We start from the raw sequence: 57671 nt of genomic DNA on the forward strand, positions 1-57671 counted from the left end.
GGAAGGCGTGCAGGCTCGGGCTCTGCAGCGGACCCGCATCCACGGCTATGCCGGTTCCGAGCGCCACCGGCTCGCCGGTCACCTCGACTGTCAGCGGTTGCGGAATTATCCGCGCGCGCCAGCTGTCACCCTGCAGCGGTGAAGCAGCGTTGAAATCCGCATAGCGGCTGGTGGCGGAGGCGAGCTGGTTGGCATCGGCCGAGGTGCGCTTCCAGTTGTCCGGATTATTGCGGTTTATCGGCAGCACCAGCCCGTCGATGCTGTCGCTGTCGGTGGAGGCAATCACATGGGCCTCTCCCTCCCCGTCGACGACAAACAACCGCGGCATGAAGTCCGACTCAAACTGCATCCAGTTCTCGGCGAGGAAATCCAACTCGAGGGCCTCACCGGCGCCGATACCGGCAAAACTGATGGTCGGGACCAGGCGGTGCAGATCGCCCTTGACGTGCTCCAGCGTGAAATCATCGCGGTTCCGCAGGTTGAAAGTGCGGCGGATACTGTGGAAGTAGAGGGTCCAGTCGCGCTGTTCGGCGGAGATGGCCGGGCCCTGATTGAGCAGCGAAATACGGTAGGTCGAGCAGATGGCGCCACTGCCACCGGCGCGCTTGCAGTCGGCGCGCAGCGCGGCGTCCACGCCCTGGAAGTTGGTCAGCACCTCCTGGGTGACGGAGAAGTTCTGCGCAATCAGCCCGGCGGCGGAGACTTCTCCGCGCTCCGGCTGGCTGCAGGCCGATAAGAGGCCGCCGAGGGCCAGGGTCAGGAAAAGCGAGGCGCGGGTCATGTCTCTTCTCTTATTCTTTGTCGGTAGACGCCACCATAGCGAAAAAGACAACGCTGTCAACATGTTTACCCTCCCCCATCTGATGGAGTCCAACCCCCCACCTGCGAAGGTATAAGCAGTGTCGAGCAAAGGCCCGGCAGCGCCATGGACCGCCGGGTCCCCACCCTTCTTAGCGTCGGTCAATTCGGAGACCTAGATCAAGTTTTTATAAAAAGGGAGGCGGTATTGTGTAAGCAACAATAAGAAACTTTGGCGCACTCCTTCGCACCGCCCCGACCGAATGGGCAACAATGAGAAAAACCAGCAAAGATGCGGCCTGCAGCACAATGACCGGTTTTCAGGGAGTATCCACAAATTCAGGTTGCAATAGGCGCCGAGGTTATGAGATACAACAGTTCATTAAGGGTGAACCATAATAAATTCAACGACTGCTGAGCGGTCGTTTGCCTAAGAAGTAAACACCCCGGGGTAGACACAATGGAACGCTCAAAGGAATTCGGCAGTTTTCGATTCCGTCCCAGCAAACACCTGCCAGTCGTGTTTGGCCTGCTATTGTTTCCCGCTGCCAGCACCTGCCTCGCCGACGACCTGTTTATTCCCGACTCCTCCAGCGCCCTGAACCTGCAGGCCGACAACGCCTTTTTTATCGACAGCGCCTTTGGCATGGACAATGCGGCCCTGTACGAGGCCGCCGAGAACCTGCGCAACAACTCCATGGGCACTGTGCAGCGACGCCTGAACTACCAGTGGCTGCAGATGCACACCAACCCGGACAAGTTCAAACCCACCACCGGCGGCAAGGCCCTCAACGAGATCCTGAAGATGGGCTGGCAGACCTACCGCGAGCAAAACAGGCGCAACCTCAACAGCGGCCTGCTGCGCTATACCGACGGTCACGGCAGGATCGGCAAGGCGGTGGATTACGATGTGCGCCTGTCCGACGACAAGTTCAAGTTCTCGTTCGAGTACGAGTTCTGATATCGGCCGAGAGCCCACTCCTTCCTCTATTCGCTGTTTGTTAGAATCTCCGCCATTCTAATCTGGCGGAGATTGCCGTGAGCACCTCGAACACCCCGACTTCCTTTTCCCAACTGCCTGTCGCCGGCGTCGGCAGGCGCTTGGCCGCGCTGGTCTATGACGCGCTGATCATCATGGGTCTGCTGATGGTGTACGGTTTTGTGGCGATGCTGGCAGCATCCGCGGTGGTTGGCCTGAACTGCCAGCCGGACCAGATGGACTACAACCCCTGCGTCAGCGGCCCGCTGTTTCAGCTGGGCGCAGTGGCGGTGATCGCGGGTTACTTCGTGTGGTCCTGGCGCGCGGCGGGCCAGACCATCGGCATGCGCGCCTGGCGCCTGCTGCTGGCGAACCCCGAAGGCGTACAGCTCAGCTGGCGCCAGTGCGCGCTGCGGGCGCTGACCGCCCCCGTTTCCCTGGCCTGCCTGGGCCTGGGTTACTTCTGGGCCTGGACCCGCGCGGACAGGGCCAGCTGGCACGACCTTGCTTCCGATTCGGAAGTGCGGTTACTCCCCAAGAAGAAGTAGGGTGCGCCGTGCGCACCGTCCGGAAGCGCACCCGCCGCGCTAGCGGGCGCGTTTCAGCAGCAGCCAACCCACCGCAAAGCACAGCAGTATCGGCAGCAGCACGGCGATAAAGGGCGGGAAACCGAATACGACAGATGACGGCCCCAGCATATCCTGCAATGTCTGGAACACAATGCCGACGATAACGCCGGTAAATACACGCAGGCCAGTGGTCACCTCGCGCAGGGGGCCGAAGATAAAGGAGATGGCAACCATCACCAGGCTGGCGATGGTCAGTGGCTGCAACAACTTCTTCCAGAACTGTAACCAGTAACGGCCGGAATCCTCGCCCTTGCGGTCGAGGAATTTGCCGTAAGCCCACAGGTTGCGCGGCGACAGGTCCGATGGCAGCGGCACCACCAGGGAAAACAGATCCGGCGAAATATCTGTCTGCCATTCACTGCGCTGCGTCTCTTCACTCATCGACTTATCGGCGGTAAAAGAGGTGGTGCGGCTGTTCTCCAGAATCCACTGCTCGCCATCGAATAGGCCGCGCTCAGAGAACTCGACCCGCTGCAGCTCCCGGTCGCCGCCAAATCGGTAGCGGGTAATTCCGTACAGTTCGCCACCGGGGAGCGCCGCATTGAAATGCACGAACTCGCCGCTATCCGTTATCCATAGCCCCTGTTCCAGACCGCCTGCCTCCAGCTCTCCCATCGCCATGGCCTTGCGGCTCTCCGCCACCTGGTTGGTCTGCGGAATCACAAATTCCGCCAGCCCCAGTCCCATCACGATCAACAGAATCACCGGCTTCATCACCGCCCAGGCGATACGCCCGATAGACATGCCGGCAGCGCGCATCACCGTCAACTCACTGGTGCCGGCCAGGGTACCCAGCCCCACCATACAGCCCACCAGCGCGGAAAAACCGAGCTGCTCGTACAGCCGTTCCGGCAGTGTCCAGCCCACATACTGGATCACCTGAGCAAACTGGTAGCCGCCCTCACGCTCTTCCAGCTGGTCGATCATCGCGAAAATCACGTCCAGCCCGAGCAGGATCAACAGCACGGCGCCGATGGCCAGCGCCACCGTTCGACCGATATAGATATCCAGCTTAAGCACGCTTCGCCTCCCCGCCCTTTGCGGCAACGCGCTTTGGACGCCGCCCCCAGTTGCGCCCGCCGAGCAGGAAAAGACCGAGGATCAGGAATGGCGGGTGTACCAGCCAGATGGCCGCCGGGTTGGCAATCTTGCCGTCCTCGATGGCGCCGCGCACGCGCAGGAGAATAATCAGGTAGGCGAGATAGAGCAGTACCGCCGGGATCATCTTGGCATAGCGTCCCTGCCGTGGGTTGGTGCGGGACAGCGGCACCGCCAGCACCGCCACCACCATCACCAGGACCGGCAGGCTGAAGCGCCAGTGCAGGAAGGCGCGCTCCTGTGGCGAGCCGCTGCGCCACAGGTCGAAGGTCGAGGTCGACTCCATCCGGTCGCCCCAGCGGCTGCGTGTCTCGGGAATCTCCAGCTGCACCTCGTAACTGGAAAACTGCATCAGGCGGTAGTCGCGCTGCCCGGGAACGCCCTCATAGCGGTAGCCATCGCGCAGCACCAGGTAGCGCATACCGGTATCCGGATCTATCTGCTGCACACCTTCCTTGGCCAGGATCACGATCTGCTGCTCCGTCTCGGTTTCCGCGCGGGAGGAGCCCAGCTCGGCGAGAAACACATCGCGCATGGTGGACTTGTCTTCGCTGAGGGAATCCGCGTAATAGACAGCCCGATCACCTTCGGTGGCGACAAACTTCTTCGGCACCAGGTGATCGAATTCATTGCGCGACTTGTCCGCGGTCAGGAGCCCGGAAGAGCGTTCCATACCGGTCGGTGAGAAATAGAGACTCATTGCCGCTACCACCAGGGCCACCATAAAAGCCGGGGCCAGTGTGTAAGTCAGCAGCCGCCGCTCGCTGAAACCGCAGGCGTGCAGCACCGTCATCTCACTCTCGATATACAGGCGCCCGTAGGCGAGCAGTATCCCGACGAACAGCCCCAGTGGTAGCACCAGCTCGAGGAAGCCGGGCAGGCGATACCCCATCAGGGAAAAAAGGATATTGGCGGAGAGATCACCGGCAGCCGCCTCGGCCAGGTATTTCACAAAGCGGCCGCTCATCACCATCAGCAGCAGGACAGCGCTGACTGCCAGCGTGGCATAAAGCAGCTCGCGGCAGAGGTAGCGGAAGATAATCACAGGGCGAATGAATTCCTTGGCGACGGCGGTGTGGAGAATTCTGGTTCAAAAATGAGCAAGTTTCCCGCAGGCTACAGCAATCCAGCATAAGCCGGGTTAAACTTGTGCGGCGCATTATCTCCAAATTTATTTGCAATGTCTCGGCTCAGAGGCATTGATTCAGTTTTAAATGAAAGGAAAAGGAATTATGCAGTTCTCTGCCAAGGTCTCCGATATCAGCAAACAGCGCAGCGCCTGTGCCATCATCCCGGTCGACACCAGGAACCGCCTCAGCGCCAGCGGCGACGCCCTCGACAAGGCCAGCAGCGGCGTTATCGGCAAGGTGCTGAAGCGCGGCGACCTGGGCAGCAAGCTGGCGAGCACCCTGTCACTAAACCTGGTGGATGGCCCGGCGGAGCGCGCACTGCTGGTGCGCGGCGGCAAGGGCAAACTCAGCCAGGCGGAATTCCGCAAGCTGGCCGGCGCCAGCGCCAACGCCGCCAAGGGCTTCAAGGATGCCACCAGCTACCTGACGGAACTGCAGGTGACCGACGCCGACAGCGGCTGGCAGGCCCAGCAGCTGGCCCTGGCCGCCGGACTCGCCGCCTACAAATTCACCCGCTGCCTGAGTGGAGCCGAGGGCTATCCGCTGGCCAAATTCACCGTACACGCGCCGGAACGCAAAGCGCTCAAGACCATCCAGCGCGGCGTGGAGACAGGCGCAGCACAGGCTGTCGGCAGCAATGTGGCGCGGGAACTGGGCAACCTGCCCGGCAACATCTGCACTCCCAACTACCTGGCGTCCGAAGCTCGTGCGCTGGCGAAAAAACACACAAAACTGACTACCAGCGTGGTGGACGCCAAAAAGATGCAGTCCCTCGGCATGGGTGCCTTCATGAGCGTGGCCAAGGGCAGCGATGAGCCGCCGGCGCTGATCGCCATGAACTACAAGGGCGGCAAGTCGGGCGACAAGCCCATTGTGCTGGTGGGCAAGGGCATCACCTTTGATACCGGCGGCATCAGCCTCAAACCCGGCATGCAGATGGACGAAATGAAGTTTGATATGTGCGGTGCCGCCAGCGTCTTCGGAGTGATGAATGCCCTGTTGGAATTGCAGCCGGCCATCAACGTGGTCGGCCTGGTGGCGGCGGCGGAGAATATGCCCAGCGGCCGCGCCAGCAAGCCCGGCGACATAGTCACCTCCATGTCCGGCAAGACCATCGAGATACTCAACACCGACGCCGAGGGCCGCCTGGTGCTCTGCGACGCACTGACCTATGCCGCCAAATTCAAGCCCAAAGCGGTGATCGACATCGCCACCCTCACCGGCGCCTGTGTGATCGCGCTGGGCAACCACGCCACAGGCCTCTACGCCAACAAGGATAAGCTGGCCCAGGAACTGCTCGCTGCCGGCGAACGCACCGGCGACCGCGCCTGGCAGATGCCCCTGTGGGACGAGTACCAGTCGTCGCTGGATTCCAACTTTGCCGACATGCAGAATATCGGCGGTCGCGAGGCCGGCTCGGTGACCGCGGCCTGCTTCCTGGCCCGCTTTGCCGAGGACTACAACTGGGCCCACCTGGATATCGCCGGCAGCGCCTGGAACTCCGGCGCCGCCAAGGGTGCGACCGGGCGGCCGGTGCCGCTGCTGGTGGAGTATCTGCTGGGCAAATAATAGGGCTCTCTTGACCTGCCACTCACCTAGGGTCCGCCGCGCGCACCGCGACGCCAGTGGTGCGCACGACGCACCCTACGGAGTAGATGTATTCAGGTCCAAGCTCTTTTCCAGATCCAGTTGCCAACTACATTGATACAAAAATGACCCGTATAGATTTCTACGTACTCTCCTCCGACCAGTCCCGGGAAGCCGATACCTTTGCCTGTCGCCTGGCGGAAAAGGCCTACCGCGCCGGCCTGCGGGTACTGCTGGCGGTGGACGACCGGGAAAGGGCCGGGCAGCTGGACCGGATGCTGTGGACCTTCCGCGAGGACAGTTTTGTCCCCCACGCCCCCCAGGACGCCGAACAGGGCGCCGCAGTGGAGATCAACTGTGGCGAGGACCCGGGTCTGCACCACGGCCTGCTGATCAACCTTTGCAGTGAAGTGCCCGGCTGGTTCAGTCGCTTCGAGCGCCTGGCGGAAGTCGTCGTACAGCAACCCGAAGCACTGGCGCGCTCGCGATCGCGCTTCGGCCACTTTCGCGATCGCGGATATCCGTTACAATCCCACAATATCCGTTGATCCTCAGTAAGCAGGCGCTCACACAGCCATGTCCGGTCGAAAGAACAAAAACAAGCAGCGCGGACACCAGCGCGGGCAGTCCAAAGAACTGCTCGACGAGCTGAACTCCCTGCGCGACCTGTTAGGCAGCGACGACCTCGGCGATATACCCCTGCTCGACCAGGTTGCGTCACCCTCGTCCGATAAGGCAACTGCGCCGGCACCCACAGCGGACAATAAGAAGTTGCGCCCGGCAACGCAGCCCCCCCTGGACGAAATCGACCTGCCCATCCTCTTTTCTCCCGTGGACGAGGAGCTGGCGGAGGATTACCGGGCTGAACTCAACGAATCCGACCGCAAGCTGCTGCGCCCGCTGGAAAACCTGCACCCCGCCGCCCAGAAGGAAGAGCCCTCAGCCACGGGGAAGGAGCCCTCAGCCACAGGGAAAGAGCCCTCAGCCACAGGGAAAGAGCCCTCAGCCACAAGGAAAGAGCCCTCAGCCACAAGGAAAGAACCCTCAGCCCCTAGCAGCGCCCCCTCTTTGCCCCAGTCGGTCGATCGCGATGCGTCCGGCGGGGAAAAGAGCCAGGAACAACAGCAGGAACTCTTCGACCAGCCAGCCGCAGCGCCCGCGGTGGAAAACCCCTTCCTGCCCGCGCATATCCGCGCGCGCCTGACCGGCGGCCGGGTGCCGAAAACCGAGGACCGCCCACCGGAAGTCCCCGCCCGGGAATCCATTATCCCGGAGGAGGCGCTCGATACAGGCGCAGGACCAGAAACGGAAGAAACACCCGTTCCGGAGCCAGAGCCGACAGAAGGCCTGGAGGTCGCCGAAGCAGATCCCCGGGAAGAGACCGATACCGGCACCGCCGAGCGCGAGCTCCAGCGCCAGCAACTGATCGATCGCCTGGTGGCCAAGCAGCTGCCGGAACTGGAGCGCCAGCTGCGTGCGCGCATCGAAGCGATGGTCGACGAGTTGGAAACCTTCTGAACCCTTCCCTTTTGCCGCCCTGACCCGGGCGGTATAATTCCCGCCTTTTTGGCGCAGCCAGATGGATTGCCGCACTATTCTGTGCTGGCGAGGCCGGCGCCCGCAGTCAGTCAACACAAGGTTTTCCACCCGCATGGACAAGACATACCAGCCCAACGCCATAGAACAGCAGTGGTACAAGACCTGGGAAGAAAACGGCTATTTCAAGCCCAACGGCGACACCCAGGCCGATCCCTATTGCATCATGATCCCGCCGCCGAATGTCACCGGCAGCCTGCATATGGGCCACGGTTTCCAGGAATCCATCATGGACGCCCTGATCCGCTACCACCGCATGCAAGGAGACAACACCCTGTGGCAGGTGGGCACCGACCACGCCGGCATCGCCACCCAGATGGTAGTGGAGCGGCTGCTGGCTGCGGAAGGCAAGTCCCGTCACGAGCTGGGCCGCGACAAGTTCATCAAGAAAGTATGGGAGTGGAAGGAAGAGTCCGGCGGCACCATCACCCGCCAGCTGCGCCGCCTGGGCGCCAGCCCCGACTGGTCCCGCGAGCGCTTCACCATGGACGACGGCTTCTACAAGGCGGTGCAGGAAGTCTTCGTGCGCCTGTACGAGGACAGCCTTATCTACCGCGGCAAGCGCCTGGTGAACTGGGACCCAAAACTGCACACCGCCATCTCCGACCTGGAAGTGCTCAACGAAGAGGAACAGGGCCACCTTTGGCACTTCCGTTACCCGCTGGCGGACGGCTCCGGCCACCTGGTGGTCGCCACCACCCGCCCGGAGACCATGCTCGGCGACACCGCCGTGGCGGTGCACCCGGAAGACGAACGCTACAAACACCTGATCGGCAGGACCATCAAGCTGCCGCTGGCCGATCGCGAGATACCGATCATCGGCGACGACTATGTCGACCGCGAATTCGGCACCGGCTGCGTCAAGATCACCCCGGCCCATGACTTCAACGACTACGAGATGGGCCAGCGCCACAACCTCGAGATGATCAATATCCTCGACGCGGACGCCAACCTGAACGACGCCGTACCGCAGAAATACCGCGGCATGGAGCGCTTCGCCGCCCGCTCCCAGGTGGTCGACGACCTGGACTCGCTGGGCCTGCTGGAAAAAGTCGAGCCGCACACCTTGAAGGTGCCGCGTGGCGACAGGTCCGGTGTAGTCATCGAGCCCTGGCTCACCGACCAGTGGTACGTGAAGACCCAGCCGCTGGCGGAAGACGCTATCAAGGCAGTGGAAGACGGCCGCGTCAATTTCGTGCCCAACAACTACCAGAATATGTACTTCTCCTGGATGCGCGACATCCAGGACTGGTGCATCTCCCGCCAGCTGTGGTGGGGGCACCGCATCCCCGCCTGGTACGACAACGACGGCAATGTCTACGTCGGCCGTAGCGAGGACGATGTACGCCAGAAGCACAACCTCGGCGCCGACGTCGCCCTACGCCAGGACGACGACGTGCTCGACACCTGGTTCTCCTCCGGCCTGTGGACCTTCGGCACGCTCGGCTGGCCCGAGGAAACGCCGGAACTGGCCGCATTCCACCCGACCTCGGTGCTGGTGACCGGCTTCGATATCATCTTCTTCTGGGTCGCGCGCATGATGATGCTGACCCTGTATTTCAAGAAGGAAGTACCCTTCCACACCGTCTATGTACACGGCCTGGTGCGGGACAGCCACGGGCAGAAGATGTCCAAGTCCAAGGGCAATGTGCTCGACCCCATCGACCTGATCGACGGCATCGACCTGGAGAGCCTGGTGCAGAAGCGCACCGCCGGCATGATGGTGCCGCACCTGAAAGATAAGATCGAAAAGCAGACCCGCAAGGAATTCCCCGAGGGCCTCGCCGCCTACGGCACCGACGCACTGCGCTACACCTACTATTCGCTGGCCTCCACCGGCCGCGATATCAAGTTCGACGTGGGCCGCATCGAGGGCTTCCGCAACTTCTGCAACAAGATCTGGAATGCATCCCGTTATGTGCTGCAGAACTGCGACGGCCACGACTGCGGGCAGGACGGCAGCGACGACTTCGAATTGAGCCTGGCCGACCGCTGGATCATCTCCCAGCTGCAGAAAACCGAGAAAACCGTGCGCGAGGCAATGGATAGCTACCGCTTCGACCTGGCCTCCCAGGCCCTGTACGACTTTATCTGGGCCGAGTACTGCAGCTGGTACCTGGAACTGTCCAAGCCGGTACTCTGGGACGAGAGCGCATCGGATGCGATCAAGAAAGGCACACGCCGCACACTGATCCGCGTGCTGGAGACGGTGCTGCGCCTGGCGCACCCGCTGATGCCGTTTATCACCGAGGAGATCTGGCAGCGGGTCAAGGGACTGGCCGGCGCGGCCGGCGATACCATCATGCTGCAGCCCTACCCGGAGCCCGACGAGCGCAGAATCGATGCTGAGTCAGAAGCGGCCATCACCTGGCTGAAGCAGGTGATCGAAGGTGTGCGCAATATTCGCGGCGAGATGAATATCTCCCCGGCGAAGAAGATTCCGCTGATACTGCGCAACGGTTCCGACCGCGACAGGGAACTGCTGGAGCAGGCCCGCGGCCTGCTGAGCAAGCTCGCCAGCCTCGAGTCCATCACCTGGCTGCAAGCCGGCGAGTCCGCACCCGCTTCCGCCACCGCCCTGGTCGGTGAAATGGAACTGCTGGTACCCATGGCCGGATTGATCGACGTGCAGGCGGAAAGCGCGCGCCTGCAGAAGGAAATCGACAAACTGACGAAAGAGCTGGGCCGGGTGGAAGGCAAGCTGAAGAACCCCAAGTTTGTCGACAAGGCGCCGGCTGAGGTAGTCAACAAGGAAAAAGACAAGCTCGCCGATATGCAGGGTGCGCAGGCGCGACTACAGCTACAACTGGAGGAAATCAGCAAGCTTTGATGGCGCGGATACGCTCCCACAACTCAGTTAGAAAGGGGCCCAGCGCCCCTTTTTTCGTATTCAACTGCCACTGAACCCACCCCTGTGACGCCCATTGTCACAGAAGCTACACGCATAAAAACAATTTAGCTAAGAAGCAATCGTTCCTTACCCTGACTGGCGCTATCCCCGTCAAAGATTTATAAATCAGGCAATGTTTCGCTTTTTATCGCGCACCAAATAATTCTCGCGCCAACGTTAAAGCATAAAAAGAAAATTCGCGTCAATTTGTTTCCGCCTCGACGGTACTGACTCTAAACCCAACACCGAATCAGAGGTTCCTTTTTTACGCCGTTGTATCAGTGATGAACCCGGGCTGAAGCCCACCAGCAGATCGGGGAGAGAGAAGTTGAACTACCCAACCCAGTTCGACCCGGCCGTCCAATTTGCACAACTGTGGCCACTGATTGTTTACTGCCTTGCTGTTTTTGCACTGATTGCATTGATGCTGGGCCTGTCGCACTTCCTGGGCCAGCGCCGCCGCGATGCCGCCACCGACGAACCCTATGAGTCCGGCATCGTCTCCCAGGGCAACGCGAGATTGCGCCTGTCTGTCACCTACTACCTGGTCGCCATTCTTTTCATTGTCTTCGACTTGGAAGCCATTTACCTCTTCAGCTGGGCCATCGCCTTCCGTGAAACCGGATTGTTGGGCTTTGTTGAGGCAGCCATATTCATCGTGATACTGCTGGCCGGACTGGTCTATTTATGGCGCCTGGGCGCGCTGGACTGGGGCGGGAAGCAGAAGAGCCTGATGGAAGGCGGGGAAAGCAGAAACAAAAACAAATAAGGAAGCACCATGCGCTGGCAGTTAACCAAAGCGGACGACCTGATTGCAGCGAGCGGTAGGCGCACAGAGGAAGAGATTTTCTCCGAGGAAGTCAAAAAAAATATCCTGCTCACCAAGCTGGAAGACCTGGTGGCCTGGGGCAGGGCCAACTCCCTGTGGCCCTTCAATTTCGGTCTCTCCTGCTGCTACGTGGAAATGGCCACCGCCTTTACCAGCCGCCACGATATCTCCCGTTTCGGCTCCGAGGTCATCCGCGCCACACCGCGACAGGCCGACCTGATCGTCATCTCCGGCACCGTATTCATAAAAATGGCCCCGGTTCTGCAGCGTCTCTACGAACAGATGATGGAGCCGCGCTGGGTCATTTCCATGGGCTCCTGCGCCAATTCCGGCGGCATGTACGACATCTATAGCGTGGTCCAGGGCGTGGACCGCTTCCTGCCGGTGGACGTCTATGTGCCCGGATGTCCGCCGCGGCCGGAAGCGTTGATGCAGGGGCTGACGCTGTTGCAGAAAACCGTCGCCAGCGAGCGACGCGGCCTCAGCTGGGTAGTGGACGATCACGGCCCCCGGCAGGTAGAGCGCCCCAGCCTCCGCGACCAGGCCCGCGAAGAGCGTATGAAAGCGGAAAAACTGCGCGCGCCGGATACCGTCTAGCCAATGATCAGTCCCTCTCCCGCATATGGTAGAGGGGAGAATAAAATAACATCGGAAAACCCTATGACAGGCGTAATCGCGCAAAGCGTTTACAAAGCAACTCCCTACAGAGCGGAGGCGGAAGCCTTTATCGGCGACCTGCGCAGGGAATACGACCACGCCAACTACTGGCTGCAGCCGGACTGTCTGGATATGCCCACCCTGTGGATAGACCAACAGTCTCTGCTGCCACTGCTGCGCTTCCTGAAATCGTCGATCTCCCGTCCCTTCGCGATGCTCTACGATCTGACCGCCATCGACGAGCGTCTGCGGATCAATCGCGGCGAGGGCGAGCTCAAACAGCCCGAGAGCGAATTCACCCTGGTGTACCAGTTGCTATCAGTGGAGCGGGACCTGTTTGTGCGCATCAAGGTGGCACTGTCGGAATCACGCCTGAGCGCGCCATCCGCGACTGAGTTGTGGGCCAATGCCAACTGGTACGAGCGGGAAGTATGGGACCTGTTCGGAATCGAATTTGCCGGACACCCCAACCTGCGCCGCATCATGATGCCACCCACCTGGCAGGGACACCCTCTGCGCAAGGATCACCACGCCCGCGCCACCGAAGTGGACCCCTTTACCCTCACGCCGGAAAAACAACAGGCGGAGCAGGAGGCGCTGCTGTTCAAGCCCGAAGATTGGGGCATGGCCCGCGCCAGCGATAGCGCCGAGTTCATGTTCCTGAACCTCGGCCCCAACCACCCCAGCGTGCACGGGGTCTTCCGCATTGCGCTGCAACTGGACGGCGAGGAGATAGTCGACGCAGTTCCGGATATCGGCTACCACCATCGCGGCGCGGAGAAGATGGCGGAACGCCAGGCCTGGCACACCTATGTGCCCTATACGGATCGTATCGATTACCTGGGCGGGGTTATGAACAACCTGCCCTATGTGCTGGCACTGGAGCAGCTGGCGGGTATACAGGTACCAGCGAGGGCGCAGACGATTCGGGTAATGATGTGCGAGCTGTTCCGCATCGCCAGCCATCTGGTTTTCTACGGCACCTTCGCCCAGGACGTGGGGCAGATGTCACCGGTCTTCTACATGTTTGTAGACAGGGAAAAACTATTCGGCATCGTCGAGGCGATTACCGGCGGGCGCATGCACCCGGCCTGGTTCCGAATCGGCGGTGTAGCCCAGGATCTGCCCCAGGGCTGGGACAGGATGATCCGCGAGTTCCTGGATTACATGCCCGCGCGCCTGCGCGAGTACGAGGGCATGGTGATCAAAAACAGGCTGCTGCAAAAGCGCACCCGCGGTATCGGTGTCTACAACACCGAAGAGGCGCTGGAATGGGGTATTACAGGCCCGGGATTGCGGGCCACCGGGCTCGAGTGGGACCTGCGCAAGCGCCGGCCCTACAGCGGCTACGACCAGTTCGAGTTCGATATTCCCACCCACGACGGCGGCGACTGCTTCGACCGCTGCCGGGTGCGGGAAGAGGAGATCTGGCAGAGCCTGCGCATCATTCGCCAGTGTCTCGACAATATGCCGTCGGGACCCTACAAGTCGGATCATCCCCTGACCACACCGCCGCGCAAGGGGCGCACCATGCAGGATATCGAGACGCTGATCCAGCACTTCGTCAACAACAGCTGGGGCCCGGTCATGCCCGTCGGCGAGGTCTGCGTCCCGATTGAGGCCACCAAGGGACTGAACAGCTACCAGATTGTCAGTGACGGCGGCACCAATGCCTACCGCAACCGGATTCGCACACCGTCCTTCCCGCACCTGCAGATGATCCCACTGATGTCGCGGGGCCTGCTGGTCGGCGACCTGATTGCAATTATCGCCAGCATCGATTTTGTAATGGCGGACGTGGACCGCTGATGTGATTGGCTGAGGAAGCACACATGTCCAGTATTTTCGAACCGGAAGTCGTTGAAGTAATGGAGCACAGCAAATCGGGCCCGAACAGGATTGAAACCCGTTTGAGTTCGAAGGAGAAAGAGGAAATAGACCGCGAGTTCTCCCACTACGAGGACAAGGCTTCCGTGGGCCTGGAGGCTCTGCGCATTGTGCAGAAACACCGCGGTTGGGTCTCCGACGAGAGCCTGCAGGCGGTGTCCGCCTACCTGAATATCCCGATTGCGCAGTTGGAAAGCGTGGCCACCTACTTTCAGCTGATTTTCCGCCAGCCGGTGGGCAAGGAGGTGATATTCCTGTGCAAGAGCGCCAGCTGCTGGATTATGGGTTGTAACCGCCTGCAGAAGAAGATCGAGGAAAAACTGCAGATAAAGCCGGGCGAAACCACGGAAGACGGAATATTCACCCTACTGGAAACTCCCTGCCTTGGCGATTGCGACAGGGCGCCTGTGATGATGATCGGCGAGGAAATGCACCGCAACCTCACCGATTCATCCATCGACGAAATCATCGAGAACAAGACCCTCTACCACGCTGAAGGCTCTGGCCATGCTGACCAATCCGCTGACTAATCCCCTGACCAAAAACATCAGGGGCCCCGAGAATGTCGCCACGGATATAGCCCGCTACGAGGACAACGGCGGCTACCGCGGCTGGCGCAAGGCGCTTCAACTGGCGCCGGAAGAGATTGTAAAACGGGTGCAGGACGGCGGTCTTCGCGGCCGCGGTGGAGCCGGCTTCAACACCGGCCTCAAGTGGAGCTTTGTTCCCCGCGGCGAGGACAGCCCGTCGGTCAAATACGTGGTCTGCAACGCGGATGAAATGGAACCTGGTACCTTCAAGGACCGCCTGCTGATGGAGCGGGACCCGCATCTGTTGATCGAGGGCATGGCCATCGCCGCCTACGCCATAGAAGCCCGCACCGCTTACATTTTTATCCGCGGAGAATACGCGCTCGCCGCGGCGCGCCTGGAACTGGCCATCGCCGAAGCCAAAGAGGCGGGTCTACTGGGTTCAAACATCCTGGGCGGCGACTTCAGCCTGGAAGTCCACCTGCACCGCAGCGCGGGCAATTATATCTGCGGCGAGGAGACCGCGCTGCTGAACGCGCTCGAAGGTCGACGGGCCATTCCCCGGGCCAAACCGCCCTTCCCCCAGGTCAGCGGTCTCTGGGGCAAACCCACGGTCGTCAACAATGTCGAGACCTTCTGCAATGTCCCGCACCTGATCGAGATGGGGGCCGACTGGTACAGAGGGCTCGGCCGCGGCGAGGACGCCGGCAGCAAGCTGTTCGGCGTCAGTGGCAAGGTAAAAAATCCCGGCACCTGGGAACTGCCCATGGGCACGCCGATACGCGAGATTATCGAGGAGCACGCGGGCGGCATGCAGGACGGACTCAAACTCAAAGGCTTCCTGCCCGGCGGCGGCTCCACGGATTTTCTCGGCCCCCAACATCTCGACCTGCCGATGGACTATGACGCCATCAGCAAGGCCGGAAGCCGCATGGGTACCGGCACCATCATAGTGCTGGACGACCACACCTGCCCGGTAGGATTGGTGCTGAATCTCACCCAGTTTTTTGCGCGCGAATCCTGCGGCTGGTGCACCCCCTGCCGGGACGGCCTGCCCTGGGTGGTGAAGATACTGCAGCGCATCGAAAACGGCGAGGGCCTGCCGGAAGACCTGGACCTGTTGCGCGAGCAGGCCGCGCGCATGGGCCCCGGCAATACCTTCTGTGCCCTGGCGCCCGGCGCTGCCGAGCCGATACAGAGCGCACTGAAATTATTCGAGCAGGATTTTATCGACCACATTACAAAGGGCTGCTGCCCCTACTTGTAGGGTGCGCCCTGCGCACCGAAGAAACCGAAAGGTGCGCACGGCGCACCCTACGAAGTGAGCAAAAATAACGGACTGCAAATGCCAACTATCACCATCGACGGCGAACAGTACCAGGTAGACGACGACCAGAATCTGCTCAGCGCCTGCCTGGCCCAGGGAATCAACCTACCCTATTTCTGCTGGCACCCGGCCATGGGCTCAGTGGGCGCCTGCCGCCAGTGCGCGGTCGTCGAATACAGGGATGCGGAGGATCAGCGCGGTCGCCTGGTGATGGGCTGCATGACCCCGGTCAGGGACGGTGGTATCTACAGCGTCAACGCCGAAAATGCACGGGAATTCCGCGGCGGCATTATCGAAGACCTGATGACCAACCACCCCCACGATTGTCCGGTCTGCGAAGAGGGTGGCGAGTGTCACCTGCAGGATATGACCGAGATGACCGGTCACACCAATCGGCGCTACCGCGGCAGCAAGCGCACCCATCGCAACCAGTACCTGGGCCCCTTTATCAATCACGAGATGAACCGCTGCATTGCCTGCTACCGCTGCACGCGCTTCTACCGCGACTACGCCGGCGGCGATGACCTGCAGCCGCTGGGCCGAAACAACCAGGTATATTTCGGCCGCCAGCGGGACGGCATGCTGGAAAACGGCTTCAGCGGCAACCTGGTTGAAGTCTGTCCCACCGGTGTGTTTACCGACAAAACCTTCAGCGAGCACTTCGTGCGCAAGTGGGACCTGCAGTCGGCGCCATCCATCTGCGAGCACTGCGCCGTGGGTTGTAACACGGCACCCGGGGCGCGCGAGGCCGGCAACGGCCAGGATGCGCTGCTGCGCAGAGTCGTCAACCTGTACAACCGGGATATCAACGGCTATTTCCTCTGCGATCGCGGTCGCTTCGGATACGACTATGTCAACAGCGACGCGCGCATCAAAAAGGTACTGGCTGCGCGCGGGGATGAGATGATCGGCTCCACCGCGGGGGCCGGCGACAGGGTGCACGGAGAAGTCCACCCGCGGGAAGGGGTACAGAAATTTGCCGAAATTCTCGCGGCCGTACAACGAGGCCAGCGCCGCCTGATCGGCATAGGCTCAACCCGCAGCTCACTGGAAAACAACTTTGCCCTGCGTCAACTGGTGGGGGGAGGCAACTTCTATTCCGGGCTCTCCGCGCGGGATCTGGAACTGCTGCATCTGGTAGACAGGGTGCAGAGGGACGATCGCATCCACAGCCCGAGCACACCGGACATCGAGAATGCCGATGCGATTTTGATTCTCGGCGAGGATCTGGACAACACGGCACCGCGCATCTCCCTGGCGGTGCGCCAGGCGGCGCGCAACCGGCAGAAGCAGCAGGCTAAAAAATTAAAGATCCCGCTCTGGCAGGACGCCTCCGTTCGCCAGCTGCGCGGCGAGCACAGCCCGGTATTTTTTGCCGGCACCGAAATATCGGGATTGGCGGACGTTGCCAATGCGACGCTGTTCGATGCGCCAGGGCAGATAGCACTTTTTGCCGATGCCATTGCCCAGCTGATTCAAGGTAGCGATGCGGCGGCAATGGATCTCGCCGCAGACCGGCGGGAACTGGCAATGCGCACGGCTGACACGCTGCTGGCTGCGAAAAATCCGCTAATCATTTCCGGCTGTAGCAGCAGGTATGGTGACCTCATCCGTGGCGCGGGAAAAGTCGCCACGGCCATCGCCAACAGAACTGCAACCAACTGCGCACTCTATTTGGCCTGCCCGGAAGTAAACAGCCTCGGTCTGGCGCAGTTTTTCAGTCCCGGACGGGGGCATCTGGAACAGCTGACGCAGGAACTGCACGGCAAGGAAAGAGATCCACTGACACTGGTAGTACTGGAAAACGACCTCTACCGCCGCGCCGATCCTCAAACTGTCGAGCGGATTCTCTCCTGTGCCGATGAAGTCATTCTGCTGGACAGTCTGCTGAACAGCACCGTCAAACGCGCCGACCTGATTTTTCCCGCCGCGGCAACGGCTGAATCCCAGGGCAGCTATATCAACAGCAACGGCCAGACACAGCGCTTCTACGCAGTCTACGAAGGTGGCGGTTATATCCAGGAGAGTTGGCGTTGGCTGGCGGACGCCGCCAGTTTCTGCGAGCAGATTACTGCCGATCTCTCGGTAATCGCCGCCTGGCAGCACAGTATGGACCTGAGCGAAGCCGTCGCCGCCGAGTTTCCCACATTCGAGGCACTGGAAAAGGTAGGCCCCGATGAGGACTACCGTATTGACGGACTCAAAGTGGCGCGACAGGGGCATCGCTATAGCGGGCGCACCGCCGTGCGAGCCAAAGCCGAGGTGGCCGAATTTCCACCGCACCTGGACCCCGACGCGCCCATGGCCTTCAGCATGGAGGGTATCCAGAGTCCGGGCGCCACTCCGCTTTCCGCCAACATCTGGTCGCCGGGCTGGAACTCCAATCAATCGATCTTTAAATTCCAGCAGGGTATCGGCGGTGCCCGCAAAGGTGCCAAAGGCCCTTTTAAAATTCGACGACAGTCTCAATCCATACCGGACTGGACCATTTCCGCTGCCGAACCGGAGCAAGACGAAGAGCAACTGATCACGCTGCCAATTTACCGTATGTTCGGCTCCGACGAACTGAGCGCGAGCGCCGCCGCCATCGCCAGCGTGATAGAAGTCCCCTTTGCACTGATCAACCGCGCAGACGCCGAGCGGCTGGGCGTCCAGCCTTCGCAGCTGTGGCGGCTGCACACGGACGGCAACAGCTATTCACTGCGGATGCACGTCAGCGATACCCAGCCCCCAGGAACCCTGGGGGTACCCTGCGGACTGCCGGGACTGGAAGCCGTTTCGTCCCAACTCCCCGGCCGTGCTCAACTAAAGCCCCTACCTGCCACTGAAACCGGAGAAACCCCATGACGGCCCCGGCCTGGATCACACTGCTGAATATATTCGGCGTACTGATAGCGGCGGTGCTGCTGGCGGCACTACTGACCTGGGGGGAGCGTCGCCTGCTGGGTTTCTGGCAGGACAGACCGGGCCCCAACCGTGTCGGCCCGTTCGGTCTGCTGCAGGTAGTCGCCGACATGATCAAGCTGTTCTTCAAGGAGGACTTTGTCCCGCGCTTTGCCGACATCCCGGTATTTATACTCGCCCCTACAGTGGTCATGGCCACCATGCTGCTCGGCTTTGTCGTCATCCCGGTATCACCGACCATAGGCGTGATCGACCTGAATATCGGCCTGCTGTTTATTCTCGCCATGTCGTCGATGGCAGTCTACAGCGTTATCCTCGGCGGCTACGCCTCCAACAACAAGTACGCGCTGCTGGGTGGGCTGCGCGCGGCGGCACAGACAGTTTCCTACGAGGTCTTCATGGGCCTCAGCCTGATGGGTGTGGTGATGTTGGCCGGCAGCTTCAACCTGCGCGAGATAGTGCAGGCCCAGGAAAGCGGCTGGTATATCCTGCCGCAGTTTATCGGTTTTTTCGTCTTCTTTATTGCGGGTATCGCCGAGAGCCACCGATTGCCATTTGACCTTCCCGAAGCTGAACACGAGCTAACCGCCGGGTTTCACACCGAGTACTCGGGAATGAAATTCGGCATGTTCTTCGTCGGCGAATACCTTTCCGTCATCCTGATATCCGCACTGATCACCACCCTGTTTCTCGGTGGCTGGCTGGGCCCCTGGCTGCCGCCGGTAGTCTGGTTTGCCCTGAAGACCGGCCTGCTGGTCATGCTGTTTGTCCTGCTGCGCGCCGCCATACCCAGACCCCGCTACGACCAGTTGATGCAGTTCGGCTGGAAGGTGATGCTGCCGCTGTCCCTCCTCAACCTTCTGGCTACCGCGGGGGTACTGTTGTGGATAGGTTAAACAACATTTCTCTGTATCGAATAGGAGGGGGCCGATGATCGCGAGTCAACTGCGCAGTATGTGGCTGGTGTTCAAGCACCTATTCAGCCGCAATGCGACGGTGCAGTACCCGGAGCAAAAGCCCTACCTGGCGCCGCGCTACCGCGGTCGCATAGTGCTGACCCGGGATCCGGACGGAGAGGAGCGCTGTGTCGCCTGCAACCTGTGCGCCGTCGCCTGCCCACCGGACTGTATCTCCCTGCAGAAAACCGAGGATGAGGATGGGCGCTGGCGCCCGGCGTATTTCCGCATCAATTTTTCCCGCTGCATCATGTGCGGCCTCTGCGAAGACGCCTGCCCCACCTACGCCATACAGCTGACGCCGGATTTCGAAATGTGCGAGTACGACCGGCAGAACATGGTATACGAAAAAGAGGACCTGCTGATCAGCGGTCCCGGCAAATACCACGATTACAGTTTTTACAATGTGGCCGGCAAGGCGATCGCCGGCAAGGACAAGGGCGAGGCGCAGAATGAAGCCGAGCCGGTCAATGTTAAAAGCCTGAACCTATAAGAATCCCGAATTATCAGGATAACCAATGAATCAAAAAAGAAAGCTCCCCTCCCCCGCTTGCGGGGGAGGGGTCGGGGGAGGGGGAAAGCTGCAGCTGGAACGGGCGCGGAAACTGCGCACCAACGCCACCGAAGCTGAGCAGCGCCTTTGGTACTTTCTCCGCGCCAAGAGATTGATGGGCCTGAAGTTCAAACGCCAAAAGCCCATAGGCAGATACATAGTCGACTTCGTATGCCTGCAGCCGAAACTGATTATCGAACTGGACGGTGGGCAGCACGCGGAACAGGTTCATTACGACCGGCAGCGCGATACATGGCTGCAGAGTCAGGGATTCCGGACTCTTCGATTCTGGAACAATCAGGTTCTAAGTGAAACCCCGGCCGTACTGGAGCAAATCAGGCGCGAAGTTCTGGGCCTCTCCCCCCGCCCCTCTCCCGCAAGCGGGAGAGGGGAGCTTACTGTTCAGACTGAGGAGTAAAACGATGAGCGCAGCGGTTTTCTATCTCACTGCGGCAATCGCCATAGCTTCGACGGCCATGGTCATCTTCAGCCGCAACGCAGTCCACGCCCTGCTCTACCTGATCGTCTCCCTGCTGTCGGTCGCGGTGATTTTCTACCAGTACGGTGCGCCCTTTGCGGCGGCGCTGGAGGTCATCGTCTACGCCGGGGCCATCATGGTGCTGATGATCTTCGTCATCATGATGCTGAATCAGGGCGATGCGGCGGTTGTCCAGGAAAAGGAATGGCTGCAGCCGCGCGGCTGGCTGGGGCCGGCGCTGCTGTCGTCGGTACTGCTGCTGCAGTTGATAGTGCTGCTGTTCAGTGGCCAGGGGGAAACTACCGAGGCGCTGCACTATGTGGGCCCCAAGGAAGTGGGGATTGCACTGTTCAGCCACTACATCCTCGCGGTAGAACTGGCTTCAATGCTTTTGCTGGCCGGCTTGGTGGGCGCATTCCATCTGGCCAGGCAGAAACGCGCGGAATCGCCGGAGGTACCGCATGCCGATTGAATCTATCCCCGGACTGCACGCGGGGCTGGCACTGGCCGCGATTCTGTTCTGTCTTGGCCTCGCCGGCCTGCTGGTGCGGCGCAATATCATCTTTATGCTGATGTGTGTGGAGATCTGCACCAATGCGGCGGCGCTGGCTTTCGTGGTCGCCGGTTCCCACTGGGGCAATGCGGACGGTCAGGTGATGTTCGTATTCGTAATCACTCTGGCGGCAGCGGAAGTGGCCATCGCCCTGGCCCTGGTGCTGCAGTTCTACCGCCGCCGCCATACGGTGGATATCGACCAACTAAACGGACTGAGAGGTTGATATGCAGGAGTCAGTTACCGCTGCTTTAGCCTGGATCCCATTGCTGCCACTGCTCGGCTTCCTGATTCTGATTTCCGTGCCACTGTTCAGCCGCATGGAACTTCCGCAAGGTGTCTCCGCCGCTATCGGCGTCGGCAGCGTCGGCCTGGCCGCACTGTTGACGGCTTTCGTCGCGCTGTCGGTATTCCGCCCCGATCCCGACGCGGTCATCCAGGTTTCCCTGTGGCAGTGGCTGAGCGTCGCCGATCTTCAATTGGGGTTCAACTTTTATGTGGACTGGCTGACGCTGGTCATGTTGTCTGTGATCACCGGAGTGGGGTTCCTGATCCACCTCTATTCCGCAGGTTATATGCGCGGCGATTCCGGCTACCGACGCTACTTCGCCTACCTGAACCTGTTTGTCTGCGCCATGCTGCTTCTGGTGCTGGCAGACAACCTGGTGTTGCTCTACCTGGGCTGGGAAGGCGTGGGCCTGTGCAGCTACCTGCTGATTGGCTTCTGGTACAAAGATCCCGTCAATGGCGCCGCGGCACGCAAGGCGTTTATCGTCACCCGCGTCGGCGATACCGCCATGGCCATAGGACTCTTTCTGCTGTTCAACCAGTTTGCGACCCTGAATATTCGCGAACTACTGGCGGCGACCGGCGGCTCGGTATTCAACGACCCGACAATCACACTGGCAGCCCTGCTGCTGCTCGGCGGCGCAGTGGGCAAGTCCGCGCAGCTACCTCTGCAGACCTGGCTGCCGGATGCGATGGCGGGCCCGACTCCGGTCAGCGCATTGATTCACGCGGCCACCATGGTGACCGCCGGCGTCTACCTGATTGCGCGCATGCACCCCCTGTTTTCGCTGTCGGAAACGGCGATGAGCGCCGTCGCCGTAGTCGGCGCCCTGACACTGCTGCTGGCCGGCTGCAGCGCACTGGTACAGAGCGATATCAAGCGGGTTCTGGCCTACTCCACCATCAGCCAGATCGGCTATATGTTTTTGGCCCTGGGCGTCGGCGCCTGGTCCGGAGCCATCTTCCACCTGATGACCCACGCCTTCTTCAAGGCGCTGCTGTTTTTGTCCGCGGGGTCAGTGATCCTGAGTCTGCACCACGAGCAGGATATTTTCGCCATGGGTGGCCTGCGTAAAAGGATTCCGTTTACATTTGTCTGTTTCGCAATCGGCTGTGCCTGCCTCGCTGCCCTGCCTTTTACATCCGGCTTTTACAGCAAGGACCAGATACTGCTCAGCGCCTGGGAGTTCTACCACGGCTTCAACGGTATCTGGCTCGCCGGAATACTCGGCGCGCTGGTGACCGGTATTTACAGCTTCCGCCTTCTGTTCCTGGTGTTCTTCGGCAGTGAAGGATCTGCCTCGGCGCACTGCAAGGATGCCAATAGTGGCGTAATGACTGTGCCACTGTTGCTGCTCGCAATACTGGCCCTTGTCGGCGGCCTGCTGGCGCCGCCGCTGCAATCGGTATTCGGCCAATCCGATGCGGGCCACCCCTCGCTCTGGGTCGAAGCTATCGCCATCGCCATGCCATTGATCGGCCTGGTCGTTGCATGGAGGCTTTACCTGCCGAAACGCCGTCCCGTCGGCGCGCCCTCAGGGATTAAAAAACTGTGGTTCAGCGGCTGGGGCTTCGACTGGTTCTACGACCGGCTTCTGGTCAGACCGCTGGTGTTTATCGCACAGGTAAACCGCAACGATATCGTCGATACATTCTATAAAGGCACGGCCGCCGCCAGTCGCCAGCTGAACCTGCTGCTGAGCAGCTCCCAGAACGGGCAGGTTCGCTGGTATATGGCAACCCTGGTGACCGGCTCCATTCTCTTCCTCGCGCTTCTGGTGGCTCTATGACGCTCTCTCTAACACTGCCAGCAATCATCGCGATACTTTTTGCCGGCGGCCTGCTGGCCTGGCTGGCGGAACGATATCTTGACCGGGGAAGCCGCCCGATCGCACTGGTGAGCCTGCTTCTGGCCACAGCACTGCTGGGGCAATACTGGGGACACGTTTCCGGAGACATCTCCGCGGCAGCCGGTACCCCCTGGTGGGATAGCCTGCAGCTCGCCTGGATACCGCGATTCGGTATCAGCTTCTACCTGGCGGTGGACGGCCTCGGCTTTCTGATGCTGGCACTGACCCTGCTGATGGGGCTCTTCGGTTTGGTGGTTACCTGGAAAGATATCAATTTTCGCCGCGGTTTCTTTTACTTCAACTACCTGTGGACGCTGGCTGGCGTGGTCGGCGTCTTCACCGCGATGGATCTCTTCCTGTTCTTCTTTTTCTGGGAAGTGATGCTGATACCGATGCTGCTCCTGATTGCAGTATGGGGCTATGAGAAGCGCACCTACGCCGCCATCAAATTCTTTATTTTTACTCAGGCCAGTAGCCTGCTGATGCTGATGGCCATAGTGGCGCTCGTCTACCTGCACTACAACAATAGCGGCCAGCTCACCTTCAATTACCGCGAACTGCTCAGCGCGCAACTTTCTCCGGCGGTCGCCTACTGGCTGATGCTCGGCTTTTTTTTCGCCTTTGCGGTGAAGCTGCCAGCTCTGCCGCTGCATACCTGGCTGCCTGACGCCCACACCCAGGCGCCCACCGCCGGCAGTATCCTGCTGGCGGCGATACTGCTGAAAACCGGCGCCTACGGACTGCTGCGCTTCACGCTGCCGCTGTTCCCGGAGGCCTCCGTCGCCTTCGCCCCGGTTGCCATGACCATAGGGGCCATCAGCGTGATCTACGGCGCGGTGCTCGCCTTCGCGCAGCGGGATATGAAACGCCTGGTGGCCTACTCCAGTGTCAGCCATATGGGATTTGTGCTGCTGGGCCTCTACGCGCTCAATACCATTGCGATCCAGGGCGCCGTGATGCAGATGATTGCCCACGGCCTGAGTACTGCCGCCCTCTTCGCCCTGGTCGGCGCACTGCAGCACCGGCTGCACACCCGCGACATGTCACAGCTGGGCGGACTCTGGGCCAGCCTGCCAAAGCTCTCCGCCGTCGCTCTATTTTTTGCCGTCGCCTCCCTGGGACTCCCGGGCCTCGGCAATTTTATCGCCGAGTTCCTGGTACTGCTCGGGAGCTTCGGCAGCAGCCGCTGGATTACGGTTGTTGCCACCGTCGGCCTCGTGGGCGCGGCCCTCTATGCCCTGCTGATGATGCAGCGGGTTTTCTTCGGTGAACAGCGCCGACAAACAACTACCGAGGGCGAGGTCCTGATTGACCTGAATCCGCGGGAAACAGTGGCACTCCTGTCCCTAGCGGTTGCGCTGGTGTTCCTCGGCCTGCGTCCGCAACTGGTGTTTGATGTCGCCGACCCCACTATTGCCGAATCGATGGTGCGGCTCGAAGCCGCCGGCCTGAGCCTAGAGTCTGAGGAATCCGATAAAAAATTACAGACCGCCGCCAGTTCCGGCTGGCCGGACGCCGATCACAAGAGAGGTGAATCGCCATGAGCGCGCGCGAACTCCACGCCATACTGCCATTACTGGTGTTGAGTGCCGGCATTGTAGTGCTACTACTGCAGGTCTCTTTCCGGCGCAGCCACCTTGCAGCAGCGGCGACGACGCTGATCACGCTGGTTGCATCGATTTACGCCTGTTTCCAGGTCGCGGCGGCACTTCCTCCAGGTGGCGGGTCCGTTGCGGTAACCGGACTGTTGCTGGTCGATCACACGGCACTGTTTTTCTGTCTGCTGTTATTGCTGGCGGCGATTGCCGTTGCCGTACTGGGGTTCAACTACTTGAAACTGCGCTGCAACCCCCAATCAACCACCGACAACTATCCGGAAGAATTCTACATCCTTCTGTTGCTGGTAATGCTGGGCGCCACCACACTGGTCTTCGCCAACCACTTCGCCAGTTTTTTCCTGGCCCTGGAGTTGATGAGTCTGGCGCTTTACCCGATGCTCGGATTTTCCGTCAGCGGCGACCTCTCCCCGAAGGGGGAACAGTCGAATTCACTGGAAGCCAGCATCAAGTACCTGCTGCTCTCAGCCCTGTCCACCGCACTGGGATTGTTCGGCATAGCACTGATATACGGCGCCAGTGGCGCGCTGGACTTCGGCGGCATAGCGGCGGCCGTAGCACAGCTGCCGCAGGGGCCCTCCCTTATGCTGGCCGGCTTGGCACTGTTGCTGATCGCCGTGGCCTTCAAACTGTCCCTGGTGCCCTTCCATATCTGGACACCGGACGTCTACCAGGGCGCGCCGACGCCGGTTACAGCGCTGATCGCCACCGTTGGCAAAGGCGCGGTGGTGGCACTGCTGCTGAGGTTTTTCGCCCACACAGACCTGTTCTCGATACCGGCCCTGACCAGCCTGCTCGCGATTGCCGCGCTGGCCAGTATGCTGGTGGGCAATCTGCTGGCGCTGATGCAGAACAATATCAAGCGCCTGCTGGCCTACTCCTCCATCGCCCATATCGGCTACCTGATCGTCGCCTTCCTGATCGGCAGCAGCGCCTTCGGCAGCGAGGCGGTGATCTACTACCTGGTGGCCTACGTGATTACGACACTGGGCGCCTTTGCGGTGGTCGGACTGATTGCCGATTCGGCCCTGCGCCCGGCGCCCGGCGGTACCGGCCCCATCAGTGACGCCGCCAGCGATACGCTCAAAGATCCTGTCCATGATCCCTTCCAGCGTGAGTTCTACCGTGGCCTGTTGTGGCGCTCACCCTGGCTGGCCTGCTGTCTGGCGGCGATGCTGCTATCCCTGGCGGGGATTCCGCTGACCATTGGCTTTATCGGCAAATTCTATATCTTTGCCGCCGGTGTGCAGGGCCAGCTGTGGTTGCTGTTGGCGGCGGTGATAATCGGCAGCGCGCTGGGACTCTTCTACTACCTGCGCCTGCTGCTGACGATGGTACAGAGAGAGTCTGAAGCGACTGCCACATTCGGAAGCGGCGTGCAGATAGCCATTTCCGGCCATCTGTTGCTCTTTTCCCTAACCGCGGCGTTGTTGCTGTTTGGAGTGTTTCCGCAGATCTTGATCAATTGGATAAATGCACTATAAAAAGCATATGGAGCGATGATTGACGAGACACGCATTATGGGCGCCTCTAAAAATCGTAGCGAGCGGGTGGCTGGTGGTGGCCGCCGGAGCGCAGCAAGCGGAGTGTACGTTAGTACATGAGCATTGCGAGCACCGCCGGACGCCGCCAGGCGCACGCGCAGTAGATTTTTGAGGTGACCATATGTTTTGCCGCCACCATATAAAGACACAAAAAACATATAAGGCAATTCTATGAAAACCTTCAAGCAGGCATTCGAAGTCCTCAAGGACGCAGAAAAATTCCACCTTGAAATGGCGGACTTGTATGAAGAATTACTGGAGAAGTCCGAGGATAAGCGAACACAATTGCTGTTAAAGCATATGCTGGAGCACGAACAGCGCATGGCGAGAAACCTGTCCAACTACGGCGAGGTGGCGCAGCACAAGGTAATGCGGACCTGGCTCCAGTACACCCACGAGGAGTCGGCGCAGGACTTCATCAGGGGGCTGGAACTGAGCGATCCGCCCAGCATCAAGGAAATCAACAATATGGGGCGCGAGGTCGACCGCTACTTTTCCGATCTGTACGAGGCGGTTTACGGTGCTATCGAGTCCGCAGAAGTGAAGGAAGTCTTCGAGGACCTGAAGCAGATACAGGACAAGGAGCGCATCACCCTGTCCATGGCGACCAATTCTCTCTGGGACATGTAAAAAAGCGAGCCTCAAATGAGACTCGCCTTGTGACAGCTGTACTGCGGGGCACCAGTGCCCCGCAGAGCGCTTTTTCAGGATTCCAAAACAGGATACTGATTTAGAATTCGTAGCCGGCCTTCAGGTAGTAAAAACCACCACCAATGCCATAGGGCGAAGTCTCATAGTAAATCCCACCCAGATCATTGTCAGGGACTCCTACGATTGAGCCATCAATCTCGCCACCCATTTCATCAAACAGGTTAGCGGCGCCGGCGGTCAGCACGATGCTGTCTGATGCAGCGTAGGTAAGTTCAAAATCTACCGTAAAATCAGAACCCAGCTCTTCACCGAACCAGTCGGCGTGTACGCCCACATATTCGCCGTAAAAGTTGGTACGAACAAAGGCGCTCAATTTGTCCCAGTTCTGGGATACGGTGAAGGAGGCCCGATGCTCTGGCAGGCCGCGCTCCAGGCGCACCGCTTTACAGATCTCACCCTGGTCGTTTACGAAACTACCACCACATGTAGTGTCTCCGCCGACAACTTCGGTCTGGGTCCAGTTATAGGCCAGGCTGAAGTCGGTCCCACCACCGAACAGTTCCGCACCGTAGGTTGCCACCACGTCGAGCCCGGTAGTTTCGGTATCGAAGTCGTTGGCAAAATAATTGACCTGACCGATCAGTTCCGGATTGGGAACGCCTGCAGCCGCCATGGCAGAGCGCTGGGCTGCGGTAGGCGTGGCATTATCGGTCAGGGCGATTCGGTCGCTTACTTCGATGAAATAGGCATCGGCTGTCACTTCCAGGTCACCAACAGACATCACCAGGCCAGTGGCAAAGTTAACGGACTCTTCCGGCTGCAGCTCGGCCTCACCCAGTTTGGGTGCCGGCATTGTTTGCGCCTGGGTCAGCTGACCACCAACGATCGAGGTCTGGGTGTTGACGACCGACGCCTGACCCATGGTCGGAGCCCGGAAGCCGGTGCTGTGTGAAGCGCGCCAGGCGAGGTTGTCGGTAATCTGCCAGTTGGCCACCAACTTGTAATTGGCGGTATCGCCGAAGCTGTCGAAATCTTCGTAGCGCAGCGCGCCGCCCATCATAAAGTTATCCGTCAACTGGTTTTCCAGGTCTACATAGAGCGCATAGTTGCTGCGCTCGGCAGTACCGGCGGAATCAATAGAGAAACCGGCAAAACCGTGTGAACCAATATTGAAACCCTGATCGGCCAGCGGACCCACCTGCCAAGACATGCCCTCGCCGGCGATGATCTGGAACGACTCATCGCGCCACTCAGTACCCACAGCGAGGCTCAGGTTGTCGAATTGCTTCTGCAAATCGAAGTTAAGGGTCTTCTCCAACTGGATATAGGAGCCCGTGTCGAAATTGCGCTTGCTGTCGGGCCCGAAGGATGGGTTGATGGTGTTGTTCAGGCCAAACACTGCCTCGTTGCGGCCCACAGAAGCACTCAGGTCAAAGTTCCAGCCCTGCATGAAACCACCGGTGAACTCGCCGCGGCGACCGGCTGTAATGGAGGTGTCGGTAATATCGCCCACAAAGCGCGGGGTATAACCGCCGGGAATTGTCTTGTTGAAGGCAAAGCAGTTGTCGTCTGCCGTCAGGCCGGAAGCCACCATGTCAGAGCCGTCAGCCAAAGGCACGGTGCGGTAGGCATCACAGCTGGCGGCATTGCCATCCAGTGCACCGACCAGGCGGTTGCCATCACCGTCGGTATAAACGCCTGACCGATTGTTCGGGCTGCGGTAATAGAATCCGCCATCGACTTTGCGGTTGGAGTAGTTACCAAAGGCGTAGATCTCGGTACCATCCTTCAGGTCCATGCCAAAGTTGGCAAACAGGGTCAGGTCATCGTCAACAATCGGCAGGCCCCAGATCTGGGCCGGGTCTGCTACTGCGGTGTTACCGGCATCAACGAGCGCCTGGGCATCGGCACGCTGCACTGAACGAGAGGTGTCATCGGCATTTTTCATCTGGAAACTCAGGTTCAGGAAACCCGAGTCTGTCATTGCCATGCCGTAATTGCCCGCGATGGTGGTGGTCTGGCCATCACCCTCGAAATACTCGCCAGTTTTCAGCTCGAGCGAGCCGCCCTCGGCATCGTCTTTCAGGACAAAGTTCATCACGCCGGCAATGGCATCGGAACCGTACTGCGCCGCCGCGCCGTCGCGCAGCACTTCCACCTGCTTCAGGGCGATGCTGGGGATAACGGAAATATCGGGGCCCTGGGCACCATCGTTCAAGCCGCCGCCCTGGAAGGCAATCACAGAGGCGCGATGACGGCGCTTGCCGTTGAGCAGTACCAGGGTTGAGTCAGAAGACAAGCCACGCATGTTGACGGGGCGAATCATAGATGCGGCGTCACTGATGGGCTGGTCGTGCACATTAAAGGAAGGCACGGAGCTCTTCAGCATGTCCAACATGTCGCTGCTGCCGGATTTCGCCAGTTCCTCCGCACTAATGACGTCCACGGGAACCGGGGATTCGCCGACGGAACGCGGCTTGGTTCTCGAGCCTATAGTCACCACCTCCTCAATCACCAGGTTATCACCAGTGGATTGTGCTTGAACCGGCGTGGCCAGGGCGCCCGCCAGAGCGATCAGCGAGACCGACGAAAATCCGATCTGTGTGGATTTCTTCATTGAAAATACCCTTGTAATTTTTCGTTGTTATGCGCACGTGTTGCGCGTGCGTGTTGGAAGCTTCCCACAGCAAAAATGCAAAAACCGTGACACTTTCGCGCAGGCGCAAATGCAAAATGGTTCTTTTGAGAAGTCGTGCGAATTGACCACGGAACTAATCAGGATCAGCGTACTTTGTCCGCTTTTTATTGTTTTTGGTCTTTTGGCAGTATTGTGCGTAAGGTGACAGGTGTGCGCGCAAGTCGCGATCAACTTGCACAAATTTCACCCAGCTGTAACGCAAAGCAGGAACTGCTGCGCGCCGGAAATAACGTGACAGCGGATCGCCCTGAGGCAGCCTTGCGGCTGACTGTGACCTCAGCGTCCATTTTGGGTCACCATTCGTAACAATGGCGCCAAAACAGTGCGCAACCGCTACTCACTACCAATTTCCGTGCGCAAATTGGCGGAGGTTTCACTGCCTGTTACACATTTGTGGCGATTCGCCGTTGTCAATGGGCCCGCACTGCTGTTATTTTGACAGCGGTGTCATTTTGTAGCAGCGCAATCAAGGTAAGCGACGTCTGCCGGCAATACCAGGTAGAGCCCTGAAGATTCAGCCGGTGACAGTCTGGAGTCTCACGCCTCGTTGCTTGTGAGAATCCAGTCGGCAGAGGACGCAGTATCGCTGCTCACGGTTTGGTGGTTCGCGGTCGGGTTTTTGAGGCCATCGCCAATTGGCACCCGCAACATAATTCAATAATAACGGTGACAGTCATGAAACTCAGACTCGCAGTGGCGCTGCTGTCCGGCCTCGCCGCCGGCCAAAGTTACGCCTACGATTGCAATGGATTACCCGCCTACGTCGACGGCTCCAGCTACAACACCGGCGATCAGGTAACAAACAACAATACGGCATACAACTGCACCGTGGGCGGTTGGTGTACCGTCGGCGGCCCCTATGAACCGGGTGTCGGCTGGGCCTGGACCAACGCCTGGTCGGAACTGGGTGCCTGCGACGAAGGACAGGACCAGCCCCCGCAGGGATCCATCACCAGCCCCACGAGCGGCGCTGTGTTCATCGAAAATGACAGCGTTATCATCACCGTTGATGCCAGCGATGACAGCGGCGTCGCATCGGTGGAGTTTTTTGTTGACGGCAGCTCCATCGGCACCGACAACAGTGCCCCCTGGCAGAGCAGCTGGACAGCCGTGGCCGGCACCCCCGTTCTCAGTGCACTCATCCGCGATGATGCCAACCAGGAGACACTGACCGGCGACGTCGTCATCACCGTCAATACCGGGGGTCCGCAACCGCCGCAGGTGAGCCTGGATTCCCCGAATGACGGCGCCTCCTACACCACCGGTGCCAGCATCACCCTCAGCGCGACCGCAAGCGACGCCGACGGCAGCGTCACCAGCGTGGAGTTCTTCGTCGACAACAGCAGTGTCGGCGTGGATACCAGTGCTCCCTACAGTTACAGCTGGACTGCCTCCCAGGGCAGCCACACAGTACACGCGGTGGCGACCGACAACGACGATCAGTCCACCACGTCCAACAGCGCCTCCATTTCCGTCAACGACCTGGACAACCCGCCCAGCGTCTCCCTGGACTCCCCGTCGGATGGCAGCGTCTATGACCAAGGTGTCAGCGTCAGCCTGAGTGCCACCGCCTCCGATGCCGAGGGCCCCGTCGGCCGTGTGGATTTCTATGTGGGCGGCCAGAAGGTCGGCGAAGACAGCAGCGCGCCGTTTACCTTTGACTGGACCGCCGAAGCCGGCACTCACTCGGTCTACGCGCGCGCCTTCGACAGCGCCGAGCAGTTCACCGACTCATCCGCGGTATCCATCAGCGTGAACGGCGACCCGGTAACCGGCGATCACCCCTGCCGCCCCGACGGCCTCTTTACCACGCCGGGCACCAGCCCCAACTACTGCGATCTCTATGACGCGGCCGGCCGTGAGAAAATGGGTGCAGATCACCCGCGCCGTATCATCGGCTACTTCACCAGCTGGCGTAACGGCGCCAACGGCCAGCCCAGCTACCTGGTGAAAGATATTCCCTGGGGCAAGATCACCCATATCAACTACGCCTTCGCCCACGTCGGCAGCGATTACTCCGTGTCCGTCGGCAATACGTCGGATCCGGCCAACCCCGCCACCGGCATGGAATGGCCGGGCGTACCCGGCGCGGAAACCGATGGCGACTACGGCTACAAGGGTCACTTCAACCAGCTGTCCAAGTACAAGGAACAGTACCCCGACGTGAAGACCCTGGTTTCCGTTGGCGGCTGGGCCGAGACCGGTGGCCACTTCAACGAGCACGGCGACCGTGTTGCGGACGGCGGCTTCTATACCATGACCACCAATGCCGACGGCAGCATCAACCACCAGGGTATAGAGACCTTCGCCAACTCGGCGGTGGACTTTATCCGCACCTACGGCTTCGACGGTGTGGATATCGACTACGAATATCCCACGTCGATGAATGACGCCGGCAACCCGCTGGACTTCGGAGTGGCCAACCCGCTGCGCGCTTACCTGATGGACTCTTACGTGGTGCTGATGCGTGTACTGCGCGAAAAACTGGATGAAGCCGGCGAGCAGGACAACACCCACTATATGCTCACCATCGCCTCGCCCTCTTCCGGCTACCTGTTGCGCGGCCAGGAAACCATGCAGATCACCCAGTATCTGGACTACGTCAATATCATGACCTACGACCTGCACGGGGCCTGGAATGAATACGTGGGGCACAACTCCGCACTGTTTGACAACGGCGACGATCCAGAGCTGAAGGCAGCCAGCGTCTACAGCACCTCCCAGTACGGGGGCATCGGCTACCTGAATATCGACTGGGCGGTGAAGTATTTCCGCGGCTCCATGTCTCCGGGACGCATCAATATCGGCATTCCCTATTACACGCGCGGCTGGCAGGGCGTGAGCGGCGGAGCCAACGGCCTCGGCGGCAGCGCCGCGCTGCCCAACCAGTCCGACTGCCCCACTGGCACCGGCGGCGCGGCCAAGTGCGGCTACGGCGCCATCGGTATCGACAACATGTGGCACGACCTGGACGAGAACGGCCAGGAGATGGGCGCCGGCTCCAACCCCATGTGGCACGCGAAGAATCTGGAGAACGGCATTCTCGGCAGCTACCTGGGCGATTACGGCCTGGATCCTGCGGGCGACCCGGACGACGCTTTGATTGGCAGCTACGTGCGTCACTACGATTCCGTCTCCGAAGCCCCCTGGCTGTGGAACGATACCAAGGACGTATTCATCTCCACCGAGGACGAAGAGTCCATGGATGCCAAGGTGCAGTATGTGATCGACCAGGGCGTCGGCGGCATCATGTTCTGGGAACTGGCCGGCGACTACGACTGGAATGCGGCTGCGGGCGAGTACTTTATGGGCTCCACCCTGACCAGTCTCGCCTACGACAAGTTCAAGACCTCAACGCCCTATCGCGAACTGCGCAGCGACCGTCCGCTGCCGACGGAAGCGGTGGATATCCAGATGCTGGTGGACGGCTTCAAGCTGGGCGACCAGAACTACCCGCTCAACCCCAAGCTGTATATCACCAACAATACCGGCAGCACCATTCCCGGCGGCACCGTATTCGAGTTCGATATGCCGACCTCCACATCCGACACCATCACCGACCAGAGTGGTGCCGGGCTGGAAGTGATCGAGAGCGGCGCCAATGCCGGCGGCGGTAATGTGGGCGGTGCGGATCACGAGTTCCACCGTGTGCGCTTTACCCTGCCGGGCTGGCAGAACCTGGCCGACGGTGCCAGCTGGGATCTCACCCTCAATTACTACCTGCCGGTCTCGGGCCCGCAGGCCTACACCGCCACCATCAACGGCACTACTTACGCATTGGCCTTCGAACACCCGGAGCTACCGCTGGCAGACCTGTCCGACGGTGGCACTGGCGGCGGTGGCGGTACCAGCTGCTCCAGCGCGGGCGTCAACCCCGGCGACTACCCGACCTACCCGGACTGGCCCGCCGGCGACCACGCCAATGGCAACGACCGGATAGTCCACAACGGCAGCGTCTGGCAGGCCAAGTGGTGGACCAACTCGGAACCCAGCAGCAGCGACGGCAGCTGGGAGTTTGTCTGCACCGTTGATTGAGGCAGGGAAATTGCCCCTGTAGGAGCGGCCGGTGGCCGCGATAGGTTTCGCAGTATCCTCGGATGCTAATCGCGGCCACCGGCTGCTCCTACAGACACAGTGCAAAGGTTACGGAAGTTGTTTTCACAGGAAGTTCTCTCTCGTTGTTGATCTATAGGTAATGCTCCTATATTTGCCCCGGTTTTCCGGGGCTTTTTTTGTTGTGATCGTTAAAGGAAATATGGCCATGTATAAGAAACTGATTGCCCTGGCTACTGCGCCGTTACTCTGCCTGCAGTTGAGCGGCTGCAGCGAAGCCACACGGGAAATCGCTGCAGAGCAGCAAGCCGAGGATAAAGAAAGCCCAGCAATACTGTTCGATGATTTTTCCTATGCAAATCTGGCCGAGATGCAGAAAAACGCATGGCGCGTGCGCACCGAGACCGGGCACCCGGGCGTCAGCGGCGCGCGCTGGTCGGCCGACGGTATCTCCTTCCTGGAAGACAGTACGCAAATCGGCAACACCCTGTTGCGCCTCACCTCCTCCACCGACGGCAGCGGTGAAAACACCCAGCACACCCAGTTCTGCCACCAGCGCAAGTATCTGCAGGGCACCTATGCCGCGCGGGTTTTCTTCCGCGACGAACCTACCCAGGGCCCGGATGGCGACCAGATTATCGAAACCTTCTACGCCATCAGCCCGCTGAAGGCATCCATGGACCCAGACTACAGTGAAATGGATTTCGAGTACCTGGCCAATGGCGGTTGGGGCGAGCAGGACAATGCCCTCTTTGCCACCAGCTGGGAAACCTTCAAACTGGACCCCTTCGAAAAAGACAACGAATATACGGTGAAACAGGGCAGCTTTGCCGGCTGGCACACGCTGGTCCTGCACGCCGCCGACAACGAGATCCGCTATTTTATCGACGGTGAAGAATTCGCCCGTCACAGCGAACACGTCTTCCCGGAAGAGCCCATGTCCATCAACTTCAATCTCTGGTTCACCCAGGAAGGCCTGATAGAATCCGATCAACAGCGCGTTTACCAGCAGGACGTGGACTGGGTTTTCCACAGTGCCAACCAGATCCTGAGCACCGCTGAAGTCGCCCGGGCAGTCGCCGACCTGCGCGCACAACAGGTCACCTTCGCGGACACTGTGCCGGACTGGAACCCGAAACTGGAATCCCCCTGCGGCCTGTAAATAATGCCCCTGTAGAAGCGGCGACCGCCATGGATGGCGAAAATGCCGATTTTGCAGGAGCAAAAATCGGCCCATGGCCGCGATCAATCTGTCCGGATAAACTGATCGCGGCCAATGGCGGATGGCCGCCCCGCCGTTTCTACACAGAGTTAAAGAAGAAGTACCCATGACGAACAAGAAACAACGCCTGGCTTCGGTAGACGCACTGCGCGGCTTCGATATGTTCTGGATCATCGGTGGCGAGGCCCTGTTCGCGCCCCTGCTGGCACTCACTGGCTGGTCCCTCTTCGCCTTCGGCCACGAACAGATGCAACACTCGCAGTGGCATGGCTTCCGCTTCTACGACCTGATTTTCCCCCTGTTTATTTTTCTCTCCGGAGTCACCCTGGGCATCGCCAACAAGTCCCTGCAGGGCCTGCCATTGGAAAACCGGTGGCCGGTCTACAGGAAAGCGATCAAGCGTCTGCTGATACTGATCGGCCTGGGAATTGTCTACAACCACGGCTGGGGCAGCGGTATTCCCGCCGACCTGTCCGAGATCCGCTACGCCAGCGTCCTCGCCCGCATCGGCTTCGCCTGGTTTTTTGCCGCGATGATCGTCTGGCACTTTGGCCCGCGGGCCCAGTACGCCATCGCCGCCGCGATACTGCTCGGCTACTGGCTGCTGCAGGTCGGTTTCGGCCCTCTGACGCCGGCGGACTCCGTCAATAGCTGGCTGGACCAGTGCTGCCTGCCGGGTATTACCTACCTGAATCGCCCCTACGATCCCGAAGGCCTGCTCTCCACCCTGCCCTCTATCGTCAACGCCCTGGTGGGCGTCTTCGCCGGGCGCTGGCTGCGGCAGAAAGCCGGGCAGCACACAAACATACTGGTGGGGCTCGCCGCCGGCGGCCTCGCCTGCCTGCTCGTCGGGTTGCTGTGGCACCGGGTCTACCCGATCAACAAAGAGCTGTGGACCGGTTCCTTCGTCCTGATCACCAGCGCCTGCAGCCTGCTGCTGCTGGCCCTCTTCTATCTGCTCGTGGATAGGTGGCAGTGGCGGTATTTCAATTACTTCTTCGCCGTTATCGGCTGCAATGCGATTCTGGTTTACCTGGGCACCAGCCTGGTGAACTGGCAGTACAGCAGTAACAGCCTGTTCGGTGGAATAGCCGCGGCGCTTCCGGATGCGGCCGGCACCCTGGTTATCGCCTGCGGCGTACTGCTTCTGCAGTGGCTGGTTTTGCGCTGGCTGTACCGGCGGGAAATATTTATCAGTCCCTGATTAAATCCAGCCCCTGGGGCCGACACGGATGCGGTCGGCCCGACTCCGCAACTTTCCCGCCGCGCCATTGCCGGCGGCCGCCACGCCAGATAGAGCCACAAGCAAAAAAGTGGCGCCCCCTTCGTCACCGTATGCGCACGGCTTTGCGCTGCTCCCATCACCCGGATAGGCTATTCTCGATCGATAACGCGGCGAGCCAGGCCCCAATGCAAAATACACAGCTTACCTATTCCCCGATCGATGGATCTCTCTATGTGGAAAGGCCACTGGCCGACAGGGCGCAGATTCAACAGGCCATCACTTCCGCTGCTCGCGCCCAGAAACAGTGGCGCCAGACAGGCATAGCGCACAGAGCCGCCATCTGTAGCGCCATGCTGGAGTGCTTTCTCGCCCGCAGCGACGAAATCGCCGAGCAACTCTGCTGGATGATGGGGCGCCCCATTCGCTACGCCAGGGGCGAAGTGAATGGCACAGCCGACAGAGCCCGCTATATGATCGAGATTGCGGAACAGGCCCTTGCCGATATCCGCCTGCCTGAAAAAGACGAAATCCGCTGCTATATCAAACGCGAGCCCCTGGGGCTGGTCTATGTCATTGCGCCCTGGAATTACCCCTACCTGACCGCCATCAATACCGTCGTGCCGGCACTGATGGCCGGCAATGGCGTACTGCTCAAACACGCCCCGCAAACACCACTGTGCGCCGAACAGCTGGTGGAATCATTTCGCGAAGCCGGGCTGCCGGACGGCCTGTTCCAGTTCCTGCACCTGAGCAGCGATAACGCCCAGTGGCTGGCCCAGCAGGCGCAGATCGACCATGTGGCCTTCACCGGTTCGGTGGCCACCGGCAGAAAGGTGGAACAGGCGCTGGCCGGCCGCTTTACCGGGCTGGGCCTGGAACTGGGCGGCAAGGATCCGGCCTATATCCGCGCGGATGCCGACCTGGGCCGCGCGGTGGAAACCGTGATCGACGGCGCCATGTTCAACTCGGGTCAATCCTGCTGCAGCATCGAGCGCATCTATGTGCACAGGGATCTCTACCCGGCTTTTATCGACAGGGCCGTCAACCTGGTGAAGCACTACCGCCTGGGGCGCCCGGACGATCCCGAAACCACCCTGGGGCCCATGGTCAGTGCCGGGGCCGCCGACTTAGTGCGCGCGCAGATTGCAGAGGCCCTGGCCGCGGGCGCAGAACCCCTGGTTGATCCGGCCCTCTTCCCGCTGGAAAAACCCGGCAGCCCCTACATGGCGCCGCAGTTGCTGGTCAATGTGAACCACAAGATGCTCGTCATGCGCGAGGAGAGTTTCGCGCCCCTGGCCGGCATCATGCCGGTGGACGACGATCGGCAGGCCATTCAACTGATGAACGACTCGGAATTCGGCCTGTCCGCCGCGGTTTTCAGCCGCGACCTCAATGCGGCAGAGGCCATCGGCCAGCAGCTGGAAACCGGCACCTTCTTCGTCAACCGCTGCGACTACCTCGAGCCAGGCCTGGCCTGGACAGGGGTGAAAAACTCCGGCCGCGGCTGCAGCCTGTCGTCACTGGGCTACGGCCAACTGACCCGCCCCAAATCCTTTCATATCAGGCCATAATCAAGGCATAGCACCATGGACCAGAACACTTTGCAGGCCAACTGGAACTACCCCACCAGCATCCGTGTCGGCGCGGGACGGGTGCGGGAACTGCCCGCGGCCTGCCGGGAACTGGGCATCCGGGCCCCACTGCTGGTCACCGACCCCGGCCTCGCCGCCCTGCCGATGGTGTCGGAAACCACCGAACACTGCCGGCAGCAGGGTCTGCGCTGCGGCCTGTTCTCCTCGATCAAGGGCAATCCCACCGGCACCAATGTCACGGATGGAGTCGAGTGCTACAGGGCAGGCAAACACGACGGCGTTGTCGCCTTCGGCGGCGGTTCCGCCCTGGACGCCGGCAAGGCCATCGCCCTGATGGCGGGGCAGACCCGGCCCCTGTGGAATTTCGAGGATCTGGGCGATAACTGGCAGCGGGTGGACGAACAGGGCATGGCGCCGGTGATCGCGGTGCCGACCACCGCCGGCACCGGATCCGAAGTGGGCCGCGCCTCCGTCATTACCGACGAAGAGCGCCAGGTCAAACGCATTATCTTCCACCCGAAAATGTTGCCGGCGCTGGTTATCCTCGATCCCCAGCTGACAGTTGGCCTGCCCGCAAACATCACCGCAGCAACGGGCATGGATGCGCTCTCCCACTCGCTGGAAGCCTTTTGCGCCCCGACTTTCCACCCGATGGCCGAGGGCATCGCCTGTGAAGCCATCCGTATGATCCGGGAGTATTTGCCGCGCGTCGTACAGAATGGCCAGGACCTCGAGGCCAGAACGCAGATGCTGGTGGCCTCGACCATGGGCGCCACCGCTTTCCAGCGCGGGCTGGGCGCCATGCACGCCCTGGCCCACCCCCTGGGCGCCCTCTACGATAAGCACCACGGACTGTTGAACGCCATTCTGATGCCCTATGTACTGACGGCGAATCGCCGCCAGATTGAAGTGCCCATCACCCGCCTGTGCCACTACCTGCAATTGCAAGAGGCGACCTTCGACAGTTTTCTCAGCTGGATTCTGGAAATACGCCGGCAACTGTCCATTCCCGACAACCTGGGAGAAATAGGAATAGGCGCAGAGCAGTCTGATCGGGTCGGAGAAATGGCCTTTGCCGACGCTTCTGCGGCCACCAACCCCATCACCTTTAACCAGAGTCAGTACTCAGAGCTGTTCCGGGCGGCCGTGGCCGGCAAGCTGCAGCTGGAGACGCTGGCAGATTATCCCGTCGCCATTGGGTAAAAGAAAGTACAGTACGGAGCCAGATGCAGACGCAGCGCAGGAAAAGCATCCACCTCCAACCGCATGGCGCCGGCCCGGTATCGACACATAAACCAATATATTTTTACCAGCTCCAGATTTAGCCCATCGGAAAATTTCCGTAAATTCCACTGAGTTCCCTCCACCAGAACTCCCCTCCCAAATCGATTCCTGCTCTGGGTCGCCAATTGACACTCGCAATACAAAAATAGCCAACCACGTCAACAGCCCCCTACCAAATGATTCATCCCATCCCGGAAATCCTCTACTAATATCCACGCGCAAAACAATAATGGAAATTTTCTCTGGCAAATTAATTTTTGCTAGCTTCTCAACTGCTTTTAACAACTGCCGAATTGGCGCAAATCAAACAAATTTTTGTAAAGGAATCGTCATGAAAATTTTACTCAATATCCCACTGATAATAACCGCCCTATTGGGCCTGCAGGCTTCAGCCACAGCGGACGCCAATCCTGAAACCATCATCAACCCTTTTGATATTTACCAGTTCAACACAATCCCCCCCGAAGCAGGCGCCGCCGATATCACCGACCAGCTTATTCCCTCTCACGACGGGACCATTATCGATGCCAGCCTATTTATCCCAGACGGCCCGGCTCCCCTGGGTGGTTATCCGACGGTACTGCTGCCCGGCGGCTGGGGGCAGGACAAAAGCATGTATGACCTGGCTGCCGATATGCTCTCGGAAAACGGCTACCTGGTGCTGAGTTATTCCAACCGTGGATTTTCCAATTCCGGCGGACTGGCCGACGTAGCCGGGCCCGATACGCTCGGCGATATCAGCGCCCTGATCGATTGGCTGGAAAGCAACTACGCCGTCGGGAAAATCGGTCTGGGTGGAATTTCTTACGGTGGCGGAATTTCATTACTCGGGGCCGTTGCCGACGATAGGGTTGACGCTGTGGCGGCGATGTCGGCCTGGGCGGACCTGGAATTCGAACTCTACCCCAACGAAACCGTCAATTTTTTCTGGGGAAACCTGCTGCTTTCTGCGGAGAGGACAATCCCGGAGGTGGATCAGCTGTGGGAAAACATCACCGAGAGAAAAAACCTGGACCAGGTGCGGGCCTTTTCCGCCTCCCGCTCGGCGATCTACAGGATCCAGGAGTTGAACCAGCGCGACATTCCGATTCTTGTCTCTCACCAGTATGGTGACTACCTGTTCAAGCCCAACCGCATCCTGGATCTCTTCGAGGCCCTGGAGACTCCGAAAAAGCTGCTGCTCAACCCGGGCACCCATGGAGCCACTGAATCCCTCGACTCCGCGCTTTACCGGCATATATGGCACAACAACCTGCGCTGGTTCGACCACTACCTGAAAGGTGAGGACAATGGTGTGGACAGCGAACCCTCGGTGGATATCACCACGCGCCTCGCAACCGAACGAGAACTCCACAATAACTGGCCGGTGACCGACAGCGGCGATCGCTACTTCCTGCATCCACGCCTGACACAGTTCCACGCCGGTGCCCTGTCAGAAACCCCCTACCTGGGTCTTCCACGCAACAATACCTTCAGTGGCGGCACAGATACCGCGGCCGGCACCGGTATCCCACTGGTCTCGGCGCTGCTGGAGGGATTGGGAGTTCCGGTCGTTGCGCCCGTCGCACTGATCGGGGGACAGAACGGAATCAAGTACCACACCGCCGCCTATCCGCAGCCGTTGCAGATTCGCGGCAACCCGCAATTGGATATCTGGATAGTGCCGAGCGCACCGGAAGTGCAATTGCAGTTTCACCTGTACGACACCGATGCACTCGGCCTGGGCAAACTTATCTCCCATGTGCCGCTGACCCTGCACGAGGCGGAAGTTGGCGTGCCACAGAGAGTGGCCGTGGAATTCTTTACCACCAGCTACGACCTGCCCGCGGGCCACAGGGTCAGCCTGGTTGTAGATACTGAAAATTCGCTGCTGTACCAAAGACCTGAAAATACCGATTTCCAGGTCCAGATTCCCTACCGGATTCTGTTGCCGGCCTCGGTTTACCTTCCCCGTCTCTAATGGGGCGCAGGAGCGGTAAGGCTCTCAATCCCTCGCGCCCGGCCCGGACCATCCGGAGCGGGCGCGCTTGTTGCATTTGCAGTACTCTGCAACGGAACTACCGCAAGTCACTGTGCAGCGAGGGATCCACTTGCAGGCAGGACGCAACCAGATTTCTTTTACTGAAGTTGTAGCGGCTGAGCACACTCATCAGGTTTTCCTTGCCCAATAACTGATGTGTTATTTCAATAGTGTTCATACCGGATTCTGCCAGCGCCTGCGCCCTCCCCGCCAGGTCGAGCAGGTAGCGATATTTTTCCTCGAGCTTCTCCCGGCCGTTTTCCACCACGCCCCGGTGCGGACACAGGATCACATCGAACTCATGGCCCAGCACTTTGCGGATACTGTCGAGCAGCGTCGGAATCTGCTCGTCGCTGCGCAGCAGCTTCAGGTAGTTGGCGATATACAGGTCGGCGCTGAACAGCCAGCCGCGCTCGGGCAACAGGTAGCAGGTCATATCCTTGGCATGGCCGGGCGCAAAGATAGGCATCACTGCCTCACCGCCAATTTCCAGCTTGTCCGGCAGCGGAGCCGCGTCCGCCCTGCCGGCGGATCCCCAGATGATTTTCTGGATCGGCGGAATCCTGAAACCGCGCCGCAGGATTTCGACCGTAATCTCCGGTGCCAGTGGCCGCACCCCGGTGAGCGCCTGGATGGCGCCGGCATTGCCGCTGTGGTCCTCGTGGTGGTGGGTCAGCAGCAATTGGCTGAATGGCTGGCTTTCTACAAACGGGCGCACGTATTTCCACTGGTTGCTGGGCCCGGTATCAATCAGGGTGTCCTTAAACCGGTAGACGATAAACGAGGTATTGACCCCAAGGTCAAAACGGCCCACCCGCAGGGCGTCCAGGTCTTTGTAACGGAAGCTATCGAGAACAGACACAGAAACCCCTCAATTCGATGGAAGGTTCTTTGTACGGAATAAAGCCGTCAGGGGAAATTACCGATTGCGCGAATCGACATGACATATCAGCCCCGCGAGGAGTCGCTTGTCGGGAAACGCGGGAAACTAATCCGTCAGCGCAAGCCTGAGTCGCAATCCCCATTTGGAGGTGGCGCCGGACGTGACCCATGCCACCCGGCCGTCGCTGTCGACGATGACGATGCTCGGCGTCACGCGCACACCCCAGGCGCGGCTGAGGAAACCGCTGGGATCGCTGATGGTGGGGAATTGCAGCGAGTGGCTGGACAGGTAGTCGGCCAGCTCCGCATCGCTGCCGGATTGCAGGGCGACCGCAATCACCTGGTGGTCCCGCGCGAGATCGGAAATCGCCGGCGATACCGCGCGGCAGTAGCCGCACCAGGTGGCCCAGAAATAAACCAGCACCGGACCCTGTTTTGCCAACTGCTGCAGATCCAGCACGTCGCCCTGCAGCGACCGGCCGGCCAGTGCCGGCGCCATGTCCCGGGGAATATCCCGCTGCTGGTAATAGGCCACGGCGCTGACCACCAGGATGGCGAGCAGCGCAAATTTGCACAGACCCCAGAGGGTTCGCTTAACGTTTACTGCCACGCGCTCACTCTGGCCTCATTCACCTGTGCCTGCTGTTCGCCGGTCAGGCTGATGACACCGCCCTGTGGTGTGCCGATGGACGTCATCAGTTCGGCCAAGTCATCGATATTGGCGAGCGGCAACTCGGCTCCGGATTCCGTCGCGATCACCTCGATAGCGCTCTCGGCCGACTGCCAGTTGCGGATCTGCACTTTCTCCGGCCCTGCCAGCAGGTAGATATCCAAGTGGCTGCCATTTTTCACCAGCCAGATATCTTCCGGTGCCACCGCGCCCTCGAACAGCAACCGGTCATCGGCACTGGAACCACTGTCGGTCACGGTATCCACACCGTCGCCGCGGGCGAAGAGATAGATATCCGCGCCGCCATTGCCCTGCAGTGTGTCGTTGCCCTCGCCGCCGCGAATCGTATCGGCGCCCATTGAACCCTGGATCGTATCATTGCCCTTCTCGCCACGGATTTCCGCTATCGCCGTCAGGACTGTAGTCGAGAAATCCAGCGTATTGTTACCGGTCGTCCCCTGGATACTGTCGACGCCGCCATTGCCGTTGATCAGTTCGACGGTATTGGCCCCGGAATAGGACGCCAGTCGAATCAGGTCATTGCCGGCGGTACCGCGCAGCTCGTCCGCGCCCGCGCCGCCGGAGTAGCGGTCGTAACCGGTGTCGCCGGCGGTGAGCAGGAAGAGGTCGTCGCCGCCCTCGCCGTAGAGGTTGTCGCTGCCGATGCCACCCTCGATTACATCGCCGGCCTGGGAGCCGTAAAGGGTATCGTTACCCGCGCCGCCATCGATCATGGCGATATCCACCAGCATCGTGTTGCGGAAATCCAGCGTATTGTTGGCGGTGCTGCCGACAATGCGGTTATTGCCCGCCTTGCCGTCGATAACCTCAACGGTGGCATCGCCGGAGAAGACGCTGAGACGGAACTCATCGTCGCCGTCGCTACCCGCCAATGTGTCGCTGCCGCCGTCGCCCTGGTAGCGATCGTAGCCGCTGTCCCCGGGCGTGTGCACGAAGAGATCGTCGCCGGCACCACCGTAGACCTTGTCGCTGCCGTCGCCACCCTCGATCACATCGCCCGCATCGGAACCGTAAATCGTATCGTTACCGGCTGCGCCGAGAATCGAGGCAATGTTCACCAATTGGGTGCCGCTGAAATCCAGCGTATTGTTGGCGCTGGTGCCGAGCAGGCGATTCTGGCCCTCCCTGCCGTCGATCAGCTCAACGGTGCTGGCGCCGCTGAATACACTGAAGATCATATCGTCGTCTTCGACACTGCCCAGCAGCCGGTCGGAACCACTGCCGCCGCTGTACTTGTCCGCACCGCTATCGCCGGCGGTGAACAGGAAGCTGTCATCGCCGTCGCCCCCCACCAGGTAATCGCTGCCAGGACCACCGATAATGGTGTCCGCCAGCGGCGAGCCGTAGATGGTGTCGTTGCCGCTGCCACCATCGATGGAAGCAATACCGACCAGTTCGGTGGCGGAGAAGTCCAGCGTATTGTTGGCGTTGGTGCCGACAATCTTGTCGTTGCCCCCCTGACCATCGATCACCTCCACCGAGGCCTCGCCGGCGAAGACACTGAAGCGGAAGAGGTCGTCGCCGGCCGTCCCCTGCAGCGTATCCCGGCCCTCGCCGCCGCGGTAGGAGTCGGAACCGGTATCACCGGCGGTCAGCCGGAAGATATCATCGCCGGCCTCGCCGTAGACGGTATCGCTGCCCATGCCGCCCTCGATCACATCGGCGCCCTGGGTGCCGTAGATGGTATCGTTGCCCGCGGCGCCGTCGATCAGGGCGATATTGACCAGTTCGGTATTGCGGAAGTCCAGGGTATTATTGGCGCTGGTGCCGCTCAGGGTATTGGCGCCGGCGCCGCCGTCGATGCGCTCCACGGTCGCCGCACCGCTGAATACCGACAGCAGGATATTGTCGTCCGCGTCGCTGCCCAGCAGGGTGTCGAAGCCATCGCCACCGTCGAAGCGGTCCGCGCCGGTATCGCCCGCTGCCAGTACAAAGGTATCGTCGCCGCCATTGCCGTACAGGTAATCGGAGCCACTGCCACCGAGGATGCGGTCCGCCTGCTGGCTGCCATAGACGCTGTCGTTGCCGGCGCCGGTGTCTATCTCGGCAATATTCAGCAGCTGGGTTTCGCCGAAGTCGAAGGTGTTGTTGGCGCTGGAACCGAGGACGCGGTTGTTGCCGGCACCGCCGTCGATGATTTCCACTCGCGCGTCGCCGCTGAAAACGCTCAGGCGAATCTCGTCGTCGCCATCGGTACCCAGTATGCGATCGCTGCCGTCGCCGCCGCGGTAGTGATCGAAACCGGTATCGCCGGCGGTGAGGCCGAAGGTATCGGCTCCGCCATTGCCGTAGAGCTTGTCGGAGCCCAGGCCGCCCTCAATCACATCCGCCGCCGCTGTGCCAAAAACGGTGTCGTTGCCGGCACCGGCGTCGATCAGGTCGATGGAAACCAGCTGGGTATTGCTGAAGTCCAGGGTGTTGTTGGCGCTACTGCCCAGTATGCGATTGTTGCCGCCATCGCCGTCGATCACCTCAACGGTAGCGCTGCCGGAGAAGACACTGAAGCGGAATTCGTCGTCGCTTGGCGTGCCGACAATCCAGTCCTCTCCGTCACCGCCGTCGTAGCGGTCGAAGCCGGTATCGCCGGCGGTGAGCAGGAAGCGATCGTCGCCGCCCTCGCCGTAGAGTTTGTCGCTGCCGATACCGCCGACGATGACATCTGCCGCGCTGGAACCGTAGAGGGTATCGTTGCCGGCGCCAGCATCCAGGCGCGCGATATTCAGCAGGCTGATACCGCGGAAATCTAGCGTATTGTTGGCCGAGGTACCCACCACCAGGTTAGTGCCCGCACCGCCGTCGATGGCCTCCACCCGCGCATTGCCGCTGAACACACTGAAGCGGAACCAGTCGTCACCGTCGCCGCCGATCACCTGGTCGAAGCCGGTGCCACCCTCCACTCGGTCGGCACCGATGTCGTTGCCCTCGATATGGAAAATATCGTCGCCGGCGTTGCCGTAGAGCTTGTCGCTGCCACTGCCGCCGATAATCCTGTCACTGGCGGAACTGCCGTAAATGGCATCGTTGCCGGCCAGGCCATCGATAAAGGCAATATTCAGCAGCTCGGTGTTGGAGAAATCCAGCGTATTGTTGGCGCCGGTGCCGTAGATCGCGTTGTAGCCGCCGGCGCCGTCGATGCGCTCGACGGTAGCGTTGCCGCTGAACACGCTGATGCGAATCGCATCGTCACCGCTGCCGCCGAGTACCTGGTCGAAGCCGTCACCGCCCTCGAAGCGGTCGGCGTAGCCGTCGTTGCCCTCGACGATAAAGCTATCGTTGCCGCCCTCGCCGTAGAGCTTGTCGGCACCGGGGCCGCCGATAATGGTGTCGTCGCCGTCGCCGGCGTAAATCGTATCGTTGCCGGCCTTGCCGTCGATGGTGTCGGCACCGGCGGTACCCTGCAGGGTGTTGTTGCTGTTGTTGCCCTCTACATTGGTCTGGGATTCCCCCGGCTCTATGTCCCAGGAGAACTTGGCAAAGTCGAGCGGCTGTGCGGCCGGGTGGCGGATGACCACCACCTCGTTACTCTGCGCACTGCCGCCGGCGGAGATATCGCTGAAGGTCAGGCTGTTGCCGCCGACGATGGCCGCCGAATGATTCAGGTCCGGGGACGGCAGCAGGGTCAGGCTCGCACTGGCATCCACCAGCCCGGCGCCCTGATTGTCCAGCTGCGCGCGGTAGTGGGATTCCACATCATCCGTGCCGCTCACCGGCAGCTGCTGCACCAGTGCGTAGTCGCAGATAAACAGTGTCTGGCCGGCGCTCTCGCTGTCCCGGTTCACGAACCCGATGCTGTCGAGCAGGTAGCCGCTGTAGGCCGGGTCGTCGCTCTGCGCCGGCTGGAACACCAGGCTGAAGGGGCTGTCGCCGTCCACGGCGCAGTCATCCAGGCCGCGCAGCTGGATCGCCTGGGGAATATCCCAGTTGTCCGCAGAGAACTGCAGGTAATTGTCGCCGAGAATTTCCGCCTCGCTCCCGTCGGAAAGCGACAGATTCAGGGTCAGCGTGGTGCCGGATTGCAGCGGCTGGTCCAGGCTCACCTCCAGCGCGGCAATTGCGGTGCCCGCCTCGTCCGTTTCCAGCGCCGTCAATGGCGTGGCGGTGATGCGCTTGGTCTGCGACGGCACCGTGACGGTGCAGCAGCCGCTGGCGGTCACCGTGGTCTCGCCATCGCTGATCTCCGCCTCCAGGCTGTAGTTGCCCGGCAGCAGGCCGGACACATCCCACAGGTACTGGTCACTCTCTCCGTCCTCGTCCTCGGCGATATCGCCGGCGATCAGCGTGCGGCCGCTGCCCTCGTAGAGGTAATAGAGGGAGACGCTGGCATTGCTGTCCGGGTCGCTGTCCTGCCACTGGATCAGCAGTGTCGGTTCGCTGACGGTCACCGCGCTGTCCGGCAGCACCAGGGCTATCTGCGGCGGGTCATTTACGCCGTTCTCGTTGATGGCGAACTGGTTTACCGGGCTCCAGTCGCCGGGCGTGCCCTTGGCATCCTCAGCGCGGGCGCGCCAGTAGTAGTGGCTGTTGTCGTTGAAGTCGAAGCCGGGGGTCCACTGGGTGCCTGCTTGTAGCTGGCTCGCCACCAGTAGGGTCAGCGCCGCATCCGAGTAGACCTCGAAGCGGTACTGCACCGCATCGCCATCCGGGTCCGCAACCGGGTTCACTTCAAACAGCGGGCGCAGGTTTTCCACCACGGCGCCGTCGCCGGGGTTCTGCAGACTGGGCACCGGCGGTGCGGCGTTGTCGGTATCCACCTGGAAGCTGGCGCTCACCCAGTTGCTCTGCACCTCGCCGTCACTGGCCTTGGCGCGCCAGTAATAGGTCACGTCCTCCTGCAGCCCCTCGGCAATCCAGGCGGTCTCGCCCTGCCCCTCGGTCACCGGGCCGGAGGAGATCGCGGCACCGCTGTCGAAACTGGCCACAGTATCCAGCTCGAAGGTGTAAGTGAGCGGTTGCTGCTCCGGGTCACTGGCATTGCCCACCCGCAGTTCCACACCGTTATTAGGCAGCCAGCTGAACAGGCCGCCGCTGGGAGATACGATCGACGGATCCGTGGGCGCGTTGTTTAGAGTGCTGACCAGGAAGCTGCCTATCTCGCTCTCGGTGCGCGCGCCGTGCTCGTCCTGCACCCAGGCCTTCCACACATAGGCGTTGTCCTCGGCGAGCGGGTTGGGCACCTGCCACTGGGTCTGGAAGTTGCCGCCGGGCAGCAGGCCGTTCACCGACGCGATCGGCGTATCCAGGTCCGATTCGTGGAACAGGTCGAAACCGTAGGAAAGCGTATCCCGGTCCGCGTCGAAGGCGTGGGCCACGATCAGTTGCGGGCGGGTGTTCGCCACCAGCGCATTGACCTGCGGCGCGTTGATGGCCGGCGCCGAGGGCGCGTCGTTGGCGCTGTTGATAAAGAAGCGGCTGGACTCCCAGTTGGAGGCCACCGGCACTTCGCCGCTATTCTCTTCCACAACGGTGATGGCGCGGGCGCGCCAGTAGTAGAGTTTGTTGTCGGCGAACGCCTGCCCCGGCAGCAGATCGCCGGCGGCCACCGCCCAGCGGGTGCTGCCGCTGCCCTCGGCCACGCTGGCTTCTGCCACCCGGGTCACCATGGCCTGGTCCGCATAGATCTCGAACTGGTAGGAGACGGTCAGCTCCGGGCCGTGCTCGCCGTTGGTCACTTCCACCGTCGGCAGCAGTTCGGCGGCGCCGTCGAGTATCTCGGCGTCGAACACCGGGCTGGCAATCTGCGGCGCGCCCGGTGCCACTTCCGGCACCGTCGGGTCGCTGTCCACTTCCTCTTCCTGGGCATCGCTGCGGCCGTCCTCGTCGTAGTCGCCGCTGCCATCCCGGTCCAGGTTGCCGAAGTGCTCCATTTCCCAGGCATCGCTGAGGCCGTCGCCGTCGGTATCGTCGGCAGGGTTCACGTTAAGGTTCACCGAGCGCTGGCTCGAGAGGGCACCGTCGGTAGCGGTAAAGGTCACCGCATAGCTGCCCGCCTGGCCGATGGCCGGCTGCCAGCGGAAGACACCGGTGCCATCGCCACCGTCAGTAAAGGTGGCGCCGGAGGGCAGGCTGCTGGAGGACAGCTGCGGCACTGTGCCGTTCGGGTCCGAGGACTGCACCAGGAAACCGATCTGGCCGCCCTCGTGGCTGTTGCGATCGAGAATCGCCTGGATCACCGGCGGCTGCGGCAGCTCGGCGGAGTCGACAAAATACAGTGTGTAGTCGGCGCTGCTGTCGTAGTCGAAGACATTGATGAAATAGTCGAAATCCACCTTGTTGTCGGCGCGCTTTTTCGACAGCCAGAAATTGTTTGCATTCAGTGTCTTGCCGTCCCCGCGCACCACCTTGTGCAGCACCTTGGCGCCGGCGTAGGGGTCGGCTACCTGGATATAGCCGAAGCCCTCCTGCGTGCCGCCGCTCAGGCTGCGCGTGCCGCCGCTCTCGCCGCCGAGGCTGTAGGACAGTGCCGCCACCTGGGCGCAGCTCTTGCACAGGGCCAGGTCGACGCCGGTGTTTTCGCTCTCGTAGAGGTAGAAGCTTTCATCCGCACCATAGGCAAGAAAATCGAGCACCCCATCCCGCCCCGGCAGGTCCACCAGCACATCCTCCACCAGCAGGTGCGCGTTGGTGGCCTCGAGCAGCGAGGTCAGCTCACCGCCCAGCTCGTCGGCGTGGGTAAAGCTGGCAGAAAACTCGGTAAACTTGCCGGACAGGGTGGACTCCATCACCCAGCGGCCCGCCTTCATACTCTGCGGCGCTATCTCTCCGAAATTGATCAGCAGGCTCGGCTCCGCCGCCTGGTTTTCCACAAAACTCTTGGTAATGGTGAAGTCGATCGCCAGGCCCTGTTCGTTGTCGACGATCCTGGGCTGGGCGGATTCGATCTTGAGATTATTGGCGGCGCCGTAGCCGCTGTTGTCGATACGCACACCCAGGGTGTAGGGCTCCGGCGGCTCTATCTCGGTGGTAAAGGCATCGTCGCCGACCACCTCCTGGGTGAGGAAATAATCCAGGGTCATCAGCGGCTGCGGCTTGACCACAATCGAGTCCGGCGCCACCTGCACCAGCTCTTCCTTGCCGCCGTAGGCATAGGACAGGGTGGCGCCGACAAAAAACAGCTCGCCGTTGTCGGTCTGGCCGGCGGCATTGGCGGTGGGGACTATCAGCCAGCGGAACTCGCCCACCTTGCCGGCGTTGATCACACCGTCGCTGACGGCGCCGTCGTCGCCGGTGACCAGGGAATTCACGTTCTGGGTGTCGTCCACGCGGATAAAGAAGGCCGCATCGCTGGCGGAGGTATCGGAGGTGGCGGTGACCGCATTGCCGTCGGCGTCGGTGAAATTCACCGAAATGGCGATCTCCTCGATGGAATAGGTATCCAAGCTGTTGGTAATGCGCATGATGGCTTCGAAGCCCTGGCGCTCCAGTGTCAGCTCCTGCAGGATCTCGATGCGCACCTCCGCGCAAAGCGCCTCCTCCTGATCTGCGGCGGCCGGTGCGCACAGTGCGCAGATCCAAAACGCCGCCAGTATCCCCCAACGCTGCAACATGTTTTCTATTCCCAACAATTACTTGTATTTCAAATTCTGTTTATGCTCATGACCTCGATTAGCGGTTCTATGACCGCCAACATAGGCCTCTCATCTATTCGTCACCCACCCGGGGGCGCCCCGGCCGGCGGTGCTCGATACGCAGGCCAACTCTCCGTTCAATTTCATCCACAAACCGGCGGTTGCCGGTCAGCTGGTTTCTCGACCAGGCCTCACTCAAAAACGCCAGCTCATCTGCCGGCACCCCGGCCTTTATAAATTCTTTGTAGGCGGCAACTCCCTGCTCGCCATTGCGCCCGAGGCGCCGCAGCTCCTCGTGGCCATCCAGTTCAAGCCCTTTCTCTACTCCGATCCGCGCCCTGTAGCTGGACCATTTGTACTGTCTCGGCCCACGCACCATGCCCGCGCGCACCGGATTCAATTCGATATAGCGGCAGCAGGCCAGGAAATAGGACTCCGCCTGCACCACACTGGCCTTGAAGCGCCCCTCCCACAGAGAGCCCCTGCGCCCCTCCAGTTTGTTCACATAGGCTGCCTGGCGTCCGGCGAGCCGTTTCATCAACAGGGAAACAGTTTCCGGCCTATCCCCCGGCTCCACCAGCAGGTGCACGTGGTTGGTCATCAGGCACCAGGCGTAGAGCCTTATGTCCAGCTTTTCCTTCCACTCGAACAGATTGTCGCGGTAGTACTGATAGTCCTCATCCGCCAGGAACACCGGCTCCCGGTTGTGGCCCCGCTGGACTATATGATGGGGCATATTGGCTAGCAGTATTCTGGCCTTCCTTGGCATAGCTTTTCTCGATCTTGTTCAGGCGCTACTCCAAGCCTTTGTTTAATTGGGCGTCTAAAATAGATCTATTCCCTTTAACTCAGTCGCCTTTAACTCATTTCAGCTGTTTATTAAGCGGCTTGGGTCACTTAAAGTTCAACCAGAACCTTTGCACCAGCAACCCTGAAGTTTTCTGCCGATTTAAAAAGCCCAGGCTCAGACTTATACTCGATTGAAAACAAACGCCCTCTGTGAATATAAATAGAGAATCCCACTGAAATTCTTACATCTTCTACTACGCCATTCAGCATTCCAACAAAAACCTTGAGATCACCGTTTCGATTTAAGAAAAAATCACCCTCTGCCCAATCAATAAACTCTTGATCTCTAACACAATAGAATATTGTCTTTAGCCCGCTTGTCTGTCTAGCAACATAATCAAACTTATCAAGCTGACGAGTTAAAACTTCATTTGCCTCGTCAGACATAAACCCTCTCCAAGCAGACAAGCACGCCAACTCATATTCATACAGCCTCTTGCTTCCAAAAAAAATGTATATCAGCCTTGATATTTTCGAGTAAAAACTCTCAATTACACTCACATGAACCTCCAGCTGCCGTCGCACCAGCACCGATTCCGGCACCCTTATATACATTTGGTATTCGATCTAGTTGTTGCAGTGGTTTAGGAAATCTCGGACCGAGATCCCTCCACCCCCTCGGGTAACGGAATGGATCATGTCGGTAGTGCCTAACAGGAGTCACATAATTTCCATTCCATTTATTACCACCCTTTAGCAACCACTTGCCAAAGGAATTGTTAAATCCTGGCCATTTTTTTGCTCGAGCTGGAACCCAATGAGAAAACTCCTTGCCAGCTGCCTTTTTGCCAGCAGCACGCCAACCAGCAGCTCCACCAGCGGCAAAACCAAAGGCTATCCCTGCTAACTCCCCATTCCCATATGCATCAGAACATTTATTGACCGCACCATTGGTACCCATCCAATCGCGCACTTTGTCCGTGATCCCAAAAGAAATTGTATCTCCAAATCCGGCCGCTCCATCAACCATCCATTGAGGTAAAGGGTCACCCCAAGCCCATAAACCATATGGATCAAACAATGTGACGGGGTTCGCGTAGACATAAATGTAATTATTCAACCCTCCAATCAGCCCGGCAGGATCCCTGGAGATATATCTACCGCTTTGTGGATCAAAGTACCTCAAAAAATTCTGATTCAACTCTGACTCTTCATCAACATACTGTCCTGGAAATCGCAAATTATTCCCAACAGTATCAACCAGAATCTCGGCCTTACCAAAAGCCTCATACCGAGCCTCCCAAACCACAGCCCCGGACTTATCTAGCATCCGCTGCGGCGTACCCAGGTGATCATTCTGGTAGTAATAGATCTCGCCAGTAGAGATTCGCTGGAACAGCGGCTCGGTCATCCACGGCATACCCAGCTTGAAGTGATACTCTTTGATCAGGTTACCGGACGAATCGTACTCGGCCGCCATGCCCTCCTTGTTATATAGGAAGTGGGTAACCTGTCCCGCTTCTTTGCGGATACGCTGCCCGTAGGGGTTGTACCGATACTCGCCGACGGTAGCGCCGTTCTTGTCAACGGCGACCAAGCGCTCCTCGTGGTTGTAGCGATAGTCCCAGGTAACGCCGGCCTGCACCTTCTGCGTGGTATGACCGTTGTCGCTGTACTGGAAGCTGGCCGGATCGTCGCCGGTAGCTGCCGTCAGTTGGTTCTGGTCGTTGTACTGCAGTTCCGTTGACGAGGTCGGATTAAAGTTCTCATCTTCAACTTCGCCTACCGTATAGTCTGTGCGGTTGCCAACCCCGTCGTAACCAAACTGCTCGTTATTGGCCGCGTTGTCCAGCGGGTAGTCTGCTGCAGTTAGCCGATACAGATCGTCGTAATCAAACGCGTATTCGCCGTGCTCGGAAGTAATCTTGCGGATATTGCTCTCAAGATCGTACTCGTAGACGGCTTGGGCCTTGTCATTACCGGCGCTGTCTTCAAGCACCCGTTGCTTGACCCGCAGGAAATCGTCATAGCTCAGCGTGATCCTGTTGCCGCCGGGCAGCAGCAGCGTCTGCGGCGCCAGCCAGTGAAAGTCGGTCCAGGCCAGCTGCCCCTCGCCGGGAATATGCACCGCGGCTAGCTGTTTGTTTTTGTTGTAGTAATAGGTGTAGGTAATGCCTTCCGGATTGGTATAGGTCTTCTTCAGCCCATTGCCGTAGTAGCTGTAGCTGTAGGATTTGGAGAAGGCAATCTCGGCGGCCTGGGCACCCTCTCCGTAATAGTCCACCTTGACCGATTCCAGCCGGTTCAGGCTGTCGTAGGTGTAGGTCTCGCCATGGTGAATTATATCCGCGGTGGCATTGGCGGTATCGGCACCCGGCGTCTGCTTGTAACCGGTGTACTGGGCCTTGGCATTGTAGTGGTAGTCCACCACCTTGACCGGCTGCGGATTGCCCCTGTGTGCGTAGACCTGCAGCCTGCTCATTCGGCCCGCGTCGTCATAGCCGTAAACGCGCTTCTCCTGCTGCGGATTGGTCACCGCAACCAGGTTGCCGTTGGCATCGTAGTCGTAGACCCGCTGCTTGCCGGTGCCGATATAGTCGTGCTTGGTCTCGGTCTTGAGGCGATCGTTTCGGTCGTAGGTGTAGACCGTCAGGCGGCCCTCCGGGTCCTTGACCTGCAGCAGGTTGTCGCGTGAATCGTAGGTGAATTCGGTTTTCTTGGCCTCGCCATTGACCGGATCGACGATGGCCACCAGCCGGTTCAGCTGGTCGTATTCGTATTGCTCGGTGTTTTCCAGCGCATCGGTATCCGAGGTCAGGTTGTCGCCCAGGTCGTAGCCGTAGGCGCGCAGGTATTCGAGGTTGTTGGCCTGCTGCTTGCTCTGCTCTATGCGGTCGCGCTTGTCGTAGCCCAGCTCCTCGGCATAAGTGGGATATTGGACCTTCGACAGCAGGTTCTGCTGGTAGCTGTACTCGGTGCGGTTCTGCTCGCCGTCGACGATTGCGCGCAAGCGGTTCTGGCTGTCGTACTCCAGGCCGATACTGGCGTCCTCGGCGTCGGTGATCGTCGCCAGGCGGTTGCCCTTGTCGTAGGTCAGCGCCAGTTGGTTGCCGCTGTCGTCAGTGACCGTCAGCGGCAGGCCGGAGGCGTTGTTGGTGATATGCAGGCTGCTGCCGCTGGCATCGGTAACCTTGACCAGGTCGCCGGCGGCGTCGTACTCGTATTTGAAGCCCTGGCCGTAGGGGTTCAGGTCCGCGAGCAGGTTGCCGACGGCATCGTAGTCGCGAGTCCAGGTTTTCAGGCGCCCGTCGACGATGGTGTGGGCGTAGCCGTTAACGTCGTAGTCCCGGTACTCGGTGACTTTCTCCTCCGCGTCCGTGACCTTGGTGACGTTGCCGTAGCTGTCGTACTCCCAGCGGCTGGTGGCCAGCGCGGTGTTACCGGCGGTGGACTCGCCGGTGGTCTGGGTTTCCAGCTGCCCGTACTGGTCATAGGTGTAGCGTGTGATGCGCTGGTCCGCTGTGCCGGCGGCCTCGGTCAGGGTGATCAGGTTGCCGCGCTCGTCGTATTCGTACTCAGTAATGACACCGCGCTCGTCGCGCTCCTTGAGCGGCAGGGTGAGCTTTGTGTTCCACTCGGTGGTGGTGTAGGTACCGTCCGGGTTTTCGACGCGGGTGACGTTGCGGAAGGTGTCGTAGAAGCGCTTGGTTTCCAGGCCGCGGGCATCGGTGGTCTTACTGCTGAGGATACGAATAGGCTTAAATTGGAGCGGGGATTGATAGCCACCTTTGGATTGATACTGGCGTGCAACGTCTTTGGCCGTGCGGTTGTCTGCAAATTCGTATGCGGTTTCAAACTGCAACTGACCGCCAACTTGGCGTTTGATTAGCATGTTCAGGGCGTTATACCAGCTTTCGGTAACTACGCCCGACTTGTCACTATGGGTGACCTTGTAGACCTTATCTGCGTTGACGCTTTGGCTGTAGCTTACGCCGCTTCCATCTTCCCGCTCATAGCCATTAATATGCCCATCTGCGTTAATGGAAAATGTCGTCACCTGGCCCTTTGGATCCAGCAACGTGGAAGGTACAATCTTTTTGTTGGCACCCGGTTTTTGGTAACTGTAATGCCATTCTTGCCCGCGAACATCTGTGACTGACACAAGTTTCAGGTATGTCAAAGGATTGCTCTGGTCCTCACCGTAGTGGTAGACAACCTCGCGGCCAGTGTAATCCTCGAGTCTTTTCAGGCGATGAACGGTTTCAGTCCCCGCCGTGCCCAAATTATGCTGGTATGACTGCCAGTGGTAGGTAATAACGATGTTACCCAGATGGTCGCGAATGTGTTTGAGACGGCCACCTTCGTAGTCCATGGAGACACGGACGCCGTTACTGTCGTGGTAGTAAGCGATCTTACCGCCTTGGTAGAAAATGACGTTGCCCTTGCGATCCCGCCAAGTATAGTCATCACCTTCTTTTGTAATAGTATTGTTCAGCAGCGAGTGGAATAAACTGCTGGTTTCATCAATGCACCCAAGGCTTTCATCAGAAACCTCGAAGGTTTCCGGGCGATACGCCAGATTATTGCGATAAAGGTAGAACTGATAGAGCTGTTTGCAGGAGATTCCAATAGGGGCTGATTGTTGCGCCGATTGGAAACGTCCAAAGCGCCCCACCGCACCGACACTCTGCGAGCGGAAGTATTGTTTGCCCAGAAGCTCTTTCGCAGCGAGCTTCTCTTCTGACTCGTAAAGATCGAAAGCGTCTACTTTACCGAGTGAGATACCACCCAAGCCCGCCTTATCCCTGCCACTGTATTCCGCGTAGGTCTGAACAGGATTCCAACGACTGTTCCACTCCCAGCCGTTACTAGTCCAGCGCCGGGTCATACGCACGTAGCCACCGAGGACCTTAACCCGCATATCCTCCAGGTCTTCCATATTCTCAGATGTGGCGGTGCGAGGCTGGGCACCGTCGCTGGAAATGCCAGGCTTTGAATGGGAGCCAATTGATAACGTGGACAATGCCAGGGTTAAAGTTGTAATGATCGCAGCTTTCCAGCGATTGGAGGCCGCCGACTTTTCTCGGCTATCTCCAGCCTGGCACTGCTGGCGCATCTGATCCCCGGTATAGAACTTCATTCTAGTTTTCCTGATCTTTAATGGTGGCCACTCTTCGCGAGGCCCATCCTGCTGTTATCAATTGTGTCGCTGCCTCGCTCCGCACGCGAACCTGGATTACCTCGGTCCCGGCGAAAACTCCTCACCGGGACATTCTCTGAGGGACAGGAACGTACTGAGCAATTTATTGCGGATTGGCGTCCTTGTTACAGTCATCACAACTCGGGTCCGGCTCGCACTGAAGGCCGCCCGAATCGCCGCCGATCGGCGAATATTCGCCGCCGTAGCTGGAGCCGCTGCCACCGGGGCCGCCGTAGTAGTAGCCACCGCTGCCACCACCGCCACCGCCGGAGGAACCACAGGATCCGGAGGAAGCCGTGCTCCAGTGGGTGGAGGTACCACCCGGCACCGTCTGCCCATTGGCACACTGGCTCTGGTAACCGACGTTGTACTGGAAGCTGTGGTTGCCGCAGCCGGCGCCGCTGGCTCCGCCCTCTTCGTTGGGGTTGAAGTCGCGCAGGGCGGTGATGCGATAGGGGATGTAGATGACTTCCCCCGCCTCCAGGGTTTCCGGCACCTCGGCCAGGAACTCGAAGGACACCACATCGTTGCCGGACGGCAGCGCACCGTGTACTTCATCCGCACGGATCAGGCCGTAGTTGGTGAGGCTCAGCTCGCCGGTAAACACATCACCCTTCTTCATATCCGGCAGGGTGACGCTGATCGGGTCCAGCATAACCACCGCCACCGGCACATTGGTTTCGAAGGTGGCTTCCAGCTTGATCTCGTAGCGGTCTTCCAGGTTGATTTCGTTCACCTGCCACTCGACGGTGACAATCTGGTTCATCAGAAAGACTTCTTCCGCAATCGTTGCACCGGGCTTGACCCACAGGCGGCCGGAGACGCTCTCGTGGTCGAAGGCGCTCACGCGATAGGCGTAGCGGCCAGCGGGCAGGTCTTTCAGCAGGGCCTCGCCGTTGGCGTCGCTGCTGATAGTGCGGGTCTCCGACAGCACCTGTTCGTTTTGCAGTTCTATCTTGGCGCCGATCAGGCCCGGGATCAGCTGGTTGTCCTCACCCAGGGTGGCGGTGTAGATATCGCTGATATGGAAGAAGGCATCGCCGATTTCCGACGTCACCACCGCTACGAACATCTGCACCGTAAAGCGGTGGCCACCGTCGCCCTCCACCAGCAGGTGGAA

38 protein-coding genes (2 of these 38 cut by a window edge) are annotated in these 57671 nt (G+C 60.0%); 27 read left to right on the forward strand and 11 right to left on the reverse strand.

Annotated elements, in window-relative coordinates:
• Window positions 1-781, reverse strand: partial view of a family 20 glycosylhydrolase gene (locus IG627_RS05950; RefSeq protein WP_193191005.1) — the beginning only. The gene continues 1922 nt to the left of window position 1, outside the view; the window shows 781 of its 2703 coding nt (coding positions 1-781); its start codon is at window positions 779-781; its stop codon lies off the left edge, out of view.
• A gap of 477 nt (window positions 782-1258) precedes the next feature.
• Between IG627_RS05950 and IG627_RS05955 the strand changes: the two genes are divergently transcribed.
• Both IG627_RS05955 and IG627_RS05960 read left to right on the forward strand, forming a co-directional pair.
• Window positions 1259-1759, forward strand: a complete 501-nt coding sequence (locus tag IG627_RS05955) for a hypothetical protein (RefSeq protein ID WP_226864770.1) — start codon at window positions 1259-1261, stop codon at window positions 1757-1759.
• 77 nt (window positions 1760-1836) lie between these two features.
• Window positions 1837-2325 carry an RDD family protein gene (locus IG627_RS05960; RefSeq protein ID WP_193191007.1) on the forward strand — a complete coding sequence of 163 codons (489 nt, stop codon included), beginning with the start codon at window positions 1837-1839 and terminating at the stop codon, window positions 2323-2325.
• A gap of 39 nt (window positions 2326-2364) precedes the next feature.
• Here IG627_RS05960 and lptG read toward each other — a convergent pair whose 3' ends face one another.
• Both lptG and lptF read right to left on the reverse strand, forming a co-directional pair.
• On the reverse strand, window positions 2365-3426 hold the full coding sequence (gene lptG / locus IG627_RS05965; protein WP_193191009.1) for an LPS export ABC transporter permease LptG: 1062 nt from the start codon (window positions 3424-3426) through the stop codon (window positions 2365-2367).
• Window positions 3419-4549 carry an LPS export ABC transporter permease LptF gene (gene lptF / locus IG627_RS05970; protein WP_193191012.1) on the reverse strand — a complete coding sequence of 377 codons (1131 nt, stop codon included), beginning with the start codon at window positions 4547-4549 and terminating at the stop codon, window positions 3419-3421. Before lptF ends, lptG begins: the two co-directional genes overlap by 8 nt.
• A 187-nt stretch (window positions 4550-4736) precedes the next feature.
• Here lptF and IG627_RS05975 point away from each other — a divergent pair, with 187 nt between their 5' ends.
• The 19 genes from IG627_RS05975 to IG627_RS06065 all read left to right on the forward strand — a co-directional run bounded on the left by IG627_RS05975 (window position 4737) and on the right by IG627_RS06065 (window position 27309).
• Window positions 4737-6203 (forward strand): leucyl aminopeptidase, encoded by a 1467-nt coding sequence (locus IG627_RS05975; RefSeq protein WP_193191014.1) that lies wholly within the window; start codon window positions 4737-4739, stop codon window positions 6201-6203.
• 143 nt (window positions 6204-6346) lie between these two features.
• Complete coding sequence (locus IG627_RS05980) at window positions 6347-6769, forward strand: DNA polymerase III subunit chi (RefSeq protein WP_193191017.1); 423 nt, start codon at window positions 6347-6349, stop codon at window positions 6767-6769.
• Between the two features lie 28 nt (window positions 6770-6797).
• Complete coding sequence (locus tag IG627_RS05985) at window positions 6798-7739, forward strand: hypothetical protein (RefSeq protein WP_193191019.1); 942 nt, start codon at window positions 6798-6800, stop codon at window positions 7737-7739.
• Window positions 7740-7872: 133 nt separating this feature from the next.
• Entirely contained in the window at window positions 7873-10647 is a 2775-nt protein-coding gene (locus tag IG627_RS05990; protein ID WP_193191025.1) for a valine--tRNA ligase, read from the forward strand.
• Between the two features lie 388 nt (window positions 10648-11035).
• On the forward strand, window positions 11036-11476 hold the full coding sequence (gene ndhC / locus IG627_RS05995) for an NADH-quinone oxidoreductase subunit A (RefSeq protein ID WP_377483578.1): 441 nt from the start codon (window positions 11036-11038) through the stop codon (window positions 11474-11476).
• A 9-nt stretch (window positions 11477-11485) separates the two neighbouring features.
• Window positions 11486-12133 carry a NuoB/complex I 20 kDa subunit family protein gene (locus IG627_RS06000; RefSeq protein ID WP_193191026.1) on the forward strand — a complete coding sequence of 216 codons (648 nt, stop codon included), beginning with the start codon at window positions 11486-11488 and terminating at the stop codon, window positions 12131-12133.
• A gap of 63 nt (window positions 12134-12196) precedes the next feature.
• Window positions 12197-14002 carry an NADH-quinone oxidoreductase subunit C/D gene (nuoC, locus tag IG627_RS06005; RefSeq protein WP_193191027.1) on the forward strand — a complete coding sequence of 602 codons (1806 nt, stop codon included), beginning with the start codon at window positions 12197-12199 and terminating at the stop codon, window positions 14000-14002.
• 23 nt (window positions 14003-14025) lie between these two features.
• On the forward strand, window positions 14026-14610 hold the full coding sequence (nuoE, locus tag IG627_RS06010; RefSeq protein WP_193191029.1) for an NADH-quinone oxidoreductase subunit NuoE: 585 nt from the start codon (window positions 14026-14028) through the stop codon (window positions 14608-14610).
• On the forward strand, window positions 14588-15877 hold the full coding sequence (gene nuoF / locus IG627_RS06015) for an NADH-quinone oxidoreductase subunit NuoF (protein ID WP_193191032.1): 1290 nt from the start codon (window positions 14588-14590) through the stop codon (window positions 15875-15877). The genes nuoE and nuoF overlap by 23 nt, the downstream gene beginning before the upstream one ends.
• A 78-nt stretch (window positions 15878-15955) precedes the next feature.
• Window positions 15956-18784 carry an NADH-quinone oxidoreductase subunit NuoG gene (nuoG, locus tag IG627_RS06020; protein ID WP_193191034.1) on the forward strand — a complete coding sequence of 943 codons (2829 nt, stop codon included), beginning with the start codon at window positions 15956-15958 and terminating at the stop codon, window positions 18782-18784.
• Window positions 18781-19737, forward strand: coding sequence for an NADH-quinone oxidoreductase subunit NuoH (gene nuoH / locus IG627_RS06025; RefSeq protein ID WP_193191036.1), 957 nt, complete (start codon window positions 18781-18783; stop codon window positions 19735-19737). The genes nuoG and nuoH overlap by 4 nt, the downstream gene beginning before the upstream one ends.
• Window positions 19738-19771: 34 nt before the next feature.
• Entirely contained in the window at window positions 19772-20290 is a 519-nt protein-coding gene (gene nuoI / locus IG627_RS06030) for an NADH-quinone oxidoreductase subunit NuoI (protein ID WP_226864771.1), read from the forward strand.
• A gap of 25 nt (window positions 20291-20315) precedes the next feature.
• A complete protein-coding gene (locus tag IG627_RS21250; protein WP_193191038.1) occupies window positions 20316-20768 on the forward strand; it encodes an endonuclease domain-containing protein in 453 nt (150 codons plus the stop codon).
• Between the two features lie 4 nt (window positions 20769-20772).
• Entirely contained in the window at window positions 20773-21300 is a 528-nt protein-coding gene (gene nuoJ, locus IG627_RS06040) for an NADH-quinone oxidoreductase subunit J (RefSeq protein ID WP_193191040.1), read from the forward strand.
• On the forward strand, window positions 21290-21607 hold the full coding sequence (gene nuoK, locus IG627_RS06045) for an NADH-quinone oxidoreductase subunit NuoK (RefSeq protein ID WP_226864772.1): 318 nt from the start codon (window positions 21290-21292) through the stop codon (window positions 21605-21607). Before nuoJ ends, nuoK begins: the two co-directional genes overlap by 11 nt.
• A gap of 1 nt (window position 21608) precedes the next feature.
• Window positions 21609-23459: an NADH-quinone oxidoreductase subunit L gene (gene nuoL, locus IG627_RS06050; protein ID WP_193191043.1), complete on the forward strand. Its 1851-nt coding sequence runs from the start codon at window positions 21609-21611 to the stop codon at window positions 23457-23459.
• The gene (nuoM, locus tag IG627_RS06055; RefSeq protein ID WP_193191045.1) at window positions 23456-25063 is read left to right on the forward strand and encodes an NADH-quinone oxidoreductase subunit M; all 1608 of its coding nucleotides are present in this window, start codon (window positions 23456-23458) and stop codon (window positions 25061-25063) included. Before nuoL ends, nuoM begins: the two co-directional genes overlap by 4 nt.
• A complete protein-coding gene (locus IG627_RS06060) occupies window positions 25060-26619 on the forward strand; it encodes an NADH-quinone oxidoreductase subunit N (RefSeq protein WP_193191047.1) in 1560 nt (519 codons plus the stop codon). The genes nuoM and IG627_RS06060 overlap by 4 nt, the downstream gene beginning before the upstream one ends.
• A 231-nt stretch (window positions 26620-26850) precedes the next feature.
• Complete coding sequence (locus tag IG627_RS06065) at window positions 26851-27309, forward strand: hypothetical protein (RefSeq protein ID WP_193191050.1); 459 nt, start codon at window positions 26851-26853, stop codon at window positions 27307-27309.
• A gap of 100 nt (window positions 27310-27409) precedes the next feature.
• Here IG627_RS06065 and IG627_RS06070 read toward each other — a convergent pair whose 3' ends face one another.
• Entirely contained in the window at window positions 27410-29947 is a 2538-nt protein-coding gene (locus tag IG627_RS06070) for a TonB-dependent receptor plug domain-containing protein (protein ID WP_193191053.1), read from the reverse strand.
• Between the two features lie 756 nt (window positions 29948-30703).
• Here IG627_RS06070 and IG627_RS06075 point away from each other — a divergent pair.
• The 6 genes from IG627_RS06075 (at window position 30704) to IG627_RS06100 (ending at window position 41364) form a co-directional block, all read left to right on the forward strand.
• Complete coding sequence (locus tag IG627_RS06075) at window positions 30704-34063, forward strand: chitinase C-terminal domain-containing protein (protein ID WP_193191055.1); 3360 nt, start codon at window positions 30704-30706, stop codon at window positions 34061-34063.
• A gap of 226 nt (window positions 34064-34289) precedes the next feature.
• Complete coding sequence (locus tag IG627_RS06080) at window positions 34290-35243, forward strand: glycoside hydrolase family 16 protein (RefSeq protein WP_193191057.1); 954 nt, start codon at window positions 34290-34292, stop codon at window positions 35241-35243.
• Window positions 35244-35409: 166 nt separating this feature from the next.
• Window positions 35410-36507 (forward strand): transmembrane glucosamine N-acetyltransferase NagX, encoded by a 1098-nt coding sequence (nagX, locus tag IG627_RS06085; protein ID WP_193191059.1) that lies wholly within the window; start codon window positions 35410-35412, stop codon window positions 36505-36507.
• Between the two features lie 206 nt (window positions 36508-36713).
• On the forward strand, window positions 36714-38099 hold the full coding sequence (locus IG627_RS06090; protein ID WP_193191062.1) for an aldehyde dehydrogenase family protein: 1386 nt from the start codon (window positions 36714-36716) through the stop codon (window positions 38097-38099).
• 15 nt (window positions 38100-38114) lie between these two features.
• Complete coding sequence (locus IG627_RS06095) at window positions 38115-39323, forward strand: iron-containing alcohol dehydrogenase (protein WP_193191064.1); 1209 nt, start codon at window positions 38115-38117, stop codon at window positions 39321-39323.
• A gap of 412 nt (window positions 39324-39735) precedes the next feature.
• Complete coding sequence (locus IG627_RS06100; RefSeq protein ID WP_193191067.1) at window positions 39736-41364, forward strand: alpha/beta fold hydrolase; 1629 nt, start codon at window positions 39736-39738, stop codon at window positions 41362-41364.
• Window positions 41365-41461: 97 nt separating this feature from the next.
• On the opposite strand, the gene IG627_RS06105 is transcribed toward IG627_RS06100, so the two are convergent.
• The 7 genes from IG627_RS06105 to IG627_RS06135 form a co-directional block, all read right to left on the reverse strand.
• Window positions 41462-42286, reverse strand: coding sequence for an MBL fold metallo-hydrolase (locus tag IG627_RS06105; RefSeq protein WP_193191069.1), 825 nt, complete (start codon window positions 42284-42286; stop codon window positions 41462-41464).
• Window positions 42287-42412: 126 nt separating this feature from the next.
• A complete protein-coding gene (locus tag IG627_RS06110) occupies window positions 42413-42916 on the reverse strand; it encodes a protein disulfide oxidoreductase (protein WP_319024507.1) in 504 nt (167 codons plus the stop codon).
• Window positions 42907-50541 (reverse strand): calcium-binding protein, encoded by a 7635-nt coding sequence (locus IG627_RS06115; RefSeq protein ID WP_193191072.1) that lies wholly within the window; start codon window positions 50539-50541, stop codon window positions 42907-42909. The genes IG627_RS06110 and IG627_RS06115 overlap by 10 nt, the downstream gene beginning before the upstream one ends.
• Before the next feature lie 94 nt (window positions 50542-50635).
• The gene (locus IG627_RS06120) at window positions 50636-51331 is read right to left on the reverse strand and encodes a transposase (RefSeq protein ID WP_193191074.1); all 696 of its coding nucleotides are present in this window, start codon (window positions 51329-51331) and stop codon (window positions 50636-50638) included.
• A gap of 128 nt (window positions 51332-51459) precedes the next feature.
• Window positions 51460-51798: a hypothetical protein gene (locus tag IG627_RS06125; protein ID WP_193191076.1), complete on the reverse strand. Its 339-nt coding sequence runs from the start codon at window positions 51796-51798 to the stop codon at window positions 51460-51462.
• Between the two features lie 100 nt (window positions 51799-51898).
• On the reverse strand, window positions 51899-56491 hold the full coding sequence (locus IG627_RS06130; protein ID WP_193191078.1) for an RHS repeat-associated core domain-containing protein: 4593 nt from the start codon (window positions 56489-56491) through the stop codon (window positions 51899-51901).
• Window positions 56492-56654: 163 nt separating this feature from the next.
• A protein-coding gene (locus IG627_RS06135) for an Ig-like domain-containing protein (protein ID WP_193191087.1) crosses the window boundary here: on the reverse strand, window positions 56655-57671 show its 3' end. Its footprint extends 9795 nt past the window's final position; only the last 1017 of its 10812 coding nucleotides appear in the window; its start codon lies off the right edge, out of view; it ends in the stop codon at window positions 56655-56657.

Origin of the sequence: Microbulbifer taiwanensis, assembly GCF_014904815.1 — a bacterium.
GTDB classification, from domain to species: domain Bacteria; phylum Pseudomonadota; class Gammaproteobacteria; order Pseudomonadales; family Cellvibrionaceae; genus Microbulbifer; species Microbulbifer taiwanensis.

Excerpts from the sequence above, each read along its gene's own strand:
- nuoM (WP_193191045.1), top strand. The coding sequence starts at position 23,456 with ATGACGCTCTCTCTAACACTGCCAGCAATCATCGCGATACTTTTTGCC.
- IG627_RS06130 (WP_193191078.1), bottom strand. The coding sequence starts at position 56,491 with ATGAAGTTCTATACCGGGGATCAGATGCGCCAGCAGTGCCAGGCTGGA.
- IG627_RS06080 (WP_193191057.1), top strand. The coding sequence starts at position 34,290 with ATGTATAAGAAACTGATTGCCCTGGCTACTGCGCCGTTACTCTGCCTG.
- IG627_RS05985 (WP_193191019.1), top strand. The coding sequence starts at position 6,798 with ATGTCCGGTCGAAAGAACAAAAACAAGCAGCGCGGACACCAGCGCGGG.
- IG627_RS06090 (WP_193191062.1), top strand. The coding sequence starts at position 36,714 with ATGCAAAATACACAGCTTACCTATTCCCCGATCGATGGATCTCTCTAT.
- IG627_RS06095 (WP_193191064.1), top strand. The coding sequence starts at position 38,115 with ATGGACCAGAACACTTTGCAGGCCAACTGGAACTACCCCACCAGCATC.
- IG627_RS06100 (WP_193191067.1), top strand. The coding sequence starts at position 39,736 with ATGAAAATTTTACTCAATATCCCACTGATAATAACCGCCCTATTGGGC.
- IG627_RS06065 (WP_193191050.1), top strand. The coding sequence starts at position 26,851 with ATGAAAACCTTCAAGCAGGCATTCGAAGTCCTCAAGGACGCAGAAAAA.
- nuoH (WP_193191036.1), top strand. The coding sequence starts at position 18,781 with ATGACGGCCCCGGCCTGGATCACACTGCTGAATATATTCGGCGTACTG.
- nuoF (WP_193191032.1), top strand. The coding sequence starts at position 14,588 with ATGCTGACCAATCCGCTGACTAATCCCCTGACCAAAAACATCAGGGGC.
- IG627_RS06125 (WP_193191076.1), bottom strand. The coding sequence starts at position 51,798 with ATGTCTGACGAGGCAAATGAAGTTTTAACTCGTCAGCTTGATAAGTTT.
- nuoE (WP_193191029.1), top strand. The coding sequence starts at position 14,026 with ATGTCCAGTATTTTCGAACCGGAAGTCGTTGAAGTAATGGAGCACAGC.
- nuoC (WP_193191027.1), top strand. The coding sequence starts at position 12,197 with ATGACAGGCGTAATCGCGCAAAGCGTTTACAAAGCAACTCCCTACAGA.
- IG627_RS05980 (WP_193191017.1), top strand. The coding sequence starts at position 6,347 with ATGACCCGTATAGATTTCTACGTACTCTCCTCCGACCAGTCCCGGGAA.
- IG627_RS06000 (WP_193191026.1), top strand. The coding sequence starts at position 11,486 with ATGCGCTGGCAGTTAACCAAAGCGGACGACCTGATTGCAGCGAGCGGT.
- IG627_RS06075 (WP_193191055.1), top strand. The coding sequence starts at position 30,704 with ATGAAACTCAGACTCGCAGTGGCGCTGCTGTCCGGCCTCGCCGCCGGC.
- nuoI (WP_226864771.1), top strand. The coding sequence starts at position 19,772 with ATGATCGCGAGTCAACTGCGCAGTATGTGGCTGGTGTTCAAGCACCTA.
- nuoK (WP_226864772.1), top strand. The coding sequence starts at position 21,290 with ATGCCGATTGAATCTATCCCCGGACTGCACGCGGGGCTGGCACTGGCC.
- nuoG (WP_193191034.1), top strand. The coding sequence starts at position 15,956 with ATGCCAACTATCACCATCGACGGCGAACAGTACCAGGTAGACGACGAC.
- IG627_RS21250 (WP_193191038.1), top strand. The coding sequence starts at position 20,316 with ATGAATCAAAAAAGAAAGCTCCCCTCCCCCGCTTGCGGGGGAGGGGTC.
- IG627_RS05990 (WP_193191025.1), top strand. The coding sequence starts at position 7,873 with ATGGACAAGACATACCAGCCCAACGCCATAGAACAGCAGTGGTACAAG.
- IG627_RS06115 (WP_193191072.1), bottom strand. The coding sequence starts at position 50,541 with ATGTTGCAGCGTTGGGGGATACTGGCGGCGTTTTGGATCTGCGCACTG.
- IG627_RS06120 (WP_193191074.1), bottom strand. The coding sequence starts at position 51,331 with ATGCCAAGGAAGGCCAGAATACTGCTAGCCAATATGCCCCATCATATA.
- IG627_RS06070 (WP_193191053.1), bottom strand. The coding sequence starts at position 29,947 with ATGAAGAAATCCACACAGATCGGATTTTCGTCGGTCTCGCTGATCGCT.
- nuoL (WP_193191043.1), top strand. The coding sequence starts at position 21,609 with ATGCAGGAGTCAGTTACCGCTGCTTTAGCCTGGATCCCATTGCTGCCA.
- nagX (WP_193191059.1), top strand. The coding sequence starts at position 35,410 with ATGACGAACAAGAAACAACGCCTGGCTTCGGTAGACGCACTGCGCGGC.
- IG627_RS05955 (WP_226864770.1), top strand. The coding sequence starts at position 1,259 with ATGGAACGCTCAAAGGAATTCGGCAGTTTTCGATTCCGTCCCAGCAAA.
- IG627_RS05975 (WP_193191014.1), top strand. The coding sequence starts at position 4,737 with ATGCAGTTCTCTGCCAAGGTCTCCGATATCAGCAAACAGCGCAGCGCC.
- nuoJ (WP_193191040.1), top strand. The coding sequence starts at position 20,773 with ATGAGCGCAGCGGTTTTCTATCTCACTGCGGCAATCGCCATAGCTTCG.
- IG627_RS06060 (WP_193191047.1), top strand. The coding sequence starts at position 25,060 with ATGAGCGCGCGCGAACTCCACGCCATACTGCCATTACTGGTGTTGAGT.